The organism is Clostridium sp. Marseille-Q5894 (assembly GCF_946902305.1).
GTDB lineage: Bacteria > Bacillota_I > Bacilli_A > Erysipelotrichales > Coprobacillaceae > Thomasclavelia.
Genome location: NZ_CAMPPT010000003.1, coordinates 230,687 through 288,357, shown reverse-complemented (window position 1 = coordinate 288,357; position 57,671 = coordinate 230,687). Strand labels below are relative to the sequence as shown.

Below are 57,671 nucleotides of genomic sequence, written 5' to 3'. Positions count from 1 at the left end.
ACAGTAGAAGATTTCGGAACATATACCGAAGATAGTTGTGATTATCCAGATTTTGCAGGAAAAGCAGCGAAAGCAGTAGCCAATGGCACATGCGACAGGGGGGTTGTTGTATGTGGAACAGGCATTGGGGTTAGTATCACTGCAAATAAAGTAAAGGGAATTAGATGTGCACTATGTCATGATGTATATAGCGCTAAAATGACCAGAGCTCATAACGATAGCAATATGCTTGCTATGGGACAAAGAGTTATTGGTGAGGGATTAGCTTTAGAAATTTTGATAGCCTGGCTTGAAGGCGAATATGAAGGTGGTCGTCATGATCAAAGAATTGCAAAAATGATGGCTTACGAGGGGGAAGAATAAAATGAAAGATATTGCTGTATTTGAAAGCGTTGAAAGAGAATTAAATCGTCAAAGAAACAACATTGAGTTGATTGCATCTGAAAATTTTGTTTCACCACAAATTTTAGAATTAGCGGGAAGTGTACTTACCAATAAGTATGCTGAAGGATATCCTGGAAAAAGATATTATGGTGGATGTAAATTTGTTGATGAAGTGGAAACACTAGCTAGAGAAAGACTTTGTAAAATATATGGTGCTGAGTATGCCAATGTTCAGCCACATAGTGGAGCTCAGGCCAATACGGCTGTTTACATGGCTTTATTAAATCATGGTGATAAAGTTTTAGGAATGTCTTTAGCTGATGGTGGTCATTTGACTCATGGACATCCTTTGAATTATTCAGGAATAAATTATGAGTTTCATAGTTATGGTGTAACTAGGGAAACTGAAACTATTGATTATGAGGATTTTAGAGAAAAATGTCAAGAAATCAAACCAAAATTAGTTGTGGCTGGAGCAAGTGCTTATTCAAGAATTATTGACTTTGAATACATGGCTAAATGTGCTCATGAAGTTGGAGCTTTATTTATGGTGGATATGGCGCATATTGCAGGTTTGGTAGCTGCTGGATTACATCCTTCACCATTTCCACATGCTGACATCGTAACAACAACTACACATAAAACATTGCGAGGACCTCGTGGAGGGGCAATTATGTGCAAAGCAGAATTAGCTGCTGCTATTGATCGAGCAGTTTTCCCAGGTATGCAGGGTGGTCCATTAATGCATATTATTGCAGCTAAAGCAGCTTGTTTTTATGAAGCAATGCAGCCAGAATTTAAAGAATATGCCACTCAGGTAATTAAAAATGCTAAAGCTTTAGAAACATCATTAAAGGAAGAAGGATTTAGATTAGTTGCTAATGGAACTGATAATCATTTGATTTTAATCGATGTAAAAGCAAGCTGTGGAATCTCAGGTAAAAAGGCAGAACGTTTATTAGACGAAATTAATATTACAGCTAATAAAAACGCAATTCCATACGATACTGAAAAACCATTTAAAGCTAGTGGTATTCGTGTTGGTACGCCAGCGATGACAACAAAAGGTTTTAAAGAAGAAGATTTTAAAGAAGTTGGTAAGATTATTGCTTATCGTTTAAAAAATGAAGAAACAGATGAAGTTAAAGAAGAATGCTTAAAACGAGTGAAAGCTTTAACTGATAAAGTGACAATGTATAAAGATATAAAGTATATTTAGGAGGATAATAGATGGCAACAACAGTATTAGATCATGCATTAATTAAGCATAAACTCACGATTATGCGTGATAAAAACACATCAACATACATATTTAAACAAAATTTAGATGAAATTGCTAAATTAATGGCTTATGAAGTAACAAGAAATGTACCAATTAGAGATAAAGTAATTGAAACACCTGTTTGTCAAATGGTAGGAAAAGAAATAGATCAGCAAATTGTTTTAGTTCCTATATTACGTGCTGGAATTGGGTTGGTTGATGGTTTTAGAGATATTATTCCAACTGCAAAGATTGGGCATATTGGAATGTATCGTGATGAAGAAACACTTATTCCCCATGAATATTATGCGCGTTTTCCTAGTGGTTTAGAAAATTCATTGGTCATTGTTGTTGATCCAATGTTAGCTACAGGGGGCAGTGCTTCAATGGCAATTCAAAATATTAAAGAACGTGGTGCAAAAAATATTTTATTAGTTTGTCTGGTTGGGGCTCCTGAAGGTGTAGCTTTAATTGAAAAAGAGCATCCTGATGTTAATATTACTCTTGCAGCATTAGATGAAAAATTAAACGAGCATGGTTATATCGTTCCTGGTTTAGGGGATGCTGGTGATCGTTTATTTGGAACTGATTAATAATTGAATATTATTTTATCGAAAGTTACATAATTAGCATATGAATCAAGAAAAGAAAAAATTATTAAAGGATCTATTCTTTTGTTTACAGTTGGGTTTGCAAATAATTGGAATTTTTCTGTTGGCTGTAGTTATAGGAATGCAATTAGATAAATATTTTAAAACGCGACCAACTATCTTACTAATACTGCTATTTGTAGCTTTTGGTTATGTCATAAAGATACTTTTAGGAGCTGGAAAACGATGAATGAAAGAGATGTTTTAAAACAATCTGTAAAAGTATTTATAGGTGGATTATTAATCTTTATTATCATAGGAATGATCTTAAAACAAATTAGTTTTCCTTTGGGGTTTATCCTAGGATATATTGTTAGTGTTTTGTCTTTTTATATTATTATTTTAATGTCCGATTTTATTTTAAAGATGGGACAGACAATTAAATATGTAGTAATGATGTTCATTTTAAAAATGTTGTTGTATGCCGGAGGATTTATCCTGGCGATTAAATTAGATAACATATTTAACTTGATAAGTGTATTTTTTGGTTATTTTGTAATTAGAATGACGATTGGAATTTTAGGCTTTTTAAATCGCCAATAAGGAGGTGAGGTAAGTGGTTATCCAGGCAGAATTAATATATTCATTAGTTATCATGATAGCTTTAGGTATTTTCTTTGTTTATGCTGGAAAAAAGGTAGCTATGGCCGATCCTACTGCTAAACCTAAAGGAATAGTTCTAGTTGTAGAAACAGGTGTAAAGATATTTGATGATTATATGAAGACAATTATGCCCAAGAAGTTCGCAAAGAATTATTATCCATATTTTGCAATGGTATTTTGTTATATATTAGTTAGTAACTTAAGTAGTTTGATTGGGTTTGAAGCGCCAACTTCAAATTTCTCAATAACTTTAACAATGACATTTATTACTTTTGTACTAATTCAATATAATGCTTTAAAGAAAAAAGGTTTCTTTAAATATATATGGGATGTTGTTTGGCCACCAACTAATATTTTAAGTACGATATCACCATTGATTTCTATTTCAATGCGTTTATTTGGAAATATTTTAAGTGGTTCGATTTTAATGGCCTTAGTATATCAGTTTACAGCATGGATATCATATCATGTTATAAACTTTAACTTTTTAGGGCCTATCATTGCTCCTGCATTACACTGTTATTTTGATGTTTTTGCAGGATGTATACAAACTCTAGTTTTCGTTACATTATCATCAATTTTGATTATGATGGAAAATAGTGACGACGATGAATAAGCTCTAACCTAGATTTATCTAGTTAGAATATAGAAAAAAAAGAAATATTGGAGGAAATATTAATGACAAATGTAGGTTTAATTGCTATCGGTGCTGGTATTGCAGTATGTGCTGGGTTAGGTACTGGTATTGGTGAAGGTATTTGTGCAGGTAAAGCAGTAGAAGCTTTAGGAAGAAATCCAGAAATGGAAGGTAAAATCAGAACAATGATGATCTTAGGGATCGCATTAACTGAAACTGCTGCTATTTATGGTTTATTGATTTCATTGATTTTATTATTCGTATATTAATTTGAGGAGGAATATCTATGCCTGATATTCAAATAAAATTATTTCCTAATGTAACAACAATTATTGTTCAGTTACTATCAACAGGTGTTTTATTCTTCGTTTTTAAAAAATATCTATGGGTTCCAGTGCAAAATTATTTTGCTAAAAGAGCTGATTATATCGAAGGAACTGTTAATGAAGCTAAAGAAATGAATGCTAAAGCTAAAGCTTTGATGGAAGAAAGTGATAAACAGGCACGTCAAGCCGCTATGGAATATCGTGATATTGTAGCTCAGGCTAAAGAGGATGCTTTAAAGACGAAAACTGCTATCCAGGAAGATGCGAATAAAGAATATAAGGCTAAAATGGATCAAGTGCGTCGCGAAATTGAAGCGGAAAAGGCCCAGGCTAAAGCAGAAATGAAACAAGAAATCGTTGAAATTGCAATTGATGTGGCTACTAAGGTAATGAACAAGGATATGGATACAAAAACAAACAAGGCTTTAGTTGAAGACTTTGTTGAAGAAGTGGTTAACTAGTGGAAGCTGTAGCACTTAGATATGCGGAATCATTGTTTGATTTAGCTGTAGAGGTGAATCAAATTGAAGCATATGTTAAAGATATTGATTTAATTAGAGAAGTTTTTGAAAGTGATCCAAATTTTGTTCCATTCTTTAGTCATGTTTTAATTGACGATGAGACTAAATGTGCTTTATTAGATAAAAGTTTTAAAGGTCAGGTTAATGATTATGTTGTTAATTTTTTAAAACTTTTAGTAAAAAAGAGAAGAATGCGTTATGTTATGGAAATAATTAAAGCGTTCAAATCTTTAACTAATGAATATTTTGGAATTCAAGAAGGTGTTTTATATGCCAGTTATGATATTAGTGAAGCAGAGGTTAAAGAAGTTGAAACAGCTTTAAGTAAAAAAGAAAATAAAACAATTCATTTAAGAGTTGTTAAAGATCCATCATTGATTGGTGGAATTAAAGTAGAAATAAATAATCGAGTTTTTGATGGCTCTATTAAAAACAAAGTTTCATTATTGAAAAAAGAACTATTAAGAAAGTAGGTGAAAATAGTGGGGCTTAGACCAGATGAAATTAGTGCTTTAATTAAAGAACAAATTAAACATTTTGATGATGTAATCGAACTTAAAGATGTAGGTACGGTTATGACAGTTGGAGATGGTGTTAGTTTAATTCATGGATTAGATAATGCCATGTTAGGTGAATTATTAGCTTTTCCTAATGATGTATATGGGATGGTTATGAATTTAGATGAAGATAGTGTTGGAGCCGTACTACTTGGATCTGAAAGTACGATCAAAGAAGGCGATGAAGTAAAACGTACTGGAAAGATCATGGAAATACCAGTTGGAGATGAAATGTTAGGAAGGGTTGTTAATCCTTTAGGACAAGCGATTGATGGTAATGGAGAAATCGTTACAGCTCATTCTCGTCCAATTGAAAGAGTTGCTAGTGGGGTTATGACTAGAAAATCAGTTGATCAGCCGCTACAAACAGGAATTACATCAATTGATGCAATTATTCCTATTGGGCGTGGACAACGTGAGTTAATTATCGGTGACCGTCAAACAGGTAAAACAGCAATCGCTATTGATACGATTTTAAATCAAAAAGGTCAAAATATTTATTGTGTATATGTAGCTATTGGGCAAAAAAATTCAACAGTTGCTCAAATTGTTGAAAAATTACGTAAAGGTGGCGCAATGGAATATACAACTGTTGTTTCCGCTTCTGCCAGTGAATTAGCTCCTGTTCAATACATTGCACCATATGCAGGTTGTGCTATCGCTGAAGAATGGCTTGATCAAGGTAAGGATGTTCTAATTGTTTATGATGACTTATCAAAACATGCAGTAGCTTATCGTACCGTATCATTATTATTAAAACGACCACCAGGACGTGAAGCTTATCCTGGAGATGTCTTCTATTTACATTCTAGATTATTAGAAAGAGCTTGCCGTTTAAATGAAGAAAATGGTGGCGGATCAATTACGGCTTTACCAATTATTGAAACACAAGCCGGAGATATCTCAGCATATATTCCAACTAATGTAATTTCAATTACAGATGGACAAATTTTCTTACAACAAGAATTATTTAATGCTGGATTTAGACCTGCGATCGATACTGGACTTTCTGTAAGCCGTGTTGGTTCAGCTGCGCAAATTAAGGCAATGAAGCAGGTATCTGGTTCATTAAAACTAGAATTAGCACAATATGCTGAAATGCAGGCATTTGCCCAATTTGGTTCAGATCTAGATGCTGCTACTAAAGCAACATTAGATCATGGTGCTAAAGTGCGTGAGGTTTTGAAACAAGCACAATATTCACCACGTAGTGTTGCTACTCAAGTTATTACACTGTTTGCGTTAAAATATGGCTTTACTAAAACAATTGAAGTAGATCAGGTTTCTACTTTCATGGATCAATTAGTTGAACATATTGAGATGACACAAAAAGATATCGTTAATGAAATTAATGAGAAAAAAGCAATTTCAGCAGATTTAGAAAAACAGATGAAAGATGTTATGAGTGCTTTTGTATCGAAATTTGAAAAAACTCAAACAAAGGGGTAGTTTACTATGCCTGGAGGAATGCAAGAAATCAAACGAAGAATTAAATCAGTTGAATCGACTAAGAAAATTACTAAAGCAATGGAATTAGTCGCAACGTCAAAACTTCGTAAGATGCGGAATCAATTAGAACAATCAAAACCTTATTATACAAATGTGGCTTTAACAGTAGCGGAAATTTTAGCTAATTGTAAGGGAAATAATGATAGTGTCTATTTAACTGAAAATAATGATGTAGAAAAAGAAGTATATATAGTTATTGCCTCAAGTTTAGGATTATGTGGTGGCTACAATGCTAATATCTTTAAAGAAATTAAAGGTGTAATTAAACCTGGGGATTATGTTTATAGTATTGGTTCTAAAGCTACTAGTTATCTATTGAAGAATCATAAAGGAGTTACTGATCATAAATTTGAAGATTTAAATAATACATTTGATTTTAAAGACGTAACTAAATTAGTTGCCGAATTAACAAAAATGTATCGTGAAAAAGAAATTAGTAAGATTAAGATCGTTTATACGGAATTTATTAATAATTTAACGTTTAAACCACGTATTGTTACTTTATTACCTATTGATCCTGATGAATTCGATGATATAGAGATTTCAAATAAATCAACATTGTTTGAACCAAGTCCAGAGGAAGTATTAGATAGTTTAATTCCAATGTATCTTCAAGCAGTAATATATGGATATATTATTGAATCTGCAACTAGTGAAAATGCAGCTAGAAGAACATCGATGGAAAATGCTAATGATAATGCTGATGAACTTACAGAACAATTATTATTAAAATACAATCAAGCTCGACAAACCGCGATTACTAATGAAATTAGTGAAATCGTAGCCGGAGCTAATGCACAATAAGGAGGTGCTGTATGTCACAAAAAATTGGTAAAGTAATTAGTGCTAAAGGACCAGTAATAGATATTCAATTTGATAGTGATAACAATTTACCATCATTAAATACGGCAATTGAAATTCAAAATGGCGAAGAACTATTGGTAGTCGAAGTAGCTCAACATATTGGAGATGATGTTGTTCGATGTGTTGCTATGGGACCTACTGATGGGATAAAAAGAGGAATGGATGCTGTTAATACCCAACATCCAATTTCTGTTCCTGTAGGTAATGCAACATTAGGAAGAATGTTTAATGTTTTAGGACAGCCAATTGATGGAAAAGAGGCTTTGGGTAATGAAGTTAAAAAGATGCCTATTCACCGTAGTGCGCCTACATATGCACAACAAAGAACAGAAACAGAGATTTTAGAAACAGGAATCAAAGTTGTAGATTTGATTTGTCCATTTATTAAAGGTGGTAAGATCGGTCTATTTGGTGGAGCCGGTGTAGGAAAAACAGTATTAATTCAAGAATTTATTAATAATATCGCTACTGAACATGGTGGTTTATCAGTTTTTGCCGGAGTTGGTGAACGTAGCCGTGAAGGAAATGACTTATATTATGAAATGAAAGAAAGTGGAGTTTTATCAAAAACAACTTTAGTGTTTGGACAGATGAATGAACCACCTGGAGCTCGTTTAAGAGTAGCGCTTACGGGTCTTACAATGGCTGAAGAGTTCCGAGATGAACAAGGACAAGACGTTTTGTTATTTATTGATAATATCTTCCGCTTCACTCAGGCGGGCTCAGAAGTATCTGCCTTACTTGGTCGTGTTCCTTCTCAAGCAGGATATCAGCCAACTTTAGCTACAGAAATGGGTGCTTTACAAGAAAGAATTACTTCAACAAAAAAAGGATCAATTACATCAGTTCAAGCAGTATATGTACCTGCTGACGATTTAACTGACCCTGCTCCAGCAACAACTTTCGCTCATCTTGATGCTAAAGTAGTATTAGACCGTTCAATTGCTGCGCTTGGAATTTATCCAGCTGTAGATCCATTGAACTCTTCATCAAGAGCACTTGATCCATTAGTTGTTGGTAAAGAACATTATGAGGTGGCTCATGGTGTTCAACAAATTCTACAACGTTTCCAAGAATTGCAGGATATTATTGCAATTTTGGGAATGGATGAATTAGGTGAAGAAGATAAATTGACAGTAGCTAGAGCACGTCGGGTTCGTAATTATCTATCACAACCATTTACAGTAGCTAGTCAATTTACTGGTATGGATGGTAAATATGTTCGGGTTGAAGATACGATCAAAGGATTTAAAGAAATTCTTGAAGGTAAACATGATGATTTGCCTGAACAAGCATTCCACAATGTAGGTACAATTGAAGAAGCTATTGAAAAAGCGAAGACTTTAGCAAATGACTAAATTTAAGCTTAAAATAGTAACACCTAAAGGTATCTATCAAGAAGTGGAAATTGATCAGTTAAATCTTCGGACAACAGCTGGACAAGTAGGAATCTTAGCTCATCATATGCCTCTTGCTAGTGGTATTGAAATATCGCAAATGAGTTACATTATTGATAAACAGCGTTATGAATTTGCTGTTGGTGGTGGATTTGTATATGTTAATGATGATGAAACGAAAATAATTGCTAATTCAATTGAATCTAAGGAAGAAATTGATTTAAATCGAGCTAAAGAAGCTAAAGTTCGAGCTGAACAAAGAATTAAACAAGCAACGGAGCAAACAGATTTATTAAGAGCAGAAATAGCTCTTAAAAAGGCAATTACAAGAATAAATGTTAAAGGAATCTAGTTCATTTTTAATGAACTAGATTTTTTGAATTAAAAAAGGAAAATAAAAAGCTAATTATTATAAATACTAAATAAATTATAGAGTACATAATAATGTTGTGAGAAAAGATTCTATTTTTAAATGTAACCGCTAACAAAGAAAGGGGAAATAAATCAAAATAGAAAATTAATAATATCAAAAAATACGGGAAGACAATGATATATCATAAAAAAAGGCGCTAAAATAAGGGGAATTTAATAATTTTTAAATAATAATAAAGTTTTATTTTGTTTTCATTAATGTTTTTTGCAAAAAAAATTGTAGCAGTTATTATAATTGATTTTATTAAATATTTATTTCTATAACTATAGGAAATTTAAAATTGTTTCATTGGTAATCAAATTAGATATAGATTTGCAAAATTCATTATATGAACATTAATTTATTCTATCAAGCAAACGGGAAACGATATTCATAATGATATTTTTGGACAATAAATCATGTTTAGTTCTTTTTTATATCTAAATACGTTATTAACATATGATCTTTTCATAAATAATTAGTAAATATTTTTTTATTGATGTTGATCAGCGTAATTACAAAAAAAGAAATATAACAAATAATATCAATTGAACTATTTAGTTTAATGAAACAGCAAAAGAGGCTATAGTAGTAATGAAAGATATTAAAAGTTTTCTAGACTTAGGAATAATACTAAGCTTTTTTATTATACTAGAAATATTATATTTAAGTAGTCAAAATAGAATTTTTTCTTATTACTGTTACGACCAATATTGATATCAAATTTGAAGTAGGTTCTATTTTCCAGATTAAAAGTTATAAGTGTTATTTAATAGAAAAGTTTAAATAATTGATAAAGAAGTAAGAAGGTTTGATCAGTAATACTGGAAGGAAATTGTTATTCAAGGTTTTGAAGACAAAAATAAACCAATATACCTCCATTTATTTACCTGAATAACATCATGAAGCGCCTAAATTCCAGTAAAAAAGTAACTGTGGAGGTAAAAAATGTAAAAAGATTGATAAAACTAAAAAATAGTTTTATCCAATCTCTTGGTATCAGGGAGGTATTTATGATAAAGTCGAAATTATTAAAAAAAGGAATTGTAACCGGATTGACTTTAGCATTATTTTTTCAGTATACGCCCCTTAATATATATGCCCAAAGTGACGTTGAAGTTAAACGAAATGAAAATCAGGTAATTATTGAAAACGAATATATTTCAAGAGAATTTATGATTCAGGAAAATCATTTAACAACAGCGAGCATAGTCAACAAAAGGATTAAAGAAATATTAGTTCCACAAGTGGGATCAGAAGATTTTCTAATCAATACAATCGTATTAACAGAAGATACAGATGTAAAACCGGTTAAGGAAATTGATCGCAGTAGATGGAATGGCTACGTAACGGGACAAGGGAGCAGTAATAAAGTAGATGCTAAAAATTTATTTGATGGTAATGACACTACAGAAACAGAATATTATGATACAAAAACAGATTTTCCATATATTTTAACAGTCGATCTAGGAAAGGAAGAGACCTTTAATTCTTTTTCTTTTCAAAAAAGAGCGGGAAATAGTAATGTTGAGTGGGGAATCAACGGAACGATTGGAAAATACGATTTACAAGTTAGCAGTGATGGAGATAATTGGATAGAAGCTGGTAGCGGTGAATTTACAAGGGAAGATTATAATTTGCATGTAGTTAACGGTTTATACAATGTTGCTGATTTAGTTTATGCAAACTTCGATCAAGAATATACAGCACGATATGTAAGATTGATAACTAATTCTTGTTCTTTAAGTGAGTTAGCAACTTTTTGTGGATCTGAATTTAGATTATATGAGGATGCATATACAAAGGCAATTAAACCGGAAACAATTATTAGAGAAAGTGATCTAACATTAAAAAATATAAAATTTGATTCATTAGAAAACGGGAAAAAAGTTACTTTTGAATTTGATTCATATGTATTTAATGATATTAATTGGGATATTAATTATATTGTAGTTATGGAAAATGATGATCATTTTATGAGATCATATTTAGAAACTAAAGTTGATGATGAAGAAACGGCTAGAATTGATTATATTGATCTTGATCACTTCGAATTATCTGAGGAGGCAGAGGGTATTTGGTCAAGACCAGAGGATTTTAAAGTCAATGCTGGAGCCTACAGTTTTCAAGAAACAGAAATGTTGTTAGGACAGCCAATATATGCCCAAGGATTGTTTTTTGGTTCAGAATTTCCAGCTACTGATACAAAAGTAGTTAATAATCAAATGCAAATACGTTATTATTCAGGTAAAACGTTAAAACAATTAAGAGATGAAAATAAATTAACGACTGATGGCAAGATGGTCACCTGGCCTAATGTCGTAGGAGCGGCCCAAGGAATTGAAAGTGATGTTGTACAAACAGATTTCTTTGCTTATATTGATAGTATTGCAACTGAAACAGATTTTAGAAAACAATATAATTCGTGGTATGATAACCGAATGGCTATTACTGATGAAAGTATTGAAAAATGTTTTTTTGGTTTGGAAAAAGGATTAGCTCAAAATGGTGTTGAACCATTAGACGCTTATGTCGTTGATGATGGATGGAATAATTATAATGATCCAACTTATACAGGAATTGATGAGAGTCGTTCTGGTTCATCTTATAATCAGACAGGCTTCTGGGAATTTAATGATAAATTTCCAAATGAATTTTATACGGCTAAGCAGATGGTAGGAAATTTTAGTTCTAGTTTTGGAGTTTGGTTAGGCCCACAGGGTGGTTATGAATTACAGGATACATTTGCACAGTATATTGAAAGTCAGGGAACTGGATATGTGCATCCAACTGCAGCGTTAGGAAAAGTTATTTGTACTGGTTCTAAAAAATACATTGAAAATTTAACAAACTTATTTACTGATTATCAAGAACGCTTTGATATAGATTATTGGAAATTAGATGGTTTTGCCTCTCGACCATGTGTTCAAGAGGATCATGACCACATGACTGGTGGTTATAATAACATGTATTTTACTAGTGATTTATGGGAAAACTGGACCGATACTTTTGAAGCAATGAGAGCTCAAAGAGCAAAAGAAGGCAAAGGGTTATTTATAAATGCAACTTGTTATGTAAACCCAAGTCCGTGGATCTTACAATGGGTAAATACAGTTTGGTTACAAAATGCAGGAGACAATGAGTTAGATTCTACAAATGGTGGAACTTCAGCACAAAAAATGATTAGTGGCCGTGATAATATCTATTTTACTAATGTAAAAACTGCTCAATTACAGTTTCCATTAAAAAAAATTTATAATCATGATCCAATTTATGGAGTGTCTGCAGGAGTAATGATGACAACAGATGAATTCCGTCAGTATATGATGTCAAATGCTGTAAGAGGAACAGCATTTTGGGAATTGTATTTTTCACCAAGTTTAATGGATGAAGAAAAATGGCAGGTAACAGCAGATGTGTTAGAGTTTGCACAAAATAATTATCATATTTTAAAGAATGCTAAATTATTTGGAAGCGCTCCTAAACAAAAAGCAGTATATGGCTATTCTTCATGGAATAATGATGAAGGAATTGTATCGTTTAGAAATCCTACAAACACAACTAAAACTTATACCTTAACTTTAAATGATCTAGTTGGGGTACCAACAGATATGAAAGATCTTCAACAAAGTCAGATTCTTCCTTATTCATCAGAAACTAGTAATGTTAAAGTAAGCTATGGTGATGAAGTAACAGTTACTTTAGAACCTTATGAAACACGTATTTATCAATATGGTTTAAAAGATGATCAGGCACCAGAAATTGAATATGTAAAGAATATTGACAACAATACATTAAGAATTAAGTTTAATAAACGAGTGGAAGATGCAAATAAGTTTACAGTCAATGGTAAAAAAGTAGAAGAAGCAAATATCTTAGCTGACTATCGTACAATTGAAATCAAAACTAGCGAGGAATTCACTAAAGATAGTAATATAAATTTAGAGATAGCTGATCTAAAAGGATTAAATGGTGTAAGTTTAAGTAAAAATATTTCTTTTAAAGCATATCAAGATTATATTATTGCAAAAGTAGAAAATAAGAATGATTTAATTGATGGTGAAGAAATTAAAATCCAGACATTTGATCGAAATAGACAACAATTATTACAATTAGACAATCATAGCTATAAACTAAATACAAATAATGCATTTGATACAGATACAAAAGATTATAGTATTTCTATGCTTATTCAAACAGCTGATAAAAATAGTAGTATTTTAAAACAAGAAAATGGTTATGAATTAAGGATCGATGAAAATGGGTATTTGATCTATCAAGATGAAACAACAACTCTATCTTCTAAACAAACAATAACTACAGTAATTGAAAAAGCAAACGGTACATTTGGCAGTGACAGTTATGTTCCGACTACTACTAAAGATGAAGAGGTTGGAAAAATCAATGACGGAAATATTCATTATATTAATATTACTAGAGAATTAAACGGCATGATAAAAATGTATATCGATAGTGAATTAGCAGCAACTTCTTATCAAAAGGGACAACAAAAAGAATTTAGTCAGAATGAGATAATATTAGGTGCTGATAATTTAAATGCAAATGTTGGTGATATTCAAATTCTTAATCGGGCGCTTGGCTATGATGAAGTTGAACAACAATATGCACAATATCAATTGACAAATGATGATATCAAACTTGATAAAACAGCATGGAATGCAACAGCAGATTCAGTTGAAACAAGTGGAGCATCAAATGAAGGGCCAGCCCAATATGCTATAGATGATAATACTTCAACTTTTTGGCATACTCAATATATTGGAAGCAAGCCAGAATGTCCACACTGGTTTAAATTAGATATGGCTAAAGAAGTTGAATTCGATAAATTAGAATATACAAGTCGTAATGGAAATGGAAGTATTAGAGATTATACTATTGAAATAAGTAATGATGATGAAAATTGGCAGGAAATAGATAGTGGAACAATGAAGAAAGATGGAACTACAGTAATTAATTTTGATACTACTATAACTGCTCGTTATTTAAGAATAAATATAAATAGTTCATATGGGGTAAATGCTGCTAACGAAGATATATTTGGAGCTATTGCAGAAATAAGCTTGTATAAAGAAGTTGAATCGCTAACTGATTTTAGCAGTTTAACGATAGAATTGCAGAAAGCAGTAGAATTAAATGAAAATGATTTTACGAGTATGAGCTATGATAAACTTATTGGTATAGTTAGTCAGGCACAAGATATATTATATGATATAAACGCAACTCAGGAAGATGTAAATCAAATTCTTGAACAATTAACATTAAGCATTGATCAGCTTGTAACAGCAGGTGATAATTCACAATTAATGGAACTTATTAATGATGCTGAAAATCTAAACAGAGATGAATATACAGTGGACTCTTATACAATCTTAGAGAATACATTAAATGAAGCAAAGAGTTTTGTAGCGAATAGATATTCTCAAGCTGAAATTGATCAAATGACCATAGAATTAGATAATGCTATTAATGATTTAGTGAAAACTGATGTAGAAGCAGCTACAGATAAAAAAGCATTATCAATTGCTATTGAAATGGCTGAAAAAGCAAATTTAGAAAATGTTGTACCAGCCGTAGTAACTGAATTCAATGAAGCTTTAACAAACGCTAAAACAGTATATGATAATACTAAAGCTACACAAGTTGAAGTAAATAACGCCTTTGCTCGACTAGCAAATGTAATGCATATGTTACAATTCTACAAAGGTGATAAGAGTGCGTTACAAAAACAAGTAGATCAAATCAATGGATTAGATGGAAGTAAATACATTGAATCATCATGGTCTGATATGTTACCAGTATTAGATAATGCAAATGTTGTATTGGCTGATGTTAATGCAATGCAAGGTGAAGTAGATGAAACCTTTACAGAATTAGTAAAAGCTTTCTTGAACTTAAGATTGAAACCAAATAAAGACTTATTACAAGAATTGATCAATAAGGCAAATAGCTTAAACGCTGCAAACTATAGTGCTAAAACATGGGCAGTAGTTGTAAATGCTTTAGAGGAAGCCAAGGCGGTATTAGAAGATCCAGAAGCAACACAGGATCAAGTGGATACTACAAAGGATGTTTTAATAAAAGCAATTGCAGAGCTTGTAACAGTTTCTAAAGAAACAGCGATATTATCAAGTAATATTCCAGAAAAGAATGCAGTTAATACGGGCGATATGATGAATATATGGATTCCAGTTGGAAGTTTAATGACTGTAATATTGTTATTTTATGTGGTAAAAAAGAAAACAGTTAATTAATGCAAATTCCCGTTAAAACGGGAATTTGTTTACTATATTAAACAATAAATTTTATTTTATAAAAAATATATTGCATTTTATATAATGATAAGATATAATCGATATTAAGCAAAAGAGGAGTTTATTTTTGCGAGAATTTTTGATTCAAATTATTTGATCAAATGCTAGATGGCAACTTTGTTGCCTTATTGATAGAACGAAAGTTCGAATTTTATAAGTTGATGTCAATACAATTGACATTGAGTTGGTGACTATACAACCGTGTGCTTTAGGCACATCACACTTGTGAAACAATCAATAAGAGTAGTAAAAGTGATTCTTGCTATATAGACTCTGAAACTAATAAACTAATAGAACTTATTATGGTTTTAATGTATTGATAATCAAGTGGGATTGCACCTGCTTGATATTTTTATTTTGAAAAAGGGGAACTGGTATGAATGAGAAGTTAAAATTATATGGTTTTAATAACCTAACAAAATCACTAAGTTTTAATATTTATGATGTATGCTATGCTAAAAGTCAACGTGAACAAAAAGATTATATTGCATATATAGATGAGCAGTATAACTCAAAAAGGCTGACGGATATTTTATATGAAGTTGCTAAAATGATTGGGGCACATGTATTAAATGTCTCTAAACAAGATTACGATCCTCAAGGCGCCAGTGTAACCATGTTATTAGCAGAAGATAATATGATGAAGAATCGACAAGGGAAAATGGAGGAATTAGATGACCGAGTGATTTTAGGACATTTAGATAAGAGTCATATTACAGTGCATACTTATCCTGAGTATCATCCAGAAACTAGCATTGCCACATTTAGGGTTGATATAGATGTAGCAACATGTGGTGAAATTTCACCATTATCAACACTTGATTTTTTAATTGCTAATTTTGATTCGGATATCATTACTATGGATTATCGAATTCGCGGATTTACTAGGGATATAAAAGGGAAAAAATTATTTATAGATAATCCAATTGCTTCAATTCAACAATTTATTGATATAAAAACATTGAACAAATATGATGCTACAGATATTAATGTTTATCAAGCAAATTTGTTTCATACAAAGATGTTAATTAAAGAAATAGATTTACAAAACTATCTATTTAAAACTGATATATATGAACTACCCCCAAAAGTAAGATTGGAAATAACTAATAATTTGCGTCAGGAAATGATTGAAATCTATAGTGGGAGCAATATTTTTTAGGAGGTTACAATGAAATTAGATCAAAGTAAGATGCCTATTTATGAAGCTTTACAGCAAATGAAAAGAGAACGCTTAGTCCCTTTTGATGTACCTGGACATAAACATGGTAAAGGAAATCTTGAATTAACTGATTTTTTAGGACAAAAATGTATGAGTGTTGATGTTAATTCAATGAAACCCTTAGATAATTTATGTCATCCTGTTTCCATAATTAAAGAAGCAGAAGAATTAGCAGCTGATGCATTTAATGCTACGCATGCATTTTTTATGGTAGGAGGAACGACTTCATCAGTACAAAGTATGATTATGGCCACTGTCAAAGCTGGAGAGAAAATTATCATGCCAAGGAATGTCCATCGTAGTGCTATTAATGCCATGATTTTATCAGGAGCTATTCCTATTTATGTTAATCCCGATGTTGATAAACGCTTAGGAATTTCATTAGGAATGTCAATTAGTCAAGTTGAAAAGGCGATTATTGATAATCCTGATGCTAAAGCAATTCTTGTTAATAATCCTACTTACTATGGAATTTGTTCTAACTTAAAAGCAATTGTAGAATTAGCACATCAGCATAATATGCTCGTGTTAGTTGATGAAGCTCATGGAACACATTTCTATTTTAGTGATGATTTACCGATATCAGCAATGGAAGCAGGAGCTGATATGGCCAGTGTGAGCATGCATAAATCAGGGGGGAGTTTGACACAGAGTTCATTTTTATTGTTAGGTAAAAATGTAAATGCTGATTATGTTCGTCAAATTATTAATTTAACTCAAACGACTAGTGGATCTTATTTATTGATGGTTAGTCTTGATATGTCACGTAAAAATCTAGCATTAAATGGAAAAGAAATTTTTGCTAAAGTGAGGAATTTAGCGCGTTATGCACGGCAGGAAATTAATCAAATTGGAGATTATTATGCATATTGTCGAGAGTTGATCAATGGGGATAGTGTCTATGATTTTGATGTTACAAAGTTATCAATTTTTACGTTAGATGTTGGTTTGGCAGGGATTGAAGTTTATGATTTGTTGCGAGATGAATATGGAATTCAAATTGAATTTGGAGATATAAGTAATGTTTTAGCTTATATTTCGGTTGGTGATAGTGAAGCTAATATTGAGCGTCTAGTTGGGGCTTTGTCAGAAATTAGGCGACGGTTTAAAAAAGACCGAGGGGGAATGCTAGATCATGAATATATTAATCCAGAAGTAGTTATTTCTCCACAAAAAGCTTTCTATGGTGATAAAGAATCATTGCCAATAGAAAAAAGTATTAATCGAGTATGCAGTGAATTTGTTATGTGTTATCCTCCAGGAATACCAATCTTGGCACCTGGGGAAAGGATTACAGAAGAAATTTTAAAATATATTCTGTATGCAAAGGAAAAAGGTTGTTTTATGACAGGACCGGAGGATATGGAAATCAATAATCTAAATGTTTTAAAGAAAGGGGTGAAATAATGGAATTGTGGTTTAGTGAACAACATACTAATGGCGTAAAATTTTCTATTAAAGTTGACCGTCAGTTATATAGTGGACAAAGTGAGTTTCAAAGAATTGATATATTTGATTCAAAAGAGTTTGGACGTTTCTTAGCTTTAGATGGTTATATGATGTTAACGGAAAAAGATGAATTTATATATCATGAAATGATTGTTCATGTACCAATGGCAGTGCATCCAAATGTAAAAAAAGTATTAGTTATTGGTGCTGGTGATGGTGGTGTAATTAGAGAATTATGCCGTTATAAAACAATTGAAAGGATCGATATGGTAGAAATCGATAAATTGGTAGTAGAAGTGAGCAAAAAATATCTACCAGTAACAGCTTGCTGTTTTAATGATTCAAGAGTAAATATATATTATCAGGATGGTTTAAAGTTTGTTCGTCATAAAGAAGCTGAGTATGATTTGATTATTGTTGATTCAACTGATCCTTTTGGACCTGGAGAGGGTTTATTTACAAAAGAATTTTATGGTAATTGTTTCAAGGCATTAAAAGAAACAGGAATCATGGTTAATCAGCATGAAAGTCCATTTTATCAAGAAGATGCGATAGCAATGCAGCGAGCTCATAAACGGATCGTTGAAAGTTTTCCAATCTCGAAGGTTTATCAGGCACATATTCCTACTTATCCATCAGGGCACTGGTTATTTGGTTTTGCCTCAAAAAGATATCACCCTATAAAAGATTTTCAAAAAAATAGGTGGAAAACTTTAAAATTAGAAACAAAATATTATAACACGGGGATACATGTAGGAGCATTTGCCCTACCAAATTATGTAGAGGAGTTACTTAGAGATGTGGAATAAAAATATAGAAACATTTATTGGTTTAGATGCTTCTTTTGATGAAGCGAGTTGTGTTATTTTTGGAGCCCCAATGGATAGCACGACATCATATCGACCAGGAACAAGATTTGCTTCTTCATCTATGCGCATTGAGTCTTTTGGTTTAGAAACATATAGCCCATATCAAGATAAAGATTTACAAGATATTAAAGTTTTTGATGGTGGGGATTTAGAATTACCATTTGGTAATCCCCGCAAAGCTTTAGATATGATCAAAGAGACTACCAAAACAATTTTAAAAGCTGATAAATTACCTTGTATGATTGGTGGTGAACACTTAGTTAGCTTGGGAGCAATAGAAGCAGTTTATGAAAAATATCCTGATTTAAGAATTATTCATTTTGATGCTCATACTGATTTACGAGATGAATATCTAGGTGAAAAGTTATCACATGCTTCAGTTATCAAAAGAGTTCATGATCTAGTTGGTGATAATAAAATTCATCAGTTTGGGATTCGCAGTGGTGAACGGGCTGAGTTTTACTGGGCTAAAGAACATACAAATCTAAATAAGTTTAATTTTAATGGTTTAGAAAATGCTATTGAACAATGTCAAAACTATCCAGTTTATTTAACCATTGATTTAGATGTTTTAGATCCAAGTGTTTTCCCAGGCACGGGAACGCCAGAGGCTGGAGGAGTAACTTTTCATGAGTTATTAGAAGCGATTATTAAAGTAAGTAAATTAAATGTGGTAGCGATGGATATTAATGAGTTATCACCAATTTATGATCAAAGTGGAGCTTCAACTGCTTTAGCTTGCAAGATTTTAAGAGAATTATTATTAGCAGTAAATAAAGGAGAAGAGTAAATGAAAAGAACGTTAATTATTGGTTGTGGCGGTGTTGCTTCAGTAGCAATCCACAAATGTTGTCAAAATAGCGAAGTTTTTGAAGAAATAATGATTGCTTCAAGAACAAAAAGTAAATGTGATAAATTAAAAGAAGAATTACAGAATAAAACAAAAACAATCATTCATACTGTACAAGTCGATGCTAACAATGTTGATGAATTAGTAGCATTGATGAAGGATTTTAAACCAGAAGTAGTGTTAAATCTTGCATTACCATATCAAGATTTGACGATCATGGATGCTTGTTTGATTGCTGGCTGCCATTATATTGATACAGCAAATTATGAACCTGAGGATACAGCAAAATTTGAATATAGCTGGCAATGGGCATATCGTGAAAAATTTGAGCAAGCAGGTCTTACAGCAATTCTTGGCTGTGGATTTGATCCTGGTGTTACTGGGGTATTTAGTGCTTATGCGTTAAAACATGAATTTGATGAAATTAATTATATTGATATTTTAGATTGTAATGGTGGGGATCATGGTTATCCATTTGCTACAAACTTCAATCCTGAAATCAATATTCGTGAAGTATCTGCCAATGGAAGTTATTGGGAAGATGGACATTGGGTTGAAACAAAGCCAATGGAAATTAAACGTGAATATAATTTTGCTCAAGTTGGTAAAAAAGATATGTATTTATTACATCATGAAGAATTAGAATCTTTAGGGATCAATATTCCTGGAATCAAAAGAATTCGTTTCTTTATGACATTTGGTGAAAGCTATTTAACACACTTAAAATGTCTAGAAAACGTAGGAATGACATCAATTGAGCCAATCGAATATGAAGGGAAACAAATTATTCCTTTACAATTTTTAAAAGCAGTCTTACCTGATCCAGCGAGTCTAGGACCACGTACTGTAGGAAAAACAAACATTGGCTGCATTTTCCAAGGAAAAAAAGATGGGCAGGATAAAACATATTATTTATATAATGTGTGTGATCATCAAGAATGTTATAAAGAAGTTGGGTCACAAGCAGTTAGTTATACAACGGGAGTACCAGCAATGATTGGGGCGATGCTATTATTGCAGGAAAAATGGAAAAAACCAGGTGTATATAATGTTGAAGAATTTGATCCAGATCCATTTATGGATGCATTAAATAAATGGGGATTACCTTGGATCGAAGATCATAATCCGGTATTGGTGGATTAATGAAAACACCATATTATTTAATTGACGAAGAACTTTTAGAAAAGAATCTAAAAGTTCTTCAGGAGGTAAAAAAACAAACTGGGTGCAAAATTCTTTTAGCCCAAAAATGCTTTTCGATGTTTAGCGTTTATCCCCTTATAGCTAAATATTTAGATGGAACTACTGCTAGTGGATTATTTGAAGCTAAATTAGGTCATGAAGAGATGAAAAAAGAAAATCATATTTATAGTGCAGCTTATCGTGATGATGAGATTCAAGAAATTATGAATATTTGCGATCATGTTGTTTTTAATTCCTTTAGTCAATGGCTTCGTTATCAAGATTTGGCTGTAAAGACAAATACTTCTTGTGGAATCAGAATCAATCCTGAATGTTCAACTCAAGTAGGACACGAAATATATGATCCATGTGCTAAATTTTCAAGAATGGGTGTTACGCACGAAAACTTTAAAGAAGAATTTTTAAAAGGTATTGAGGGACTTCATTTCCATACTCTTTGTGAACAAAATAGTGATGATCTAGTTACAACGATCAAAGCTGTTGAAGCTAAGTTTGGGAAATATTTGCATCAAATGAAGTGGCTAAACTTTGGTGGTGGTCACCATATTACTCGAGATGATTATGATTTAGAAACATTGATAAAAATAATTAAAGAAATAAAGGACAAATATAAAGTTGAAGTATATTTAGAACCTGGTGAGGCAATTGCTTTAAATGCTGGATTTTTAGTTTCTAGTGTTTTAGATATTATTAATAATGGGATGAATATTGCGATAATGGATACATCAGCAGCTTGTCATATGCCAGATGTTTTAGAGATGCCTTATCGTCCTGATATTATTAATAGTGCTAAAGCTGATGAGAAGAAATATACTTATCGTTTGGGAGGACCTACATGCTTAGCAGGGGATATTATTGGAGATTATTCTTTTGATCAACCTTTAAAGCTGGGTCAGCAATTATGGTTTAAAGATATGGCAATTTATTCAATGGTTAAAAATAATACTTTTAATGGCATGAATTTGCCAAGCATTGTTTTAAAACAAAAAGATAAATTAAAAGTAATCAAAGAATTTGGATATAGTGATTTTAAAAATAGACTTTCATAGTTTTTATTATAAAAAATTGTAATTAAGTATTTGATTTGAATTGTTTTTGTAATCAATGAAGAAAATTTATGATAAATATGAAAAAAGATTTCAAAATATCTAGTAAATATAGTAGTTTTGAAGTCTTTTTATATTTATATTTTAAGAATTTTTATTTTATAAGAGCTAAGTAATGGTAGTTTTGTAGTATTTAATAATAAATTTGTCTTAATTGTTTAGAAACATTGAGATGTATTGTAAAAATAAAAAAAAAGATTATTATAAATAGTGAAATGTGTGAAAAAAAGTACAATCTAAGTGCTGTAATCACACATTAATACATATTGAAGTGTACTTATAGCTTTTATATGACATATAAAACCGTCTGATATGTCAATGTAATAAGTTATTAGAACAATTCAAAAATTATGAAAGGAAAGGATAAAATGAAATTATTAAAAAAAGTTGGATTAAGTGCTTTATCTTTAGCAACAGTATTTAGTACAGTGGTATCAGTTAAAACAGGACCAGTAAGAGCTGCTGAAGAATTTCGCGGTCAACTTGAAACTGTTGATTCAGTAAATGTTGATGGTAATGTAGTCAATATTTCTTACAACAACGGTGCAATCGCAGGGAAAATTACTTTTTTAGAAAATGGGATCTTCCGTTACAATGTAGATCCATCAGGAGAATTTGGAGAGTATGCTGAAGTTAGAAAAGATATTCCAGGATATAACACACATACAGCAAAAATCCAGGCACAATCTGATAGCTCAGATAAGTATTCACATCCAGATGCTAATGTATCTGATAAAGGTACAGTATGGGAAATTAGTACGGATGAAGCAACGATTGTTTTAGATAAGGCAACTGCAAAAATGTCTATCAAAAACAAAAGCGGAGAAACAATTATGAGTGAGGCAGAGCCTCTAGTAATTAGTAATAAAACTGTTCAGAGTTTAGATACTAAAGCTGATGAATATTTCTTTGGTGGTGGAACACAAAATGGCCGTTTTACTCATAAAGGAAAATCAATTAATATTGCAAACGAAAGTTCATGGACTGATGGTGGTGTCTCTTCACCTAACCCATTCTATTGGTCAACTGAAGGTTATGGAGTGTTAAGAAATACATTCAAAGATGGTAAATACGATTTTGGTGAAACAAGTGCAGAAGTTGTTGCAACTACTCATAATGAGAGTGAATTTGATGCGTATTATTTCGTATCAAACGATGAAGATGTCAACGGTAAAGCCGAAACATTATTAAACGAATACTATACAGTTACAGGTAATCCAATGTTATTGCCAGAATATGCTTTCTATTTAGCGCATTTAAACTGCTATAACCGTGATGGATGGGAAGAAAGTACAAGTGGAAATTGGGTTTTAGAAGACGGTAAAACTTATAGAGAACTAGGACAAGCTTCAGGATATGTAATTCCAGAAAATACCTATGCTGAAACATTAAATAACGAAGGGCCTAGTGTTGATGCTGATAATTTTAAAGGAACTGTAAATGAAGATACTTATAAATTCTCAGCACGTGCTGTTATCGATGGACACGTTGATAATGACATGCCTCTTGGATGGTTCTTACCAAATGATGGTTATGGTTGTGGTTATGGTCAAAATGGTTATTACCAAACACGTACCAGTGGTGAAGATACAACTCGTAGAGATAGTGTCGTAGATGCTAACGTTGCTAACTTGGCATCATTCACTGAATATGCTGAAGCTAATGGAGTTCGTTCAGGATTATGGACACAAGCAGCTTTAACACCTGATGCTTCAGAACAGGATTCACGATATAACGGTTTCCAAAACTTACGTGACTTTAATAAAGAAGTTAATGTTGCTGGAGTATCAGCATTAAAAACTGACGTTGCCTGGGTAGGATATGGTTATTCAATGGCATTAAATTCAGTTAAAGATGGATATAATATCTTGGCAAGCAGTGGAAAACGTCCAACAGTAGTATCATTAGACGGATGGGCAGGATTCCAAAGATATGCAAGTGTTTGGACAGGAGACCAAACTGGTGGTAACTGGGAATATATCCGTTTCCACATTCCTACATATATTGGGCAATCATTAAGTGGAAATCCTAATGTTGGTAGTGATGTTGATGGTATTTTTGGTGGATCTGATTTAATTACAACTCGTGATTTACAATTTAAAACATTTACGCAAACGATGTTAGATATGGATGGTTGGGGATCAAAAGCTAAGAAGCCATATATTACAACAGATCCATATATTTCAATCAATCGTATGTACTTAAAATTAAAAGCACAATTAATGCCTTATATCTACACAGCAGCTCATGAAGCAGTGGATGGACTTCCAATGATCAGAGCAATGTTCTTAGAAGAGGCAAATGATTATACTTACAGTACAGCAACACAATATCAATATATGTTTGGTGATAATTTCTTAGTTGCACCAGTATATCAAGATACAAATGCAGATGAAGTTGGAAATGATGTTAGAAATAATATTTATTTACCAGGAACATCTGATACATGGATCGATTACTTTACTGGTGAACAGTATCGTGGTGGACAAATTATTAATAATTTTGATGCCCCTATATGGAAATTACCATTGTTTGTAAAAAATGGATCTATTATACCAATGTATGAAGAAAATAACAATCCAATGGCAATTACAGAAACAAATGAAAAAGGATTGGATAAAACAAGAAGAATCGTAGAATTCTATCCATATGGAGAAACATCATATGATTTAGTAGAAGATGATGGAATCACATTAAATTATGATGAAGCAACAAATGAACGTGATTATGGAGGAGAAGTAACAACACATATCACATCTAAAGTTGAAGGAGATACAGCAACATTAACAATAGGAGCATCAAAAGGAACATATGAAGGATATGATGCAAATAGACATACAACATTTGTTGTAAATGTATCAAAAGAACCAACAGGATTAATTGCTAAAAATGGAAATACAAACGTAGAATTAACAAAAGTAGGTTCATATGAAGAATTCGAAGCAGCTGCAGCAAATAATGAAGCAGTGTACTTCTATGATGAAGCACCAAACTTAAATAAATATTCAATGGATGGAGAAGCATTCAAAGATACAGAAATAACTACGACACCAAAATTATATGTATCATTCCCTAAGACAAATGTTGATGATAATGCTCAAACTTTAGTAGTTAATGGATTTGCTAACGAAGGAAATATTGCTGCTGATAAATTAAATGAAAATTTAGCAACTCCAGCTAATTTAGCAGCTCCAGAAGAAGAAATAACTCCAACAAGTATTAATGTAACTTGGGATGCCGTAGAAGATGCTACAGGCTACGAATTATTAATTGATGGTAACTTAAATTCAGTTGGAAAAATCAATAGTTTCAAACATACTGAATTAACTTATGATTCTGAACATACTTATAAAGTACGGGCTGTAAATGCTGAAGGATATTCTGCATGGAGTGATGAATTGAAAGTTAAGACATTACTTGATCCATGGAGAAATACTCTTGATGCAACAAATATTCAATGGCCAAACAGTGTTTCATATGGAAGCATGTCAAACGCATTTGATCATGATGATGAGACTACTGGTTTCCAATCACCGATGACGAATGGAAATAACAGTATTGTATTTGATTATGGTAATGCTTATGCATTAGATAAGTTTGAATTTGTACCATTCTTTATTGGGGATACAATTTATGCAGGACTTGTTACAAAAATGGATATTTCTGTCAGCTTAGATGGAGTACATTGGCAAAAGGTATTTGATGGAAATGAAAATCCATGGGCATATGACAAGACAACTAAGGTAGTAAATTTTGACGATAATGTAGTTGGACGCTATGTTAAATTAACAATTGTTGAAACTACTAGAGATTATTTCTCTGCTAATGGATTACATTTATACAAGAAAGACGGAACTAGTCCATTTGCTGTAGGAAGTATCTCAATTCAAGGAAGAACAGATGTAACTGACAGTGATTATACAAATTTAAATAATTATAAAGGTTTATCTATTAAAGATGATCCAACATTTACAAATCAAGTTAAGAATTATGGTATGGATATCAATATGAATGATATCTATGATGTATATGATTATGCATTTACAATGTTTAAACTAGATGGTGGAACAACCAAGAAAGGATCTGTGTCTGGTAATGCATTGTTACTTCCAAGTGTTGAAACAGTAAAAGCTGGTGAGACATTTACAATTGATGTATATGCTGATAATGTTAAGAATTTAAACGCAATTGGTCAAGTTGTTAACTATGATCCTAGCAAAGTTGAATATGTATCTATTAAACAAGATGCTTCTATTTGCACAATGGAAGATTTAACAGTAAATAAAGTATATGATGATGGAACTGCATATGTAAATATGGCATTTGCTAATAGAGGAGATAAGGACGTTTATAATGGAAGCGGAATTGTTGCAACGATTACGATGACTGCAAAAGAAGATATTGTGGTTGCAAATGCAGTTGATTTAAGTAAAGTAACTTTAATTGGACCTAATTATAGTTATGTTGAATCAGATGTTTCAAATGCTCCAGAAATTCCAGAAATTCCAGCCATCACTAAGATTTACTATGGATTTAATGATTTTGATATTACTATGACAAATAATTATTATCCAGAAGACGATGGAACAAACGTTAAGAAATTTATTCAAAGCGGTTCATACGATTCTTATGCTACGTTATTTAACGGATCATATGGTCGTGAATTTGAATTATTATGGGATATAGAATCTAACTATGTTGATGGTAAATTCCCAGAACACGTTAAATTACCAATGACTTTACATTTTGATTTGAAGACACCTTCTAAATTAAATGAAGTTTCTGTATTTAATTCACAAACTCAAGGAAATGGATATTTAACTAGTGCAAAAGCTCAATTGATTTTTGAAGATGGAACAAAATCTGAAGAAATCACACTTGAAAATAAAGGATTTGAATTTGTATTTGCATGGGATACTGACAAAACTGTAACTGGTGTTGATGTAACTGCATTAACAGCTACAGGAAGTGAAGATAACCATATGCTTACTTTAAGTGAAGTACAATTAAAATATGTCGAAGAAGTTAATGTTGAAGGAATTGCTTCAGCTGATACTAATGTTACTGAATTAAAAGTAGGTGAACTTAGTGACATTAATGCTGTAGTAACACCAAATAATGCACCAAATAAATTCTTCAAAGTAACAAGTTCTGATACTGATGTTGTTAAAATCGTTACTTTAGCAGACGAAAATGGATATCCAGTTTATAAAGCTTATGGTGTTAAAGCTGGTAAAGCTACAATCACTTTAATTTCAGCTGCTGATGAAAATATCACTGCAACTTATGAAATTACAGTAACTAAGGATGGAGAACCAATTATTACTCCAGATAAGACATTATTAGCAATTGCTGTTGATGTAGCAAGTCAAATTACAGAAGAAGATCTAGCTGATGTTGTACCAGCAGTTGTTAATGAATTTAATGCAGCATTGACAGAAGCTCAAAATATTTTAGCTGATGCTTATGCAACTGAAGCACAGATTAACGCTTCATTCGATCGTTTAGCAAATGCTATGCATATGCTAAGCTTCATTAAAGGTGATAAAGCATTATTAGAGGCATTTGTTACTAAAGTTGATAATTTAACATCTGAGGCATATATAGCTTCAACTTGGGAATCATTTGCAACTGCTTTACAAACTAGTAAAGATGTATTAGCAAATGAAAATGCAATGCAAGATGAAATCAATGAAACATACGACGCATTAGTAAGAGCATTCTTAGAATTAAGATTAAAACCAAATAAAGATTTATTAACTGATCTAATCAAGAAAGTAGAAGGGTTAAATGCTGCTAAGTATACTGCTGATACATTTGCTGTATTAGATAGTAAATTAGCTGAAGCAAGAGCAGTATTAGATAATGAAGATGCTGATCAAAAAGCTGTAAATGCTGCATACGCTGCATTAAACAGTGCGTTTGAAGGATTGACAGTTATTGATTCTGAAAATTCTACAGTACCAGAACTTCCAACTAATCCTGCACTTCCAAGTGATTCAGGAACTACTGTAAAAACAGGCGATACTTCAGCTAAAGAAAGTGCAATTAAAACAGGTGATACAACTAGCTTCGCAGGCGTAACAACTTTAGGTGCATCTATAGCGGTATTAGCTTACTTAGCTTTAAGTAGAAAAAAAGAAGAAAACTAACAAATAATCTTTAAAGGGGCTGTAACGAATGAATAGTTTTTGGCTATTCATTCGCTTTTTTTATGTCCCGTTTTTAATTTCTCCTCATTCATAACAAAAAAATATCCAAATATTTATTTACTTGGATACTTTCAGGTATTTTTGACGCACTTAAAAAGAACTAGCTTTCTTTTTTTTTAAAATTTCTAGCTTATTGATTTTTTTTCTTCGTATTCTTTGTTTTTTTGTTTATATCTGTGATATTTCCTCAGATTATGTCCTATTCCGACTAACAGTATCTCTTCTTTTACACCATTTTCTCCCCTCCGTCGTAATCTTCCATATCCCTGATTTGTTTTTATATCACCAAATGTTCCTTCTGTTTCACTGCTTCTCTTATTTATTAGTTTTTTTCCTTCTTCGCTTTCCAGATTCTCTCTGACCTCTTTTTGATATTCCTCTAACTGGTAGTTATGATTAATTGTTCGTCCTGATTTTGATTTTGTACATCTGCTTCTTAGTGGACACCCTTCACAGTTTTTATTTCTAAACAGAAAATTTAATTTCTCATAATCACTTCGTTCATCAATTGTGACTTTTTCTAATTCAAATTCATGTCCTGCCGGACATATGAATCCTCCTTCTTCTGTCCTTTTCATATGGTTTTTTTTAAATCTGTTTTTATCATTTGTTTTTTCTTTCTCTTTGTAATATCCACTATATTTCATATACAACTCGATATTATGTTCTTTACAGTATGCATAATTTTCATAACTTCCGTATCCTGCATCAGCCGGTGTTTTCTTAGGATAACATCCATATGCTTCATAATATTTTTCCATAAATGGTATATATGTATTTATATCATTACCGTCACTGCTGATATAAATATTTCTAATTATTCCATCGCTCACGCCTATTTGGATATTATATCCCGGTTTAAATACATTTGTATGATTATAATAATCATATTTCATATGCATAAAGGTTGCATCAGGATCTGTCTTGGAAAAACTGTTCCTTTCTCCCAGAATGTCCATATGAATTGTATATTCAAACATCTTCATCGCGTGTTCTTTTAATTCATCATATAATTTTTGAATATCACTTCTTCTTTTGCCCCTGCCATGTACAAAATCAATATCTTCATCTTTCATGTATTCTTCTATCCTATCACTGATATTCAATAAATAATCGATACTTGGCTCTTTTAGTAATGAATATCTTAGATTGATATTATTTTTCTTAAAATATCTATTGATTCTGTCAATACACTGATTAGTCTTTTTCCAGCGTTTAGTTCTGTTTCTGATCGTATTAGCACGCCAAACAAAAGTATTTTTATTAGCATTAGCTTCATATTTAGTCCCGTCGATACATAGGACATCAGTATTGATATTCATCTTTTTTACAATATACCTGTTGATTTCATAAAAAATATCATCGATAGACATCTTTAAATCATCATTGATGAATCTTTGGAAAGCCATATGGCTGGGACACTGATTCTTAGCGATAAACATATATCTAATATCAGTTTTACAAAGACGTTCAAGGCGTCTGGTAGAAGCATAGCCGTATTCAGCTTTAGCAAGCAGAACTAAAACGAACATCATAAAGGAATCATAACCATGTGTATTTCTGTGAGAGAAGTCGACATACTTATTTATATTTACCTCCCGAGCGACTTCTAAAACAGTTCTACAAATATCATCATGGGGAACATCTTTTTCAAAAGAAAAAGAAAAATCCAGTAGCAAATAAGATTGAAATGAGTTATAATTTGAAGTGTTAATATTAATATTTGACATGAAAATATTATACCAAAAAAACGCTCGCTTGAGCGCTTTTTTTGTTTTATGAAGCTGTAAAATAATTATTTACTCGTTACAGCCCCTTTTAGTATAAATGAGGGATAAGAATGAGATTTTATAAAGGAATAGCAGTCATGTTAATTTGTTTTATGATGATTGGCTGCCAAAAAAAATCAGAGGAAGATTTGGCTAATCGAACTATTATTGAGCCAGAAACTGAGGTAGAAAAAGAGGAAATAGAAAAACCAAAGATCAAAGATTATTCACGGGATACAAATCCAGGTGAAGTCATAAATATTACAATGGCACAGATGGAAGAAAAAATGGCTAATAACGAGACATTTGTAGTATGTTTTGCGACAACGTACTGTATGTATTGTAAACAGCTACATGTTATTTTAGATGACTATTTAAAGGATCATCATGTAGTCATATATCAAGTTATTTTAGATTTAGAAAATGCTACTGAAGAAGAAAATTTGACAGTGATTCATAAATATTTTGAAGAGTTTTATACAACACCAGGTGTTTTTTATGTAAAAAAAGGAATTAATAAAAGTTATTTAAATACGTACACTTTAGGAATTGAAGAAGAAATCATTGATCAGTGGGTAAGAGAAAATCAGATTGACAAAAAAAGAGAATAAAACTAAAAATTGCAAAGAATATACTATTAAAGGAATTTACAAATCCCCTTTTTTTGGGTACAGTGTTAATTGTGCATAAATGTTTTTTTATAGATAATATGAAGTGACCTCCTAAGTTGTCAAAAAGTGGATTACGATTCATAATAAGATTAGTAAAAAAACAAAATTATGAAAGTCGATACCATAACGACAATAGGAGGTCACTATGAAAAGTATAATTTATATTGGGATGGATGTCCATAAAAATACGTACAGTTTATGTGGAATCAATTCATCAACAGGAGAAGTTATTGCACAGACAAAATGTGCTGCTGAAGTAAAGAATATTCTTAAATTTATTAAGTCAGCTAAAGAAAGAATGAGTGAAGAAAATGAGGTGGATATTTTAACAGGATATGAAGCTGGATGTTTAGGATTTTCCTTATATCATGAACTTGCATACCATGATATTCCATGTGTTATATTAGCACCATCAACAATGCATGGATCAGTCAAAAATAAAAAAGTAAAAAATGATAAGATGGATGCCTTTAATATTGCCACTAATCTTATGCACGATTCATACAAAGCTGTTCATGTACCAACAGAACATGACAATGAAATCAAGGAATATATAGGTCTAAGAGAAGATGTCATCCAGTCAAGAAAGAGAATCAAACAGCAGATCAGTGCATTGGTATTGAGACGAGGATTAAGATATGAGGGGAAAAGCAACTGGACAGTGGCCCATATCAAATGGCTTGAAACGATAGAATTGCCAGTAATCGTAAGAGAAACATTAAATGAATATTTAAAAGTCTATGATTATTTAAATGAACGTATTGAAAAATATGATGAAAGGATAGAAGAGTTTTCAAAAGAAGAGGAATATAAGGAACCGGTTTCTAAAATTTCCTGTTTCAAAGGAATAGATACATTATCAGCAATGAAGATACATGTCACAGTGAGTGATTTTCAGCGATTTCCAACAGCAAAGGCATTTATGGCGAATCTGGGAATGCTTCCAGGAGAGAATTCGAGCGCGGAGAAATACAGCAATACACCAATCACCAAGATGGGGAATGCGATGGTTAGAAAGACACTGGTAGAATGTACACAGGCATTAGTAAGAGGAACAGTTGGAAAGAAATCAAAAGCGTTGAAAAAAAGACAAAAAGGACAGGAGGATGAAATCGTAGCATATGCAGATAAGGCAGTAGAAAGATTACAAAAAAGATTTAGAAGGATGGTATTAAGAGGGAAACCATATAATGTAGCTATCATGGCAGTGGCAAGGGAACTAGCAGGATTTATATGGGGAATGGAAACAGGAAGAATATAGAAGATGTAAAAAGATGTTTTCTATACAATTATGAAAATTTAAAGAAAAAATAAGAAATGGAGGACAAAAATCGAGAAAAAAAGAACACAAAATCAATGGCATAGAAAAGCCTCAAAAAAGGAGAAGCAGGTTTAGTTATCTACGGTCCTTTCTTTGTGGCATAAATAAGATATAAAAGAAGTCGCGATCTGGAATATCATAAATTATAGATGATTCACGTATATAGATAGTTAGAACTTATTTGACGAACCATTAACCTTGGAGTAGCCAATCTCCGTATAACAGAGTGGTTAACTGTCGATAAATCTAGTATTTTGGGGCTTTTGTATGCCATTGATGATAAAATTAAATAATTTTATTATGAATGTGTAATTTTCACTTGACAAAGGTCACTTCATAACAGATAGGAGAATTATTTTGAAAAAGAAAAGTATATTGTTTTATGTGTTAGCGGTTATTTTTTTGGTAATTGCTATTTATATGGGAGTTGGAACATATTTAACATTAGCAGCGTCTGCAGCACAATATGAGATTTCTTTGGTAGATGAATGGTCTACAGTGTTACAAAATATTATTGCAGCAGCAGGTGGTTTTTTAGCTTTTGCATTTATTTTTTGTGGAATTGCATTTGTTTTAGGTGATTTATCAAAAATTATTAATGAACCAGTTACTTTAAAAAAGAGAAAAAGTAAACGAGATGAAAACGCAGAATCTAAAAAAGCAGAAAGAATAAGTTAGAAGATATTGGTTTCACTTTTAAGTTTTATTTATTGATGAGAAATAATTATTTATAAATTAATTTGATTATAGTGTATTTTAAGTACAGTTTTACGTTCAATAGTAAACAAATTCTATATCTTTTTATAATATTTATTTTATCGTTAGAGTTAAATCAATATGTATTTGCATAAATAACAGTGATTGTTTTATACATTTTAGATATGTTATATTATTAGAAGAAACAATAAGAAAGGAGAAATATCATTAATTAATGATATAAGTAAAGATAGTGAGAAAAAAGATTTGGATAATGGTATGCATCTGCTTTTTGCTTGTTGCTTGTGGTCCAGGTAAGATAAAAGCTGATAAAAAACTCGTCGGAACTTTAAATAGTACAATGGATGACCAGACACTTACTTCAACAATAGAAATCGAATATAACAGTGAAGATGAAACACCAGTGAAGGGCGTATTTAAACATAAATATGATAATCTCGAAAAGACAGAAACTAATAATAATATTCTAGCAACTTTTATTAACCGACAAACTATAATTGAACAATTAGAAGGAGTAGAAGTATCTGCAGATGTTACAGATACAAGTTTTGATTTTGAAGAAGAGTGGGATTATAACGTCGTTGATGTAAATAAGGCTTTAGAAGCTGATGAAGATCAGAAAAATTTTATAGAAGATGGTAAATATTCATTAACAAAAATGAAAAATTATTACGAAAATCAGGGATATTCTTTTGAAGAAAAAGATTTAAAATAGACTTAAATATAGATATGAATATAAATAAGAGAATAAATTATTATGATTATTATTCTAATAATTTATTCTCTTATATTTTTTATTATTTTTAGTCAACTATTTATCAAAATTACCAAAAACGTTTACATTAAAATTACAAAAGTATACATTATAAATGACTATTAGTACTTTCTGATTACTATTACAAGTAACTAGGGGATTGTAATTGTAAATTCAGATAAGAACAATAGATTATTAAAAGGAGGAGGATCTATGAGGAAACTATTAAAGATACTTTTAGTATTAGCAATTTCTTTACCAGCTATTATTTTTAATGTTGCAGAAAATAATTCTGTTTATGCCATAATAAGCGGTGATTATTCTTATGAGTTAATAGATGAAGATACAATCACTATTTTAAATTATAGTGGTAGTGAAAAAAATCTAGTAATTCCAGAAAAAATTGACAAAAAAACAGTTAAGAAAATTGGTTATGGTGCCTTTGCAGAATGTAAAAGTATTGAATCACTAGTAATCCCAGAAACAGTTACAACGATTGATAATTATGCTTTTTCGCAATGTAGTCAATTGCAAACAATGACGATTCCAGATTCCGTAGTTTCGTTAGGACAAAATGCTTTTGCGGGTTGCAGCAGTCTTGAAAGTTTAAAGATTCCTAGTGAAATTAAAGCGATATCTTACGGTGCATTTTTTGATTGTACTAGTTTGAAAAGTGTTGAGATTCCAGATGGAGTTCAGACAATTAGTGGAATGGTGTTTGGAAATTGTAAATCTTTAGAAAATATTATTCTTCCTAATACGATAACATATATTGGTGGAAATGCTTTTTCTGATTGTACAGGACTTAAAAGTATTAATCTTCCTAATGGTGTAAAAGTTCTAGGATCTGGAGCTTTTAAAGGATGTTTAGGGTTAGAAGAAGTTATGTTGCCAGACACATTAACGAGTATTGGTCAAAGTGCTTTTCAGGATTGTATTAGCCTAGAAAGTATTGCAATACCAAATAGTGTAACAGGGATAGGATATGCAGCTTTTAGTGGCTGTACGTCATTAAAAGATATTAATATTCCAGAACTGGTTGTTTCAATAGGAAATGCAACATTTAGTGGTTGTGCATCTTTAGAAACAATAGAAATTCCTGAAAATATTACATCATTAGCTGATAATGTATTTAGTGGCTGTGTAAATTTAAAGAGTATTGTTATTCCAGATTCAGTAAGAGAAATAGGAACTTCTACATTTAGCTATTGTAGCAGTCTTGAAGAAGTAAAACTTTCAAAAAATTTAACTAGTATTCCTACAAGTTTATTTAGATATTGTGATAAACTTGAGACAGTAGTACTTCCTAATGGAGTAAAAACTATTGGCGATACTGTGTTTGCTGATTGTATGAATTTAAGAAGTGTTACTTTCCCAGATACAATTCAATCAGGTCAAATAGGTAGTCGTATTTTTTCAAATTCCCCTAAAGTAGTAGCTTCAGTAATAGCTGATTCAGAAGCACATCTATATATGAGAAGAAATGCATATGCTTTTACATTAATTACAACAGGAATAAATTTGGATAAAGTAGAACTAACATTAAATGTTAATGATTCATCTAAATATGTGGCTATTTTGTCACCATATACAATTGCTGATAATACACAATTAACATGGATTTCAAGTAATCCTAATATTGCAGCAATAGATAATAATGGTATTGTTACTGGAGTATCTGAAGGTGAAGCTACTATTACTGTAAAAACAGCTAACGGCTTAAGTGCTACTAGTAATGTTACTATAAGTGATGAACATATTCCTATTGTAGGAGTAAAATTAAATCAAAATGAATTAGTAATGAAAAAAGAAACATCAAGTTCTTTAAAAGCAACTATTAATCCTAGTAATACAACTGAAGATAAAAAATTGACATGGACATCAAGTGATAATGAAGTAGTGACAGTTAGTTCAACAGGAGTATTGACAGCTAGAAAACCAGGAACAGTAACTATTACAGTAACAACAAGTAATGGAATTAGTGATACATGTAATGTAACTGTAATTAGTGAAATTACAAAAGTAGCTTTAAATCTTACAGCTGTTTCTCTTGAAGAAGGAACATCGCAATTGTTAAGAGCAACAATTAATCCAAGTGATACAACTGATTCAAAAGAATTAACATGGAAATCAAGTAATCCTAGTGTTGCAACAGTAGATCAAAATGGTGAAGTTACAGCTGTAAAAAAAGGAACAGCAACAATTACTGTTGAAACAGTAAATGGAAAAAGGGCTGAATGTAAGGTGACTGTTAATCCAGCTGTAGTGAGTATCCCAATTGAAAATATTACTTTAAATAAGACAGAGTTAGTTCTAGAAGAAGAAGCAAGCGAAACATTAGTGGCAACAATTAATCCAAGTAATACTACTGATGATAAAACACTTAATTGGATATCAAGTGATGAAGCAGTAGCAACAGTAGATCAAAATGGTACGATTGTAGCTAAACAACCGGGAACGGCCATTATTACAGTAACTACTACTAATGATAAAACAGCTATTTGTGAAGTTACAGTAACTAAAAAACCAGTCCCAATTGAATCTGTTGAATTAAATAAAAATGAATTAATTCTAAAAGCAGGAAAGAGTGAAACATTAGTAGCAACAATCAATCCTCAAAATACAACTGAGGATACTAGACTTGATTGGACTTCGAGCGATGAAACAGTGGCTACTGTTGAAAATGGTACGATTAGTGCTAAAAGAGCTGGTGAAACAGTTATTACTGTAACCACAGTAAACGGGAAAGAAGATACATGTTTAGTAACTGTATTTGAATTGAATACCGAAGAATTGAAGGCTTTAATTGATGAAGCTAAAAATAAAGAAGATATTTATACTAAAGATAGTTATGCAGTTTTAGTTGATGCAGTTTCAAATGGTGAGGCAGTAATTAATGACGAAGATGCTAGTCAAGAAAATATTGATGCAGCAGTTGAATTATTAAAACAAGCAATAGATAATTTAGTAGAAAGAGTATCAGCAGAATTATTAGAAACTTTACAAATAAAGCTTGAAGAATGTAAAAATTTGGAAGTAAATTATACACCAGAAGAATTTTTACAATTAAAAGAAGTAATTGATGAAGCTGAAGCTTTACTTCAAAATGAAGTTGATAACATTTCTAATGATGCTGTTAATCAAATTTTAAGTAAGTTAATTGAAGAAAGTGATGTTCTATATTTAGCTACAGCGACAAATGAATTAAAAACTGTTATAGCAAGTGCAAATGAATTACTAAATAGTGATTTAAGTGGATACTTGGAAGAAAGTATTACTGCTTTAAGAACTGTAACTAATGAAGCTCAAGCATTAATTGATAATCAATGTCAAGATCTTGATTTAATCAATGAAGCTGTTAAAAAAGTAAATACTGCTATTTCGCAAATGCAAAAAATAGTCGATAAAACAGCTTTAGAAGCCTTGATCAGTGAAGCTGAAATATATCAAGAAGGAATCTATACAACCGATTCATGGGCAGTATTACAAGAGACATTAACAGCAGCTAAAGAAGTAGTGGCAAATGAAAATGCCACAGAAGCTGAAGTAGAAGAAGCAATCAATAATTTACAAGAAGCAATTCAAAATTTAGTCTTAAGAGCAGATAAAACAAGATTACAAGAAGTTTATGATATGATAGACGGATTAGATAGAAGTCTATATACGCCTGCAAGTTTAGCTGGATTAACAGAACCTATGGAAAACGCTAAAGCTGTACTAGATAATTTAGATGCCAGTCAAGAAGAAACTGATAATGCATATGAAGAACTAGTTAGAGGGTATTTGAACTTAAGATTAAAAGCTATTAAAGATACAATTATAGGCTTTGTAAATAAAGTAAATGATCTAGATCAAAGTAAATATAGTGTACAGTCATGGGAACAATTTGAAACAGCACTTAATAATGCAAAAGAAATAATTGCAGATGAAAATGCTCTTCAAGATAAAACAGACGATGCTTATATAGCGTTAGTTAATGCATATTTAGGATTAAGACTTAAACCTAATAAAAGTATGTTGACAGTATAAAAGTAAATGGATAACAAAAAAGACAATTAATCAAAAATTGTCTTTTTTAATAAGCTGTTATAATTATTTAAAAGAACAAAACATTTTTTAATTATTCTAAATACAGCTGTATTTTAATTATATAAAATCTCACATTTAGAAAAAATATTAATTATTTGTTATTAATATGGTATGTGCAGGTTATTTATTACTACGATCATTAAAAATAAGATACTTTTTATATTGAATGATTGCTGGAAAATAACATAATAAATTTTGAAATGTAATAAGAAAGGTAGAATTGTTGATATAACAGCTTACAAAATTGTCTTAATTTATAGTTAAATATGGTAGAAATGGTATAAAATCAAATAATTGTGTTTAAATATTATGAAAGGGCTTAGAAACAATTGTTTAAAAGTGCAAAATATTTTTTAATCACTCTAAATACAGTTGAAATTCAATTATATATAATAAAAAAGGATGATTGAAAATCTTATAAAAATAAAGGTTTATATCTATCATCGCCTAAAATTTACTATTTTTGATAGTAAATTAGGGTATTGTTTATTAAAAGGTAGTTAAAAAATATTTTTAATTACTATTAAATTTATTTTAAAGAGGAGGGATGAGAGGAATATTTTAACGGATTTAAATGTTTATTATTTTAGAGAAAGGGGAAGCAAGATGAAGAAAAAAACATTTCACAAAATAAGTGCATTGTCACTAGCAGCGGTGATGTCTCTTTCAACAGTTAGTACATCGATGATGGCTTTAGCAGCAAATAATGCTGTATCTAATGAGATATCTACATATGCTACAGATGATGCTGGTTACAATGTTTTAGGTGCTGTTACTTCTGCTGTATTAGATGGTAATAAAGTAGATTTAACAATCCAAACTGGTGAAAAAATTCGTTTTACATTCTTAGAACAAAATGTGTTTAGAATGTATATGGCACCTGAAGGGGAACCATTTAGAGAATATCCAGTTGCAAATAGTAGTGACCACACAGCAACAATTACAAACAAGACAGATGAGCAATATGAAAGTGAGTATAATGTTGTTCCTACTTTAGAGGAGACAGATACTACTGTTACAATTTCAACTGAAAAAATTAAAATTGAAATTAATAAAGCTCAAACATTAGTAAAATTAATGAAAGCAGACGGAACAGTGGTATGGGAAGAAGCTGCACCATTAAAATATAAAACAGGAAGTACGATTCAAACTTTAAAAACAGATGATGATGAGTATTTCTATGGTGGTGGAACACAAAATGGTCGTTTCTCACACAAGGGAAAATCTATTAAAATTGCTACTACTAATACTTGGGTTGACAAATCAGTAACTAGCCCTAATCCATTCTATTGGTCTACAGATGGATATGGTGTTGTAAGAAACACTTGGAAACCTGGTGAATATGATTTTGGATCTACTAATGGTAATGTAGTAACTACTACTCATAATGAAAAACGATTTGATGCATATTATTTCGTTGATGATGAACCTGTTGATATTTTAGGTGATTACTATGAATTAACAGGAAATCCTGCTGAATTACCAGAATATGCTTCATACTTAGGACATTTAAACTGCTACAATCGTGATTACTGGTTAGAAGTATCAGAAGGAACAAGCGGAGCAGTTAAATTAGGAGACAAATGGTATAAAGAATCACAATCTGATAATGGAGGAGAAAAGGAAACATTATTAGGTGATGCAAATACAACTGCTCAACAAATTATTGAAGATCATGAAGACAATGATATGCCACTTGGATGGTTCTTGCCAAACGATGGATATGGTTGTGGTTATGGTCAAACAGATAGTCAAGCAGGAGACATTGAAAATCTAGGAAATTTCGCTGATTATGCAATTTCTAAAGGGGTTCAAACAGGTTTATGGACTCAATCAAACTTATGGCCTGCAGATTCATCTAATCCTCAAAAAGGGGAACGTGATATTTATAAAGAAGTTGAAGCTGGAGTTCACTCAGTAAAAACTGACGTTGCTTGGGTTGGAGCTGGATACTCAATGGCTTTAAATGGTATCAGTGTTGCTTATGATGCAATTGCTTCAAGATCAGGTTTAAAACCAAACATTGTTACTTTAAATGGTTGGGCTGGTACTCAACGTTATGGTGGTATCTGGAGTGGTGACCAAACAGGTGGACAATGGGAATACATTAGATTCCATATTCCAACATACATTGGAACTGCTTTATCAGGACAACCAAATATTGGTAGTGACATGGATGGAATCTTCGGTGGAAAAAACACAACAGTTCAAACACGTGATTTCCAATGGAAAGCATTTACTACTTATATGTTAGATATGGATGGTTGGGGTTCTAACCAAAAATCACCATGGGCACTTGGTGAAGATGCAACATCTATCAATAGAACATATCTAAAATTAAAGGCACAATTAATGCCATATATTAATACAATTTCACATGAAGCTACTGCTGAAGGTGGATTACCAATGATAAGAGCAATGTTCTTAGAAGAAGCTAATCCATATACTTTAGGAACTAGCACACAATATCAGTACATGTGGGGAGATAATTTTATCGTAGCACCTATTTATCAAAACACAAATGCTGATTCACAAGGAAATGATATTAGGAATGATATTTATTTACCTTCAACAAGTGATATTTGGATTGATTACTTTACAGGACAACAATACAGAGGTGGACAAGTATTAAATAACTTTGATGCACCATTATGGAAACTTCCTGTATTTGTAAGAAATGGATCTATTATTCCAATGTATCCAGAAAACAATAACCCTGAAGCTATTTCAGAAACAAATACAAGTGGTCTAGATAGATCTCAACGTATTGTAGAATTCTATCCATATGGTTCATCTGAATTTGAAGCATATGAAGATGATGGAAAAACTTTAGGTGGAGCATCTGTTACTACATTATTAACTTCTGATGTAGAAAACGGAACTGCAACTTTAAAAGCTAATAAATCAGTAGGAAGCTATTCTGGAATGGTAAAAGAAAGATCTACTGAATTTGTTGTAAATGTATCTGAAGCGCCTACAAGTGTAACTGGTAATGTTGCTGGTGAAGATGTAACATTTAGACAAGTTACAACTCAAGAAGAATATGATGCTGCAACAGATAATGTATACTTCTACAATCCAAATCCTTCAGTAATCGTTAAAGATTATGCTACAGAAGGAACTACTTATGCAGATATCGAAGATACAACAACTCCTAAATTATATGTAAAATCTGCTGAAAAAGTAGATATTACAGCTTACGACTTTACAGTTAATGTAAACGGATTTAAAAACGAACAAGATTTAGGTGAAGATGTTTTAGATGAAGCATTAACAGTTCCAACTGGATTAGCAGAAGTATCAAAAACAGATGCTGAAATTACAGTTGCATGGGATGCAGTAGATGAAGCATCTAGCTATGATATCGAAGTAGATGGTACAGTATTTAGAAATATCACAGACACAAGCTATACACATAATGGTTTATCATATTTAACAAACCATACTTATCGTGTACGTAGTGTAGCTGCTAATGGACATTATTCTAATTGGTCAGATTTAATTACAATTCAAACTGATGATGATCCATATCGCAATGTTCCAACTGTTACTCCAACTTGGAGTTATGGAGATTCATGGGGGGATGTAGAAGATGGATTTGATCATGATACTAATACAATGTTCCATTCTACTAATGCAGTAACTCCAGATCAAATGTTAACATTAGATTTAGGTGCAGCCTATCAACTAGATAAATTAACTTATCAACCTCGTATGGATAATAAAGGTAATGGTACTGTTTATCGTATGGATGTTTATGCAAGTTTAGATGGTGTAAACTATACAAAAGTATGGGATGGAAATGCTAACGATGCATGGACATATGATAGAAACAATATGGATGTTGATGATATTAAAGAAATGCCATTAAATGGATTAAAAGCTCGTTACTTAAAATTGAGCGTATTATCTTCTGTAGGTGGATTCTTCTCAGCTTCAGAAATTACACCATATAAAGTAGATGGTACTGATGCTTGGGTTGTTGGAGATGTAAATAACTCAGGTGCTGTAGATGATAACGATTTAGTATTCTATGAAAACTATGTTGGATTAAAACCAGTTGATAGTGATTGGGATTACTCAACATTAGGAAATATTGATAATAATGATATTATTGATGCATATGATATTGCATTTGTTGCTAGTATGTTAGGAGAAGAAATTACTAATGCTGCTAGTGGTGTTGATGGTAAGATTGAAATCGTTCCATCAAAAACAGATATTAAAGCTGGAGATACAGTAACATTAGATATCTATGGAATTGGATTGAAGAATGTAAATGCATTTAGTGTTGAATTGCCAGTTGATACTGATTTATTCGAAGTTACTAACTTTGGATCTGCTTCATTATCAACAGTATTTATGAGAAATTTCTCAAAAACTAGATTCCATTCTGATGGATCTGTTGACAATTATGTATGCTTTACTAATGTTGGAAAACAAGATCTAATTAATGGAACAGGAAGTATTGCTAAAGTAACAATTAAAGCCAATGCTGACTTTACTTGGGATACTAAGGCAACAAGAGCAGTTGTAGTTGGACAAGATTTATCAAAAGCAGATGCTTTAATTGATATTACACAAGTTCCAACACCACCTGAAACTCAAAATGTTTTAGGAGTATCTGATTTTGCTAATATTTCATTCAGTAATGATGTTAAACAAGACATGACTGGTGATGAATTATGGCAACAATCAAATTGGAAAGATTTATTATTTGATGGTGATATAGGTGGAACTCTTGCTGAATTCAAATGGTATTTAGGAGCAGAAACTGATATTGCAGAAGAAGTTAAACTTCCAACAGATATGAATTTTGAATTTAACAATGCAGAACCATTAAAAACAGTAAAAGTATATAACCGTACAAGCAGTAATGGTCGTGTTACAAGCATTAAGGCTGTAGGTTATAATGGAGATACTGAATATGATTTAGGTACATTTAGTTCAGCACAAGATGTATTTGAATTTACAGTACCTGCAGAAGCTACTAGTATTGATCGTGTAGTAATTACTCCTATGACAAGTCTTGGTACTGCTACAGGAACTCAAACTGGTAGTGAATCAAATCGTATGTTATCATTACGTGAAATTGAATTTATTACTGATAGTGCTGTTAATGCAACAGGTATTAAATTTAATGAATCAAGTGCTAAAAACGTTTATGTAGGTGGCTTAGCAGAAGTATCTGCTACAGTTAGTCCAAATAACGTTAGCAATCCATTCTATAACATCACAAGCAGTGATGAAAGTATTGCAAAAGTAATTAAGATTCCAACAGAATCAACTTATATCTTTGCAGTTCAAGGTGTTTCTGAGGGAACAGTTACTTTAACTGCAACATCAGAAGATGGTGAATTTGTAGCAACTCAAGAATTAGAAGTTGTAACTGGTGTAGATGTAAGCGTATTATCTGAACAAATCGCTAAATTTGATGCATTATATGAAAATCTATATACAGCTGATAGTTATGCACAAGTTAAATTAGCTGTTGATGCGGCTAAAGAATTAGTTGGAGCAGATTCAACTACACAAGCTGATGTTGACAAGGCAACAATTGAAATTGTTAATGCGTTGAACAAACTTGAATTCAAGGGATCTAATGATGATCAACCTTCTAGTATAAACTTAATTCCTCAATCAGGAATGAGTCGTTATGATGAATCAAGTATGTCAGCTTATGAAAAAGAAGATGCAAGCTATGTAATTGATGGTGACAAAGATACAATTTGGCATTCAAATTACAGTACAGGTTATAAATTACCTCAATATGTAACTATTGATTTAGGTGCAGTATATAACTTAGAACAAGTAGATATGTTACCACGTCAAAATGGTAGAAATGGACATATTACACATTACCGTATTGAAGTAAGTACTGTTGAAGGTGAAAATAAAGTATTTACACCTGTAGTTGAAGGTTACTTATCAAATGATGGAAGCTCATTAGATGAACCTGGTATTGCAAAAGAAATTAAGTTCGATACAGTTGAAGCTAGATATGTAAGATTTATTGCTATCGAATCATTAGGTGATAGACTTAATGCATATGCTTCTATTGCAGAATTGAATTTCTATGGACTTGCAAAAGGTGAAGAAGTTGAAACAAGTAAAGTAGCTTTAGAAATTGCGGTAAATACAGCTAATACTCTAAAAGAACAAGGAGCATTAAACGATGTTGTTCCTGCTGTAGTAGCTGAATTTGAAACTGCACTTGCTAATGCAGAAACAGTTTTAGCTGATACTAGTGCTGATCAAACTACAATTGATACTGCATTCTATCGCTTAGCTAATGCTATCCATATGTTAGGATTCATCAAAGGTGATAAAACTGCATTAGAAGCATTGATCAAAGAAGCTGAAGCATGTGAAGAAGATAAATATACAACTGATTCATGGACAGCGTTCCAAGAAGCATTAGAAGCAGCTAAAGAAGTAATGAATGATGAAAATGCTTTAGAAAACGATGTTCAAGAAGCATACAATAACTTGAAGGATGCAATTGCAAACTTAGTATTAAGAGCAGATAAATCAAGATTACAAGCATTATATGACATGGTAAATGGATTAGATAAGAGTCTATATACAGAAGCAACTGTAGCTGGATTAACTGATCCAATGGCAAATGCTAAGGCCGTATTAGCAAACGTTGATGCAACACAAGAAGAAGTAGACAGTGCATATGAAGCATTGATTAGAGCATACTTAGACTTAAGATTAATTCCAAATAAGGATTTATTAGCAGAATTAATCAATAAAGCCCAAACATTAAATGCAGCAAGCTATACTCAAGAATCTTGGGGAGCATTAGTTGAAGCATTGACTGTAGCACAATCAGTATTAGGAAATGATGATGTTGATGAAGCAACAGTAAAAGCAGCAATTGAAGGATTACAAGCAGGTATTGATAACCTAGTAGCGGCTCCTGCAACACCAGTAAAATCTGGAGATACAACAAGCTCAATTAATACTGGAGACAGTACTAATATGATGGCATCAATTGCAGGATTAGCTTTAGCTTCTGCTGTAATTTATGGAGCAAAGAAAAGAAAAAAATCTAATTAATATTTAAAGTATTATATATTTTAAAAATTGTAGGTTTTATCTAATTAAAAAGAGGAATTTGACCTATATGGAATAATTCCTCTTTTGTTTTTATTGATATATAAGTTTATAGATATTAAAATACTTAATTATAAGGGGTGTTTAAATTGAAGAAAAAATCGGCAATATTATTTTATGTTTTTTCAGTCTTATTTTTAATTATAACTATATTTTTAACTGTTGATGGATTTATTGGATTATCTGAATCTGCAGCAGAGTATGGAGTATCTATGTTAGATGAATGGGTAACAGTTTTAAAAACATTACTTTCTACTTCTGGTGGATTTCTTGGCTTTGCAATACTATTTTTAGGAGTAGGTTTAGTTTTAAGTAAATTAGATAAATAGTAAATAAAATGTGATGATTGAATTAAGTTTATTCTTAAAAAATCATCTTTTTTATTATCCTGATTAATTATATAATATTACATTATCATTAGTTATGTTTTAGATGTTGTAATGAATAAATACTAGAAAATAAACATACTATATTCAATAAGTAATATGAAAGTAAATATTGGTAGTGTAAAATATCTTGTGTAAATTTGATTTTTAAAGTATAGAAAAAAGGTACATTTCCTTGTAAAATAAGTTCGCTAAAACATCTAACAAAAGGAGATATACCTATGAACTATTTTACTACATCTTTAATGAAAAATCTATTAACTAACGAAAACAATCTTCCTGCCTTCGAAGATGCCGTTTCTGAACTGTTTAGAAGCGAACTTGAAAAAGCTGTTAATGAAATCCTTGAACACGAATTAACTGTGTTCCTTGATTATGAGCGTTATCAACGTAGTGAGAACCATGATTATCGTAATGGTTCTTACTTACGTAAGTTTAATACTAAGTATGGAGTTCTTAACATTAATCTGCCTAGAAATCGTTTAGGTGAGTTTTACAGTATTCTTTTACCTAAATATCAATGACATGACCACAGTACTAATAAAACAATTATTGATTTATTCAATGCGGGATTGTCTAACAATGATATTTCTAGAATAGTTGAATCATTATGTGGCGCAACATATTTAAAACAAACTGTAAGTAATATTACAGACAAATGTATTGAAACAGTTGAAGCTTTCAAAAAACGTCCGTTATCTAAAGAATATGCGGTTGTTTATATTGATGCAACTTGTATGTCTCTTAGAAGAGATACAGTTGCCAGGGAAGCTATTCATATAGCTATTGGAATTACTGTTGAAGGCAGCAAAGAAATTCCAGGATATGAAATTGCACCAAATGAATCAGCAGAAGTGTGGAAATCACTTTTAAACAGCTTTAAACAACGTGGTTTAGAGCGTATTTCACTTATTTGTACTGATGGATTAAACGGTATGGAAAATGCCATTAATGAAACATTCCCACAAGCAAATATTCAAAGATGCGTTGTACATATTTCCAGAAATATCAGTGCAAAAGTCCGTGTAAAAGATCGTAGAGAAATCATACAAGACTTTAAAAATGTATATAGATCCAAAAACAAAGAATTAGCTTTAGAAGAACAAAATACATTTAAAGATAAGCGGCAAAGACGATATCCGCAGATCATCACTATGCCTGAAAGTAACCAACACTTGTTTACATTTTTTGGTTACCCACAAGAAGTTCGAAGCAGTATTTATACCACTAATCTCATTGAAGGTGTTTACAAACAAATCAAATGCAAGTTTAAATTGAAAGAACAGTTTCCAACTGAACAATCAATGGAAAAATACTTGGTTTCACAATTCAACCAATACAATGACAAATTCATGAATAGAATTCACAACGGATTTGGTTTAACAACTCGAGATCAATGGTTTAAAGATTAATTTATCAACGAACTAATTTTTCAAGGAATAGAATTTATACAAAATTCTTGACACTATCTAAATATTGCAAATAAAATTAATATTATACTATTTAATATTTATAGTTGAATAATAAAAAAGATGAAATTATGAATTAAAAAACTAAATTCAAATTTCATCTCTTTATTTTTTAATTATTAATTTTCAATTGCTAGTTTTATTGAGCCAGCGTGAGTCATTCCAATTGATAATTCAAATACTGTTTCTAAATAAACATAACCATCAGAAGAAACATTGTTTTCTGGTAAAACTAATCTATATGCTTGATTTGATATTGGATCAGAAGAAATATGATACCATAAATCTTTTTGAGGAATAAAGATATCACCATCTTTACTTGTAGCTAGATGTCTAAACCATAAGTTTGTATTTGAGCTTTCTATATTTATAATAACTTCAACAGAATTATCTGAAAGTTTTTTTGCATTAGCAGTAAAAAAGGCAACTTGAGCACTAATACATGGTGCGTATAGTCCGCGTTCGTTTAAAGAAAGGTAATCTCCATGATTTGCAGTACTATAATTATTGTAATCTACAGGTATTTTATAATCTTGTTGACAAATTACTGCATCTCCTCCTGCTGGAGTAATTGCAAATCTTAAATATACATAACCATCTGATGAAACGCTATCAGCACTAAGAGTAATTGAATGAACTCCTTCACTATGTGTATAATATGCAGTGTTTTTACTTGGAATAAAGTTTTCGCCACTTGCATCAGTAGCTAAATGTTCATAATATCCTCTGACAGTGTGCATTGTTTCATTAATAGTAAGAGTAACACTACCATCATTCTCACGGTGAGCCGATATACTGTGTTTGATTATAGATGCTGATACTCCATTTATTAAAACATCATCAGGATGAACAGTTGTAAATTTTGTTTGATCTACTTTAGTAGAAGCTGTAGTACTTGATTGTACTGTAGTCTTTTCTAATTGAGATGGTTGAGCAGCGCTAACACTAGTATAAGAACCCAAAAATAGCATCATTGAAAGCATGCATGCAATAACTTTTTTCATAAAATATTCTCCTTTTTGTTATAGTTTTAGTCATATGAGCATTACATAACTATAAAATAAAAAGAAGTACTAATTTTTAAAGTAAAAAAACATATTAAAATATAACATTATAATTATATAATATCTACACCCTTTCAAATAAAGTTATGTTCATCCCATTGTTATGTAAACGCTCTCACAACTAGTGTTATTGTAACATAAATTAAAATAAAAGAGCTAATTTAGTCAGATTTAGGCATAAAAATTTATTTTTTTATAGCGAGTTAATTATTTTTGTATATATGTAAATTATTTATAGCAATTTATTGGTTTTATAATATTTTATGTTAAGTTTAGACGAATTATTATTTTTTTATTGTTTGTTGTATAATAGTAAAAAGATTGAAAATATTAAATATTATGGTATTATATATGAGTTATAATAAGCTAACTTAAAAGATTGGAGTGTATAAATGGAAATATTAATTGAGCCAATTGAAGAATCATTGGTGGCATTACCGGTTTTATTTTTAGCATGTTTATTAGTTGAATATCTTTCCAACCGAGATGTTATTAATAAAGTGATGGAATTTGGTAAAGTTGGTCCTTTTATTGGATCGATATTAGGAAGTATTCCTCAATGTGGATTTTCTGTTATAGCCGCTAAACTATATTCTATGCGCTATCTTACTATGGGGACACTATTAGCTATTTTTATAGCAACTAGTGATGAAGCTCTTGCTATTTTAGCTATTCATCCTGATTTGTGGCAAATGCTAGTTTTATTAATTATTATAAAAATAATTCTTGGGACAGTAGTAGGACTAATAGTTGATCACATAAATCATAAAAATCGTGATAATTATGAATATTTACAAATTGAGCCATGTGATTGTGGTTGTCAAAATGGGATATTCATACCTGCGATAAAGCATACATTTAATATATTTATTTTTATCTTACTGACTAATGTTATTTTAACTGTTATTATAAGTGGAATTGGTGAAGAAAATTTAAGTAATTTATTACAAACAAATTGGTTTTTTCAACCAATTATTGCAGGAATAATTGGTTTTATCCCTAATTGTGCAGGATCGGTTATTTTAACACAATTATATGTAAGTGGTGGACTGGGTTTTGGTGCTTTACTTACTGGACTAACTACAAGTGCTGGGGTAGGAACTTTGGCACTATTGAGATATAATGAAGACAGAAAGAATTCACTTAAAATATTGCTTATCTCATATGTTGTGGCAATAGTAATTGGATATGTAATATCAATCATCATGATTTAGTAGTCAAAAAGTGACTACTTTTTTAGTATTATTATGTTATTTTAGGAAACAATAAATAAAAGTGCATATTAAATGAATATTTTAGTAATAAATATTATTATTAGATTATAAGGAGGATCTAACAATGAAAAAAGATGATGATTTAAAAAAAGTTGTATTGATAGGAACAGGTCTTGTTGGGATGTCAATGGCATATTCAGTGTTAAATACGGGAGGTATTGATGAATTAGTTTTAATAGATATTGATCAAGAAAAAGCAATTGGAGAAGCCATGGATATAAGTCATGGACTACCTTATAGTAAAAGCAGTTTAAAAGTAAAAGCAGGAGACTATGATGATTGTAAGAATGCTGATATTGTTGTTATAACAGCAGGCGCTGCTCAAAAGCCGGGACAGACAAGATTAGAACTGGCAAGTATTAATGCTAAAATCATGAAATCAATTACTCAATCAATCATGGCTACAGGATTTGATGGAATAATTATTGTTGCTAGTAATCCTGTGGACTTAATGAGTTATGTTGTACAAAGAGTATCCTATTTACCAGCTAATAGGGTAATTGGAAGTGGAACGATTTTAGATACCGCTAGACTTAGATACTTATTGAGTGAGTTTTTAAATATTTCTTCAACAAATATTCACGCTTATATTTTAGGAGAACATGGTGATTCATCATTTGTTCCATGGATGAATACTTATATTGGATGTAAAAGCATGATGGAATATATCGTTGAAATGAATATTGATATGAACCAGCTTCATAATATATATAAAGAGGTGCAACAAGCGGCATATGAGATCATTAAAAGAAAAAATGCAACCTATTATGGAATAGGGTTATCGTTAAATCGTTTGATCAGTGCAATATTTGGAGATGAAAATGCGATATTAACTGTTTCAGCATATCAGCAGGGGGAATATAATCAAGAGGGTCTATATATTGGTGTTCCAGCAATTATTAATAGACAAGGAATATCTAAAGTTATACCATTATCTTTAAATAATGTTGACCAGGAAAAATTTGATAAAAGCTGCGAAACATTAAAAGAAATGATTGATACTGAATTAGAAGCAATTATTAATAGTTAATGTTATAATAATTAGGAAAGCAGGTGGTAAAATGAAAAAGTTACTCAGTGTTTTCCTAATTTTATTTTTTATAGTAGGATGTAATCAGGAAAAACAAATAGATACAGTGATAAGCGATACTAATATTGTAAAGGAACAAAGAAATAGCTTTATAAAAGATTCAAGAGAAATTGTTATTGCTGAAGAAGAACCAGTAAATGAATCATTACCACAAGAAAATTTACCAATCGTAGGAAATAGTCGTTTAATTGTAATTGATGCTGGACATCAGCGTTATGGTAATAATGAACAAGAGCCAATTGGACCAGGTGCTAGTGAGACAAAAGCAAAAGTGACAAGCGGAGCAACAGGCGTTGTCACTGGAAAGTTAGAATCTTTAATAAATCTAGAAGTAGCATTTAAATTAAAAGATAAATTAGAAGCTAGCGGGTACCAAGTTATTATGGTTAGAACAAGTCAGGATGTTGACATGTCAAATAGTGAACGAGCAAAAATTGCTAATGAAAATAATGCTGGGGCTTTTATTCGGATCCATTGTAATAGTGACAGTTCAAGCGGAGCTAAAGGAGCTTTAACAATAGCACCATCTACTTCAAATCAATACTGTCATCAAATTGCCAATGCTTCACAAGCATTATCAAAAAGTGTTTTAAATAATATATGTAATGAAACTGGTGCTAAAAATCGTGGGGTTATGATTAGCGATACAATGAGTGGGATAAACTGGTGTCAAGTTCCAGTAACGATTGTGGAAATGGGATTTTTGTCTAACCCAGAGGAAGACCAGCTATTATCTGATAGTAATTATCAGGATAAAATTGTCACCGGAATAGTTAAGGGAATCAATGAGTATATGAATTAAAAGATTCGAAATGAATCTTTTTATTTATTCTTTTTGATAAAGATAATAATTGCCTGGGGAATAAATTTTAAAATTAAAATATTATAATTAATAACCCTATATTAATTATAAACTTATATAGTGTTATAAAGGTGAGATGATATGCAGGAATATGTGTAATAATAAGGGGTATGATGATTAATTATAAAGAATAATGTTTTTTTGATTTTTTACTAAAAATTATTTAGATTATATGCTAAAATATAACAATGTGAGGTGTTAACATGGAAGATTTTATTCGACCAAATCCAAAGCCTAAAAAAGTAGTAAAAAAGAGTCATTTTAAAGAGACAGTATTTATCGTCTTGATGATCATCTGTTTAGGAATTGGGTTTGTTTCAGGCTATATAGTAAAAAAGACAGATATAAGTTTTAATAATAATGGAACAGATACATCAGTATTAGATGAAGCATATGAAATTTTAAATGAATATTGGTATAATCCCAATGATACAGAAGTTGATATTGAAGGAAATTCGATTGCCGCATTAGTTAATTCCTTAGGTGATATACATTCATCTTATTTTACTTTTGAAGAATCTGTTGCTTTTAATCAAAGCGTTGAAGGAAACTTTGATGGCATAGGGGTTGCTTATATCGCTTTAGATAATGGAATTATTATTACTAAAGTATATCAAAACAGTCCAGCTAGTCAAAGTAACATTCTGGTAGGTGATACTATCACTAATGTTGATGGCACTAGTATTGCGAAAATGAGTGCTGATGAAGTAAAAGAACTCGTAAGAGGGCAGGCTGGTACTAATGTAAAATTAACTGTGATAAGAGATGGTAAAACTTTTGATGTTGATGTAAAACGTGGTAGTATAGAAACAGCGGTAAATGGTGAAATAAGAGAAGAAAATGGCAAGAAGTTTGGTTATATTGAAATCAGTACTTTTGGAACAACAACAGGTGAAGAAATTGAAAAAATCTTGCGTTCTTTTGTTGATGAACAGATAAGTAATTTAGTTATTGATTTACGTGGTAACGGCGGGGGTTATCTAGTTGCTGCCAATGATGTACTTGATCTTTTTGTTGATGAGGGTAAAACAATTTATCAGATGAAAGAGAAAAATGGGGCTATTCAAAAAACTAAAGCAGGCGATGGAAATAAATATAATTTTGCTAATAATTATATTTTAGTAGATGGTGAGACTGCGTCGGCATCAGAAGTTGTTGCTGGAACATTACAAGAGTTATGTGATTTTAAGCTGATTGGAACTCAAACATATGGAAAAGGTACAGCTCAAACACAAAAACAATTAAGTGATGGCTCTGTTTTGAAATATACTTATGCTAGATGGATGCTGCCAAGTGGAACATGGATCAATGGAAAAGGATTGACACCAGATTATTTAGTTGAAAATATTGATATTAGTGATATTTCGACCAAGGCTATTGATCAGAGTTTAAGCTATGATTGTGTTGATGATCGTGTTTTAACGATGCAAAAAGGGTTAAAAATATTAGGTTATGATTGTAAAAGAGAAGACGGTTATTTTTCTAGTGATACAGTTGAAAGTCTAAAACAGTTTGAAAGTGCTAATAATTTAACCGTAGATGGCATCTATGATGATAATGACAAGAATGTATTAATAAGTAAAATATTGATTTATATCAATGATATAAGTAATGATAATCAGTATAAAAAATTATTAGAGATAATGGGATAATAATGTAGTTGAGATAAGGGGCTGTAACGAATGAATAGTTTTTGGCTATTCATTCGCTTTTTTTATGTCCCGTTTTTAATTTCTCCTCATTCATAACAAAAAAATATCCAAATATTTATTTACTTGGATACTTTCAGGTATTTTTGACGCACTTAAAAAGAACTAGCTTTCTTTTTTTTTAAAATTTCTAGCTTATTGATTTTTTTTCTTCGTATTCTTTGTTTTTTTGTTTATATCTGTGATATTTCCTCAGATTATGTCCTATTCCGACTAACAGTATCTCTTCTTTTACACCATTTTCTCCCCTCCGTCGTAATCTTCCATATCCCTGATTTGTTTTTATATCACCAAATGTTCCTTCTGTTTCACTGCTTCTCTTATTTATTAGTTTTTTTCCTTCTTCGCTTTCCAGATTCTCTCTGACCTCTTTTTGATATTCCTCTAACTGGTAGTTATGATTAATTGTTCGTCCTGATTTTGATTTTGTACATCTGCTTCTTAGTGGACACCCTTCACAGTTTTTATTTCTAAACAGAAAATTTAATTTCTCATAATCACTTCGTTCATCAATTGTGACTTTTTCTAATTCAAATTCATGTCCTGCCGGACATATGAATCCTCCTTCTTCTGTCCTTTTCATATGGTTTTTTTTAAATCTGTTTTTATCATTTGTTTTTTCTTTCTCTTTGTAATATCCACTATATTTCATATACAACTCGATATTATGTTCTTTACAGTATGCATAATTTTCATAACTTCCGTATCCTGCATCAGCCGGTGTTTTCTTAGGATAACATCCATATGCTTCATAATATTTTTCCATAAATGGTATATATGTATTTATATCATTACCGTCACTGCTGATATAAATATTTCTAATTATTCCATCGCTCACGCCTATTTGGATATTATATCCCGGTTTAAATACATTTGTATGATTATAATAATCATATTTCATATGCATAAAGGTTGCATCAGGATCTGTCTTGGAAAAACTGTTCCTTTCTCCCAGAATGTCCATATGAATTGTATATTCAAACATCTTCATCGCGTGTTCTTTTAATTCATCATATAATTTTTGAATATCACTTCTTCTTTTGCCCCTGCCATGTACAAAATCAATATCTTCATCTTTCATGTATTCTTCTATCCTATCACTGATATTCAATAAATAATCGATACTTGGCTCTTTTAGTAATGAATATCTTAGATTGATATTATTTTTCTTAAAATATCTATTGATTCTGTCAATACACTGATTAGTCTTTTTCCAGCGTTTAGTTCTGTTTCTGATCGTATTAGCACGCCAAACAAAAGTATTTTTATTAGCATTAGCTTCATATTTAGTCCCGTCGATACATAGGACATCAGTATTGATATTCATCTTTTTTACAATATACCTGTTGATTTCATAAAAAATATCATCGATAGACATCTTTAAATCATCATTGATGAATCTTTGGAAAGCCATATGGCTGGGACACTGATTCTTAGCGATAAACATATATCTAATATCAGTTTTACAAAGACGTTCAAGGCGTCTGGTAGAAGCATAGCCGTATTCAGCTTTAGCAAGCAGAACTAAAACGAACATCATAAAGGAATCATAACCATGTGTATTTCTGTGAGAGAAGTCGACATACTTATTTATATTTACCTCCCGAGCGACTTCTAAAACAGTTCTACAAATATCATCATGGGGAACATCTTTTTCAAAAGAAAAAGAAAAATCCAGTAGCAAATAAGATTGAAATGAGTTATAATTTGAAGTGTTAATATTAATATTTGACATGAAAATATTATACCAAAAAAACGCTCGCTTGAGCGCTTTTTTTGTTTTATGAAGCTGTAAAATAATTATTTACTCGTTACAGCCCCTTTTTGAGTTAGAAAAATATTATATAATCATATGATGAGTTATGTTTTTTATTGTCATGGGTATAATTCTTTTAACTTGGTTGTTTTCTTGATATAATAGAAAAGACTTATAGGAGGTGGATAAATGCATCAATTTAAATTAGTTTCTCCCTTTAAACCCATGGGAGATCAGATAGAAGCAATTGAACAATTAGTAGCTGGTGTAAAGGCTGGGAAAAAGGAACAGGTTTTATTAGGAGGAACAGGAACAGGAAAAACTTTTACTGTTTCTAATGTTATTGCTGCAGTTAATAAACCGACGCTCGTTTTAGCTCACAATAAAACATTGGCTGGACAATTGTATTCCGAATTAAAAGAATTTTTTCCAGAAAATAGAGTTGAATATTTTATTTCCAACTTCGATTTTTATCAGCCTGAAGCATATATTCCAGGAAGAGATCTATACATTGACAAAAATGCTAAAACTAACTATGAAATTGAAATGCTTAGAAGTGCTGCGATGAATTCATTAATTGAACGAGAAGATGTTATTGTAGTAGCATCAGTAGCCTCAATATACGGTCTTGGTAATCCTGAACAATATAAAGAAATGATTTTTGCTTTACGTGTTGATCAGGATATTGATCGTAAAGAACTATTAACATATTTAGTTGATCGTCAATATCAGCGTAATGATATTGAACAAACTAAAGGTACTTTTAGGGTTCGTGGTGATGTAATTGAAATTGTTCCTGGTCATAGTGAAAATTATTTAATTAGAATAGAATTATTTGGCGATACTGTGGAAAGAATAACAGAGGTTGATCCTTTAACCGGACATGTTTTAGCTGCTTATAATACATATACGATCTATCCTGCTTATGGTTATGTTACCAAAAAGGAACAAATCTTAAGAGCTTGTGATACTATTAGTGCTGAATTAGAAACACGATTAGAAGAATTTAAAGCTGAAACTAAGTTATTAGAATTAGAACGTTTAGAACAAAGAACACGGCATGATGTTGAGATGTTAAAAGAGGTAGGCATGTGTCCAGGAATTGAAAATTATTCTCGTCATATCGATGGACGTAAAGCTGGACAAAGACCATATACTTTAATTGATTATTTTCCTAAAGATTTTTTAATGATCGTTGATGAAAGTCATGTTATGTTACCTCAAGTAAGAGGAATGTATAATGGTGACCGTTCGCGTAAAGAAACTCTTGTTGAGTATGGTTTTAGATTGCCCAGTGCTTTAGATAATCGTCCGTTAAGGTTTGAAGAATTTGAAAAAATAATTAATCAAGTAATTTATGTTTCTGCAACACCTGGTGATTATGAGTTAGAACATGTAAATAATCAGGTCGTTCAGCAGATTATTCGACCAACAGGTTTACTTGATCCAAAAATTGAAGTTCGACCTACTAAAGATCAAATTGATGACATTATCAATGAAATCAAAATTCGTCAAGATAAAAATGAACGTGTATTAATTACAACATTGACAAAAAGAATGGCTGAAGATCTTAGTGCTTATTTAAAAGAACTAGGAATTAAGGTTGCTTATTTGCATAGTGATACTAAAACATTAGAGAGAACAGAAATTTTAAGAGATTTGCGACTAGGTAAATATGATGTTTTAGTAGGGATCAATTTACTTAGAGAAGGGCTTGACTTACCGGAAGTAAGTTTGGTCTGTATTCTTGATGCTGATAAAGAAGGTTTTTTAAGAAGTAACCGTTCATTGATTCAAACTATTGGTCGAGCTGCTCGTAATAGTAATGGTGAAGTAATTATGTATGGTGATAAAATTACCGAATCGATGGCATATGCAATTGAAGAAACTAATCGTCGTCGCAAAATTCAAGATGCTTATAATAAAGAACACAATATTATTCCTACAACGATCCATAAAGAAATTCGTGATGCAATACGTGGTCAAGAAGTTATTGATGATGCTGCAAGCCTTGTAAAAAAAGGACGTAAAGCAAATAAGAAAGATAAGCAGGCAATGATTCATGAACTAGAAAAACAGATGAAAGATGCTGCGAAAGTGTTAGACTTTGAAAGAGCCATGGAACTAAGAGATATCATATTGGAGCTTCAAGGTGAAAAATAAATATCAATTTGATTATCCCGTAAATGAAATTTTTAAGGATATTGAAAGCTTAAATGGTCGTGCTTTTCTTGTCGGAGGAATAGTTCGTGATATGCTGCTTTATGGAAAAGTTGATTATCATGATGTTGATGTTGAAATATATGGTTTGACGATTGAACAATTAGAAAATATTTTGAATAAATATGGTGAAGTAAATTGTGTAGGTAAGTCATTTGGAATTTTAAAATTAGATTGTTTGACAAATTATGATTTTGCACTTCCTAGAACAGAAAAAAAAGTAGGTAAATATCATCAAGATTTCAAAGTTGAAGTCAACAAAGATTTAGATTTTAAAGTGGCTTCTTCAAGGCGTGATCTGACGATCAATGCGTTAATGTATGAAGTGAAAACAGGTAAAATTTATGATTTTTATCATGGTCTTGATGATTTAAAACGAAGAACTTTGAAAATGGTAGATCGAAAAACCTTTCCTGAAGATCCCCTTCGGGTCTTAAGGATAGCCCAGTTTGCATCTAGGTTTGATTTTTATATTGAGCCAGAAACTAAAAAAATATGTAAAGAAATGGTAAAAAAAGGATTACTAGAAAATTTAAGCAATGAAAGAGTGTTTCAAGAATACAACAAATTACTTTTAAGTAATCATCCATCAATTGGATTATCTTTTCTAAAAGAAATAAATGCACTATTTCCATGCTTAGACGTATTGTCAAGAACAATGCAGCGTTTAGATTATCACCCTGAAGGAGATGTATGGCGTCATACTTTATTAGTAACAGATTTAGCTGCGCTGTGCTGTCAAAAGACAGGTAATCCTTTAGGTTTTATGTGGGGAGCTTTACTTCATGATATTGGCAAACCTCTTGTCACCACGAAAGAAGGTCATGCCCCAAAACATAATGAGGCTGGAGTAAAAGTTTTTAATGAGCAATTAAAAGCGTTTATTCCTGATAAAAAACTACAGCGTTATATTAAAACAATTATTTATTATCATATGCATTTAATGAATATCGTTAGAAATGGTGCTAAAGATTACAGTTATTTAAAAATTTTAAAAGAAATTGACGGAATTATTAGAATAGAAGACTTAATTT

General features: G+C 31.3%; 37 protein-coding genes and 1 pseudogene (2 of these 38 running past the window's edge). 35 read left to right on the top strand and 3 right to left on the bottom strand.

Annotated features, from left to right (window positions below):
- The 21 genes from rpiB to OC535_RS06775 form a co-directional block, all read left to right on the top strand.
- Positions 1-363, top strand: partial view of a ribose 5-phosphate isomerase B gene (rpiB, locus tag OC535_RS06875; RefSeq protein ID WP_024721989.1) — the 3' portion only. Its footprint begins 81 nt before the window's first position; the window shows 363 of its 444 coding nt (coding positions 82-444); its start codon lies beyond the left edge, outside the window; its stop codon occupies positions 361-363.
- Between the two features lies 1 nt (position 364).
- Complete coding sequence (gene glyA, locus OC535_RS06870; RefSeq protein ID WP_024721990.1) at positions 365-1,603, top strand: serine hydroxymethyltransferase; 1,239 nt, start codon at positions 365-367, stop codon at positions 1,601-1,603.
- An 11-nt stretch (positions 1,604-1,614) separates the two neighbouring features.
- Positions 1,615-2,238, top strand: coding sequence for a uracil phosphoribosyltransferase (upp, locus tag OC535_RS06865; RefSeq protein ID WP_024721991.1), 624 nt, complete (start codon positions 1,615-1,617; stop codon positions 2,236-2,238).
- 40 nt (positions 2,239-2,278) lie between these two features.
- On the top strand, positions 2,279-2,485 hold the full coding sequence (locus tag OC535_RS06860; protein WP_024721992.1) for an AtpZ/AtpI family protein: 207 nt from the start codon (positions 2,279-2,281) through the stop codon (positions 2,483-2,485).
- Entirely contained in the window at positions 2,482-2,838 is a 357-nt protein-coding gene (locus OC535_RS06855) for an ATP synthase subunit I (protein WP_024721993.1), read from the top strand. The genes OC535_RS06860 and OC535_RS06855 overlap by 4 nt, the downstream gene beginning before the upstream one ends.
- 13 nt (positions 2,839-2,851) lie before the next feature.
- Complete coding sequence (locus OC535_RS06850) at positions 2,852-3,514, top strand: F0F1 ATP synthase subunit A (protein WP_498823469.1); 663 nt, start codon at positions 2,852-2,854, stop codon at positions 3,512-3,514.
- 62 nt (positions 3,515-3,576) lie between these two features.
- Positions 3,577-3,804, top strand: a complete 228-nt coding sequence (gene atpE / locus OC535_RS06845) for an ATP synthase F0 subunit C (protein WP_024721995.1) — start codon at positions 3,577-3,579, stop codon at positions 3,802-3,804.
- 17 nt (positions 3,805-3,821) lie between these two features.
- Positions 3,822-4,322 carry a F0F1 ATP synthase subunit B gene (gene atpF / locus OC535_RS06840; protein WP_498823468.1) on the top strand — a complete coding sequence of 167 codons (501 nt, stop codon included), beginning with the start codon at positions 3,822-3,824 and terminating at the stop codon, positions 4,320-4,322.
- On the top strand, positions 4,322-4,855 hold the full coding sequence (locus OC535_RS06835) for a F0F1 ATP synthase subunit delta (RefSeq protein ID WP_024721997.1): 534 nt from the start codon (positions 4,322-4,324) through the stop codon (positions 4,853-4,855). The genes atpF and OC535_RS06835 overlap by 1 nt, the downstream gene beginning before the upstream one ends.
- A gap of 9 nt (positions 4,856-4,864) precedes the next feature.
- On the top strand, positions 4,865-6,388 hold the full coding sequence (atpA, locus tag OC535_RS06830; protein ID WP_227053346.1) for a F0F1 ATP synthase subunit alpha: 1,524 nt from the start codon (positions 4,865-4,867) through the stop codon (positions 6,386-6,388).
- 6 nt (positions 6,389-6,394) lie between these two features.
- Positions 6,395-7,252: an ATP synthase F1 subunit gamma gene (gene atpG, locus OC535_RS06825; RefSeq protein ID WP_498823467.1), complete on the top strand. Its 858-nt coding sequence runs from the start codon at positions 6,395-6,397 to the stop codon at positions 7,250-7,252.
- 11 nt (positions 7,253-7,263) lie between these two features.
- Positions 7,264-8,670, top strand: coding sequence for a F0F1 ATP synthase subunit beta (atpD, locus tag OC535_RS06820; RefSeq protein ID WP_498823466.1), 1,407 nt, complete (start codon positions 7,264-7,266; stop codon positions 8,668-8,670).
- Entirely contained in the window at positions 8,663-9,061 is a 399-nt protein-coding gene (gene atpC, locus OC535_RS06815; protein WP_024722001.1) for an ATP synthase F1 subunit epsilon, read from the top strand. Before atpD ends, atpC begins: the two co-directional genes overlap by 8 nt.
- Positions 9,062-10,134: 1,073 nt before the next feature.
- Entirely contained in the window at positions 10,135-15,393 is a 5,259-nt protein-coding gene (locus OC535_RS06810; RefSeq protein ID WP_498823465.1) for a discoidin domain-containing protein, read from the top strand.
- 436 nt (positions 15,394-15,829) lie between these two features.
- Positions 15,830-16,615 (top strand): adenosylmethionine decarboxylase, encoded by a 786-nt coding sequence (speD, locus tag OC535_RS06805; RefSeq protein ID WP_498823464.1) that lies wholly within the window; start codon positions 15,830-15,832, stop codon positions 16,613-16,615.
- 9 nt (positions 16,616-16,624) lie between these two features.
- Complete coding sequence (locus tag OC535_RS06800) at positions 16,625-18,082, top strand: aminotransferase class I/II-fold pyridoxal phosphate-dependent enzyme (RefSeq protein ID WP_498823463.1); 1,458 nt, start codon at positions 16,625-16,627, stop codon at positions 18,080-18,082.
- Complete coding sequence (gene speE, locus OC535_RS06795; protein ID WP_227053352.1) at positions 18,082-18,933, top strand: polyamine aminopropyltransferase; 852 nt, start codon at positions 18,082-18,084, stop codon at positions 18,931-18,933. The genes OC535_RS06800 and speE overlap by 1 nt, the downstream gene beginning before the upstream one ends.
- Entirely contained in the window at positions 18,923-19,783 is an 861-nt protein-coding gene (gene speB, locus OC535_RS06790) for an agmatinase (protein WP_498823462.1), read from the top strand. The genes speE and speB overlap by 11 nt, the downstream gene beginning before the upstream one ends.
- On the top strand, positions 19,784-20,986 hold the full coding sequence (locus tag OC535_RS06785; RefSeq protein WP_227053354.1) for a saccharopine dehydrogenase family protein: 1,203 nt from the start codon (positions 19,784-19,786) through the stop codon (positions 20,984-20,986). It abuts the gene before it with no gap.
- Positions 20,986-22,095: a carboxynorspermidine decarboxylase gene (gene nspC, locus OC535_RS06780; RefSeq protein ID WP_498823461.1), complete on the top strand. Its 1,110-nt coding sequence runs from the start codon at positions 20,986-20,988 to the stop codon at positions 22,093-22,095. The genes OC535_RS06785 and nspC overlap by 1 nt, the downstream gene beginning before the upstream one ends.
- 425 nt (positions 22,096-22,520) lie before the next feature.
- Positions 22,521-28,304 (top strand): TIM-barrel domain-containing protein, encoded by a 5,784-nt coding sequence (locus tag OC535_RS06775; protein ID WP_498823460.1) that lies wholly within the window; start codon positions 22,521-22,523, stop codon positions 28,302-28,304.
- A gap of 185 nt (positions 28,305-28,489) precedes the next feature.
- Here the strand turns inward: OC535_RS06775 and OC535_RS06770 are convergent, their stop codons facing one another.
- Positions 28,490-30,094 (bottom strand): IS1182 family transposase, encoded by a 1,605-nt coding sequence (locus tag OC535_RS06770; RefSeq protein WP_498823154.1) that lies wholly within the window; start codon positions 30,092-30,094, stop codon positions 28,490-28,492.
- Between the two features lie 110 nt (positions 30,095-30,204).
- Here OC535_RS06770 and OC535_RS06765 point away from each other — a divergent pair, with 110 nt between their 5' ends.
- From OC535_RS06765 to OC535_RS06730, 8 genes and pseudogenes are all read left to right on the top strand, one after another.
- On the top strand, positions 30,205-30,744 hold the full coding sequence (locus OC535_RS06765; protein ID WP_227052095.1) for a thioredoxin domain-containing protein: 540 nt from the start codon (positions 30,205-30,207) through the stop codon (positions 30,742-30,744).
- A gap of 205 nt (positions 30,745-30,949) precedes the next feature.
- Positions 30,950-32,065 carry an IS110 family RNA-guided transposase gene (locus OC535_RS06760; RefSeq protein ID WP_227053805.1) on the top strand — a complete coding sequence of 372 codons (1,116 nt, stop codon included), beginning with the start codon at positions 30,950-30,952 and terminating at the stop codon, positions 32,063-32,065.
- A 417-nt stretch (positions 32,066-32,482) separates the two neighbouring features.
- On the top strand, positions 32,483-32,803 hold the full coding sequence (locus OC535_RS06755; RefSeq protein ID WP_227052093.1) for a hypothetical protein: 321 nt from the start codon (positions 32,483-32,485) through the stop codon (positions 32,801-32,803).
- A gap of 271 nt (positions 32,804-33,074) precedes the next feature.
- Complete coding sequence (locus OC535_RS06750) at positions 33,075-33,557, top strand: hypothetical protein (RefSeq protein WP_024721414.1); 483 nt, start codon at positions 33,075-33,077, stop codon at positions 33,555-33,557.
- Between the two features lie 252 nt (positions 33,558-33,809).
- Positions 33,810-37,625, top strand: coding sequence for a leucine-rich repeat protein (locus OC535_RS06745; protein WP_498823459.1), 3,816 nt, complete (start codon positions 33,810-33,812; stop codon positions 37,623-37,625).
- A 666-nt stretch (positions 37,626-38,291) separates the two neighbouring features.
- Positions 38,292-44,750: a discoidin domain-containing protein gene (locus OC535_RS06740; RefSeq protein WP_498823458.1), complete on the top strand. Its 6,459-nt coding sequence runs from the start codon at positions 38,292-38,294 to the stop codon at positions 44,748-44,750.
- Positions 44,751-44,896: 146 nt separating this feature from the next.
- Positions 44,897-45,136 carry a hypothetical protein gene (locus OC535_RS06735; RefSeq protein WP_227052083.1) on the top strand — a complete coding sequence of 80 codons (240 nt, stop codon included), beginning with the start codon at positions 44,897-44,899 and terminating at the stop codon, positions 45,134-45,136.
- 278 nt (positions 45,137-45,414) lie between these two features.
- Positions 45,415-46,605 (top strand): annotated as a pseudogene (locus tag OC535_RS06730) (IS256 family transposase).
- Positions 46,606-46,781: 176 nt separating this feature from the next.
- Here OC535_RS06730 and OC535_RS06725 read toward each other — a convergent pair.
- Positions 46,782-47,666: a hypothetical protein gene (locus OC535_RS06725; RefSeq protein ID WP_227052082.1), complete on the bottom strand. Its 885-nt coding sequence runs from the start codon at positions 47,664-47,666 to the stop codon at positions 46,782-46,784.
- Positions 47,667-48,118: 452 nt separating this feature from the next.
- Here OC535_RS06725 and OC535_RS06720 point away from each other — a divergent pair, with 452 nt between their 5' ends.
- From OC535_RS06720 to OC535_RS06705, 4 genes are all read left to right on the top strand, one after another.
- Positions 48,119-48,940 carry a putative manganese transporter gene (locus tag OC535_RS06720; protein WP_498823457.1) on the top strand — a complete coding sequence of 274 codons (822 nt, stop codon included), beginning with the start codon at positions 48,119-48,121 and terminating at the stop codon, positions 48,938-48,940.
- Between the two features lie 124 nt (positions 48,941-49,064).
- Positions 49,065-50,030, top strand: coding sequence for an L-lactate dehydrogenase (locus OC535_RS06715; RefSeq protein WP_227052079.1), 966 nt, complete (start codon positions 49,065-49,067; stop codon positions 50,028-50,030).
- Positions 50,031-50,061: 31 nt separating this feature from the next.
- On the top strand, positions 50,062-50,892 hold the full coding sequence (locus tag OC535_RS06710; protein ID WP_498823456.1) for an N-acetylmuramoyl-L-alanine amidase family protein: 831 nt from the start codon (positions 50,062-50,064) through the stop codon (positions 50,890-50,892).
- Positions 50,893-51,155: 263 nt separating this feature from the next.
- On the top strand, positions 51,156-52,604 hold the full coding sequence (locus OC535_RS06705) for a S41 family peptidase (RefSeq protein WP_227052076.1): 1,449 nt from the start codon (positions 51,156-51,158) through the stop codon (positions 52,602-52,604).
- A gap of 187 nt (positions 52,605-52,791) precedes the next feature.
- Here the strand turns inward: OC535_RS06705 and OC535_RS06700 are convergent, their stop codons facing one another.
- The gene (locus OC535_RS06700; RefSeq protein ID WP_498823154.1) at positions 52,792-54,396 is read right to left on the bottom strand and encodes an IS1182 family transposase; all 1,605 of its coding nucleotides are present in this window, start codon (positions 54,394-54,396) and stop codon (positions 52,792-52,794) included.
- Between the two features lie 210 nt (positions 54,397-54,606).
- On the opposite strand from OC535_RS06700, the gene uvrB reads away from it, so the two are divergent.
- Together uvrB and OC535_RS06690 are read left to right on the top strand one after the other, a co-directional pair.
- Positions 54,607-56,580, top strand: a complete 1,974-nt coding sequence (uvrB, locus tag OC535_RS06695; RefSeq protein WP_024721406.1) for an excinuclease ABC subunit UvrB — start codon at positions 54,607-54,609, stop codon at positions 56,578-56,580.
- Positions 56,570-57,671, top strand: the 5' portion of a protein-coding gene (locus tag OC535_RS06690) for a CCA tRNA nucleotidyltransferase (protein ID WP_227052072.1). It continues 254 nt past the right edge of the window; only the first 1,102 of its 1,356 coding nucleotides appear in the window; its start codon is at positions 56,570-56,572; its stop codon lies off the right edge, out of view. The genes uvrB and OC535_RS06690 overlap by 11 nt, the downstream gene beginning before the upstream one ends.

What these genes read in the sequence shown, in the direction of transcription:
- glyA (WP_024721990.1), top strand. Translation starts at nt 365, where the DNA reads ATGAAAGATATTGCTGTATTTGAAAGCGTTGAAAGAGAATTAAATCGT.
- upp (WP_024721991.1), top strand. Translation starts at nt 1,615, where the DNA reads ATGGCAACAACAGTATTAGATCATGCATTAATTAAGCATAAACTCACG.
- OC535_RS06860 (WP_024721992.1), top strand. Translation starts at nt 2,279, where the DNA reads ATGAATCAAGAAAAGAAAAAATTATTAAAGGATCTATTCTTTTGTTTA.
- OC535_RS06855 (WP_024721993.1), top strand. Translation starts at nt 2,482, where the DNA reads ATGAATGAAAGAGATGTTTTAAAACAATCTGTAAAAGTATTTATAGGT.
- atpE (WP_024721995.1), top strand. Translation starts at nt 3,577, where the DNA reads ATGACAAATGTAGGTTTAATTGCTATCGGTGCTGGTATTGCAGTATGT.
- atpF (WP_498823468.1), top strand. Translation starts at nt 3,822, where the DNA reads ATGCCTGATATTCAAATAAAATTATTTCCTAATGTAACAACAATTATT.
- atpG (WP_498823467.1), top strand. Translation starts at nt 6,395, where the DNA reads ATGCCTGGAGGAATGCAAGAAATCAAACGAAGAATTAAATCAGTTGAA.
- atpD (WP_498823466.1), top strand. Translation starts at nt 7,264, where the DNA reads ATGTCACAAAAAATTGGTAAAGTAATTAGTGCTAAAGGACCAGTAATA.
- atpC (WP_024722001.1), top strand. Translation starts at nt 8,663, where the DNA reads ATGACTAAATTTAAGCTTAAAATAGTAACACCTAAAGGTATCTATCAA.
- OC535_RS06810 (WP_498823465.1), top strand. Translation starts at nt 10,135, where the DNA reads ATGATAAAGTCGAAATTATTAAAAAAAGGAATTGTAACCGGATTGACT.
- speD (WP_498823464.1), top strand. Translation starts at nt 15,830, where the DNA reads ATGAATGAGAAGTTAAAATTATATGGTTTTAATAACCTAACAAAATCA.
- OC535_RS06800 (WP_498823463.1), top strand. Translation starts at nt 16,625, where the DNA reads ATGAAATTAGATCAAAGTAAGATGCCTATTTATGAAGCTTTACAGCAA.
- speE (WP_227053352.1), top strand. Translation starts at nt 18,082, where the DNA reads ATGGAATTGTGGTTTAGTGAACAACATACTAATGGCGTAAAATTTTCT.
- speB (WP_498823462.1), top strand. Translation starts at nt 18,923, where the DNA reads ATGTGGAATAAAAATATAGAAACATTTATTGGTTTAGATGCTTCTTTT.
- OC535_RS06785 (WP_227053354.1), top strand. Translation starts at nt 19,784, where the DNA reads ATGAAAAGAACGTTAATTATTGGTTGTGGCGGTGTTGCTTCAGTAGCA.
- nspC (WP_498823461.1), top strand. Translation starts at nt 20,986, where the DNA reads ATGAAAACACCATATTATTTAATTGACGAAGAACTTTTAGAAAAGAAT.
- OC535_RS06775 (WP_498823460.1), top strand. Translation starts at nt 22,521, where the DNA reads ATGAAATTATTAAAAAAAGTTGGATTAAGTGCTTTATCTTTAGCAACA.
- OC535_RS06770 (WP_498823154.1), bottom strand. Translation starts at nt 30,094, where the DNA reads ATGTCAAATATTAATATTAACACTTCAAATTATAACTCATTTCAATCT.
- OC535_RS06765 (WP_227052095.1), top strand. Translation starts at nt 30,205, where the DNA reads ATGAGATTTTATAAAGGAATAGCAGTCATGTTAATTTGTTTTATGATG.
- OC535_RS06760 (WP_227053805.1), top strand. Translation starts at nt 30,950, where the DNA reads ATGAAAAGTATAATTTATATTGGGATGGATGTCCATAAAAATACGTAC.
- OC535_RS06745 (WP_498823459.1), top strand. Translation starts at nt 33,810, where the DNA reads ATGAGGAAACTATTAAAGATACTTTTAGTATTAGCAATTTCTTTACCA.
- OC535_RS06740 (WP_498823458.1), top strand. Translation starts at nt 38,292, where the DNA reads ATGAAGAAAAAAACATTTCACAAAATAAGTGCATTGTCACTAGCAGCG.
- OC535_RS06725 (WP_227052082.1), bottom strand. Translation starts at nt 47,666, where the DNA reads ATGAAAAAAGTTATTGCATGCATGCTTTCAATGATGCTATTTTTGGGT.
- OC535_RS06720 (WP_498823457.1), top strand. Translation starts at nt 48,119, where the DNA reads ATGGAAATATTAATTGAGCCAATTGAAGAATCATTGGTGGCATTACCG.
- OC535_RS06715 (WP_227052079.1), top strand. Translation starts at nt 49,065, where the DNA reads ATGAAAAAAGATGATGATTTAAAAAAAGTTGTATTGATAGGAACAGGT.
- OC535_RS06710 (WP_498823456.1), top strand. Translation starts at nt 50,062, where the DNA reads ATGAAAAAGTTACTCAGTGTTTTCCTAATTTTATTTTTTATAGTAGGA.
- OC535_RS06705 (WP_227052076.1), top strand. Translation starts at nt 51,156, where the DNA reads ATGGAAGATTTTATTCGACCAAATCCAAAGCCTAAAAAAGTAGTAAAA.
- OC535_RS06700 (WP_498823154.1), bottom strand. Translation starts at nt 54,396, where the DNA reads ATGTCAAATATTAATATTAACACTTCAAATTATAACTCATTTCAATCT.
- uvrB (WP_024721406.1), top strand. Translation starts at nt 54,607, where the DNA reads ATGCATCAATTTAAATTAGTTTCTCCCTTTAAACCCATGGGAGATCAG.